The sequence below is a fragment of the Hymenobacter sp. genome, assembly GCF_031398885.1.
In the GTDB taxonomy this organism is placed as follows: Bacteria; Bacteroidota; Bacteroidia; order Cytophagales; family Hymenobacteraceae; genus Hymenobacter.
Genome location: NZ_JANNOD010000021.1, coordinates 1 through 57671 on the forward strand (window position 1 = coordinate 1; position 57671 = coordinate 57671).

At 60.8% G+C, this 57671-nt stretch carries 46 protein-coding genes (1 of these 46 running past the window's edge); 29 read left to right on the plus strand and 17 right to left on the minus strand.

What is annotated here, in order from left to right:
• Positions 1 to 70 precede the first annotated feature (70 nt).
• The 7 genes from RMO51_RS02820 to RMO51_RS02850 form a co-directional block, all read right to left on the minus strand.
• Positions 71 to 1252, minus strand: coding sequence for a hypothetical protein (locus RMO51_RS02820; protein ID WP_310391793.1), 1182 nt, complete (start codon positions 1250 to 1252; stop codon positions 71 to 73).
• A 77-nt stretch (positions 1253 to 1329) separates the two neighbouring features.
• Complete coding sequence (locus RMO51_RS02825) at positions 1330 to 2253, minus strand: hypothetical protein (RefSeq protein ID WP_310391795.1); 924 nt, start codon at positions 2251 to 2253, stop codon at positions 1330 to 1332.
• A gap of 271 nt (positions 2254 to 2524) precedes the next feature.
• Entirely contained in the window at positions 2525 to 3208 is a 684-nt protein-coding gene (locus RMO51_RS02830) for a PD-(D/E)XK nuclease-like domain-containing protein (protein ID WP_310391797.1), read from the minus strand.
• Between the two features lie 90 nt (positions 3209 to 3298).
• Positions 3299 to 4000 carry a hypothetical protein gene (locus RMO51_RS02835; RefSeq protein WP_310391799.1) on the minus strand — a complete coding sequence of 234 codons (702 nt, stop codon included), beginning with the start codon at positions 3998 to 4000 and terminating at the stop codon, positions 3299 to 3301.
• Positions 4001 to 4070: 70 nt separating this feature from the next.
• Positions 4071 to 4385 (minus strand): hypothetical protein, encoded by a 315-nt coding sequence (locus RMO51_RS02840; RefSeq protein ID WP_310391801.1) that lies wholly within the window; start codon positions 4383 to 4385, stop codon positions 4071 to 4073.
• Positions 4386 to 4436: 51 nt separating this feature from the next.
• On the minus strand, positions 4437 to 4727 hold the full coding sequence (locus tag RMO51_RS02845; protein ID WP_310391802.1) for a hypothetical protein: 291 nt from the start codon (positions 4725 to 4727) through the stop codon (positions 4437 to 4439).
• Positions 4720 to 5049, minus strand: a complete 330-nt coding sequence (locus RMO51_RS02850) for a hypothetical protein (protein WP_310391804.1) — start codon at positions 5047 to 5049, stop codon at positions 4720 to 4722. The genes RMO51_RS02845 and RMO51_RS02850 overlap by 8 nt, the downstream gene beginning before the upstream one ends.
• Before the next feature lie 169 nt (positions 5050 to 5218).
• Between RMO51_RS02850 and RMO51_RS02855 the strand changes: the two genes are divergently transcribed.
• The 8 genes from RMO51_RS02855 (at position 5219) to RMO51_RS02890 (ending at position 10260) form a co-directional block, all read left to right on the plus strand.
• Entirely contained in the window at positions 5219 to 5575 is a 357-nt protein-coding gene (locus RMO51_RS02855; protein ID WP_310391805.1) for an SLOG family protein, read from the plus strand.
• Between the two features lie 1083 nt (positions 5576 to 6658).
• A complete protein-coding gene (locus RMO51_RS02860) occupies positions 6659 to 7420 on the plus strand; it encodes an Atu1372/SO_1960 family protein (RefSeq protein ID WP_310391806.1) in 762 nt (253 codons plus the stop codon).
• 131 nt (positions 7421 to 7551) lie between these two features.
• Positions 7552 to 8082, plus strand: coding sequence for an N-acetylmuramoyl-L-alanine amidase (locus tag RMO51_RS02865; RefSeq protein WP_310391808.1), 531 nt, complete (start codon positions 7552 to 7554; stop codon positions 8080 to 8082).
• Positions 8082 to 8363: a hypothetical protein gene (locus tag RMO51_RS02870; RefSeq protein ID WP_310391810.1), complete on the plus strand. Its 282-nt coding sequence runs from the start codon at positions 8082 to 8084 to the stop codon at positions 8361 to 8363. Before RMO51_RS02865 ends, RMO51_RS02870 begins: the two co-directional genes overlap by 1 nt.
• 23 nt (positions 8364 to 8386) lie before the next feature.
• Positions 8387 to 8614, plus strand: a complete 228-nt coding sequence (locus RMO51_RS02875) for a hypothetical protein (protein ID WP_310391811.1) — start codon at positions 8387 to 8389, stop codon at positions 8612 to 8614.
• A 99-nt stretch (positions 8615 to 8713) separates the two neighbouring features.
• Entirely contained in the window at positions 8714 to 9019 is a 306-nt protein-coding gene (locus RMO51_RS02880; RefSeq protein ID WP_310391813.1) for a hypothetical protein, read from the plus strand.
• Positions 9020 to 9072: 53 nt separating this feature from the next.
• Positions 9073 to 9255 (plus strand): hypothetical protein, encoded by a 183-nt coding sequence (locus tag RMO51_RS02885; RefSeq protein ID WP_310391815.1) that lies wholly within the window; start codon positions 9073 to 9075, stop codon positions 9253 to 9255.
• A gap of 564 nt (positions 9256 to 9819) precedes the next feature.
• A complete protein-coding gene (locus RMO51_RS02890) occupies positions 9820 to 10260 on the plus strand; it encodes a hypothetical protein (protein WP_409025027.1) in 441 nt (146 codons plus the stop codon).
• 193 nt (positions 10261 to 10453) lie between these two features.
• On the opposite strand, the gene RMO51_RS02895 is transcribed toward RMO51_RS02890, so the two are convergent.
• From RMO51_RS02895 to RMO51_RS02920, 6 genes are all read right to left on the minus strand, one after another.
• A complete protein-coding gene (locus RMO51_RS02895; RefSeq protein ID WP_310391817.1) occupies positions 10454 to 11437 on the minus strand; it encodes a formylglycine-generating enzyme family protein in 984 nt (327 codons plus the stop codon).
• Between the two features lie 70 nt (positions 11438 to 11507).
• Positions 11508 to 13061 (minus strand): arylsulfatase, encoded by a 1554-nt coding sequence (locus tag RMO51_RS02900; RefSeq protein WP_310391819.1) that lies wholly within the window; start codon positions 13059 to 13061, stop codon positions 11508 to 11510.
• 12 nt (positions 13062 to 13073) lie between these two features.
• Positions 13074 to 14108, minus strand: a complete 1035-nt coding sequence (locus RMO51_RS02905; RefSeq protein ID WP_310391821.1) for an aldose epimerase family protein — start codon at positions 14106 to 14108, stop codon at positions 13074 to 13076.
• A 132-nt stretch (positions 14109 to 14240) separates the two neighbouring features.
• A complete protein-coding gene (locus RMO51_RS02910; protein WP_310391823.1) occupies positions 14241 to 15410 on the minus strand; it encodes a glycoside hydrolase family 27 protein in 1170 nt (389 codons plus the stop codon).
• 206 nt (positions 15411 to 15616) lie between these two features.
• On the minus strand, positions 15617 to 17170 hold the full coding sequence (locus RMO51_RS02915) for a hypothetical protein (protein ID WP_310391825.1): 1554 nt from the start codon (positions 17168 to 17170) through the stop codon (positions 15617 to 15619).
• A 24-nt stretch (positions 17171 to 17194) separates the two neighbouring features.
• Positions 17195 to 19360 carry a glycoside hydrolase family 3 C-terminal domain-containing protein gene (locus tag RMO51_RS02920; protein ID WP_310391826.1) on the minus strand — a complete coding sequence of 722 codons (2166 nt, stop codon included), beginning with the start codon at positions 19358 to 19360 and terminating at the stop codon, positions 17195 to 17197.
• A 481-nt stretch (positions 19361 to 19841) separates the two neighbouring features.
• On the opposite strand from RMO51_RS02920, the gene RMO51_RS02925 reads away from it, so the two are divergent.
• The 21 genes from RMO51_RS02925 (at position 19842) to RMO51_RS03025 (ending at position 54498) form a co-directional block, all read left to right on the plus strand.
• Positions 19842 to 21950: a bifunctional aldolase/short-chain dehydrogenase gene (locus tag RMO51_RS02925; protein ID WP_310391828.1), complete on the plus strand. Its 2109-nt coding sequence runs from the start codon at positions 19842 to 19844 to the stop codon at positions 21948 to 21950.
• A gap of 146 nt (positions 21951 to 22096) precedes the next feature.
• The gene (locus RMO51_RS02930) at positions 22097 to 23107 is read left to right on the plus strand and encodes a GntR family transcriptional regulator (protein ID WP_310391830.1); all 1011 of its coding nucleotides are present in this window, start codon (positions 22097 to 22099) and stop codon (positions 23105 to 23107) included.
• A gap of 100 nt (positions 23108 to 23207) precedes the next feature.
• Positions 23208 to 25013, plus strand: a complete 1806-nt coding sequence (locus tag RMO51_RS02935) for a right-handed parallel beta-helix repeat-containing protein (protein ID WP_310391831.1) — start codon at positions 23208 to 23210, stop codon at positions 25011 to 25013.
• A gap of 94 nt (positions 25014 to 25107) precedes the next feature.
• Positions 25108 to 26385, plus strand: coding sequence for a TIM barrel protein (locus tag RMO51_RS02940; RefSeq protein ID WP_310391997.1), 1278 nt, complete (start codon positions 25108 to 25110; stop codon positions 26383 to 26385).
• Entirely contained in the window at positions 26382 to 27710 is a 1329-nt protein-coding gene (locus RMO51_RS02945; protein ID WP_310391834.1) for an FGGY family carbohydrate kinase, read from the plus strand. Before RMO51_RS02940 ends, RMO51_RS02945 begins: the two co-directional genes overlap by 4 nt.
• A gap of 47 nt (positions 27711 to 27757) precedes the next feature.
• Positions 27758 to 28498, plus strand: a complete 741-nt coding sequence (locus RMO51_RS02950) for a (Fe-S)-binding protein (RefSeq protein WP_310391835.1) — start codon at positions 27758 to 27760, stop codon at positions 28496 to 28498.
• Positions 28495 to 29880: a lactate utilization protein B gene (locus RMO51_RS02955; protein WP_310391838.1), complete on the plus strand. Its 1386-nt coding sequence runs from the start codon at positions 28495 to 28497 to the stop codon at positions 29878 to 29880. Before RMO51_RS02950 ends, RMO51_RS02955 begins: the two co-directional genes overlap by 4 nt.
• Positions 29877 to 30446: an LUD domain-containing protein gene (locus tag RMO51_RS02960; RefSeq protein ID WP_310391840.1), complete on the plus strand. Its 570-nt coding sequence runs from the start codon at positions 29877 to 29879 to the stop codon at positions 30444 to 30446. Before RMO51_RS02955 ends, RMO51_RS02960 begins: the two co-directional genes overlap by 4 nt.
• Positions 30447 to 30875: 429 nt before the next feature.
• Positions 30876 to 33983, plus strand: a complete 3108-nt coding sequence (locus RMO51_RS02965; protein WP_310391842.1) for a TonB-dependent receptor — start codon at positions 30876 to 30878, stop codon at positions 33981 to 33983.
• 13 nt (positions 33984 to 33996) lie between these two features.
• The gene (locus RMO51_RS02970) at positions 33997 to 35550 is read left to right on the plus strand and encodes a RagB/SusD family nutrient uptake outer membrane protein (RefSeq protein WP_310391843.1); all 1554 of its coding nucleotides are present in this window, start codon (positions 33997 to 33999) and stop codon (positions 35548 to 35550) included.
• Positions 35551 to 35624: 74 nt separating this feature from the next.
• Positions 35625 to 36743, plus strand: a complete 1119-nt coding sequence (locus RMO51_RS02975) for a glycoside hydrolase family 5 protein (RefSeq protein ID WP_310391845.1) — start codon at positions 35625 to 35627, stop codon at positions 36741 to 36743.
• Positions 36744 to 36858: 115 nt separating this feature from the next.
• Positions 36859 to 40029, plus strand: coding sequence for a carbohydrate-binding domain-containing protein (locus RMO51_RS02980; protein ID WP_310391846.1), 3171 nt, complete (start codon positions 36859 to 36861; stop codon positions 40027 to 40029).
• 65 nt (positions 40030 to 40094) lie between these two features.
• Positions 40095 to 41438, plus strand: coding sequence for an MGH1-like glycoside hydrolase domain-containing protein (locus RMO51_RS02985; protein ID WP_310391849.1), 1344 nt, complete (start codon positions 40095 to 40097; stop codon positions 41436 to 41438).
• A gap of 14 nt (positions 41439 to 41452) precedes the next feature.
• Entirely contained in the window at positions 41453 to 42901 is a 1449-nt protein-coding gene (locus RMO51_RS02990; protein WP_310391850.1) for a hypothetical protein, read from the plus strand.
• A gap of 15 nt (positions 42902 to 42916) precedes the next feature.
• The gene (locus RMO51_RS02995; RefSeq protein WP_310391851.1) at positions 42917 to 43099 is read left to right on the plus strand and encodes a hypothetical protein; all 183 of its coding nucleotides are present in this window, start codon (positions 42917 to 42919) and stop codon (positions 43097 to 43099) included.
• Positions 43096 to 44976 (plus strand): ADP-ribosylglycohydrolase family protein, encoded by a 1881-nt coding sequence (locus RMO51_RS03000; RefSeq protein ID WP_310391853.1) that lies wholly within the window; start codon positions 43096 to 43098, stop codon positions 44974 to 44976. The genes RMO51_RS02995 and RMO51_RS03000 overlap by 4 nt, the downstream gene beginning before the upstream one ends.
• 79 nt (positions 44977 to 45055) lie before the next feature.
• Positions 45056 to 46474: a sulfatase gene (locus RMO51_RS03005; RefSeq protein ID WP_310391855.1), complete on the plus strand. Its 1419-nt coding sequence runs from the start codon at positions 45056 to 45058 to the stop codon at positions 46472 to 46474.
• 105 nt (positions 46475 to 46579) lie between these two features.
• The gene (locus RMO51_RS03010) at positions 46580 to 48802 is read left to right on the plus strand and encodes a TIM-barrel domain-containing protein (RefSeq protein WP_310391857.1); all 2223 of its coding nucleotides are present in this window, start codon (positions 46580 to 46582) and stop codon (positions 48800 to 48802) included.
• Between the two features lie 98 nt (positions 48803 to 48900).
• A complete protein-coding gene (locus RMO51_RS03015) occupies positions 48901 to 50481 on the plus strand; it encodes a sulfatase (protein WP_310391858.1) in 1581 nt (526 codons plus the stop codon).
• Positions 50482 to 50495: 14 nt separating this feature from the next.
• On the plus strand, positions 50496 to 52646 hold the full coding sequence (locus RMO51_RS03020; RefSeq protein ID WP_310391860.1) for an alpha-galactosidase: 2151 nt from the start codon (positions 50496 to 50498) through the stop codon (positions 52644 to 52646).
• Positions 52647 to 52785: 139 nt separating this feature from the next.
• Positions 52786 to 54498: a sodium:solute symporter family transporter gene (locus RMO51_RS03025; protein WP_310391862.1), complete on the plus strand. Its 1713-nt coding sequence runs from the start codon at positions 52786 to 52788 to the stop codon at positions 54496 to 54498.
• Positions 54499 to 54626: 128 nt separating this feature from the next.
• On the opposite strand, the gene RMO51_RS03030 is transcribed toward RMO51_RS03025, so the two are convergent.
• The 4 genes from RMO51_RS03030 to RMO51_RS03045 form a co-directional block, all read right to left on the minus strand.
• The gene (locus RMO51_RS03030) at positions 54627 to 55031 is read right to left on the minus strand and encodes a hypothetical protein (RefSeq protein ID WP_310391864.1); all 405 of its coding nucleotides are present in this window, start codon (positions 55029 to 55031) and stop codon (positions 54627 to 54629) included.
• 58 nt (positions 55032 to 55089) lie between these two features.
• Positions 55090 to 55980 (minus strand): T9SS type A sorting domain-containing protein, encoded by an 891-nt coding sequence (locus RMO51_RS03035; RefSeq protein ID WP_310391866.1) that lies wholly within the window; start codon positions 55978 to 55980, stop codon positions 55090 to 55092.
• 78 nt (positions 55981 to 56058) lie between these two features.
• Complete coding sequence (locus tag RMO51_RS03040; RefSeq protein WP_310391869.1) at positions 56059 to 57207, minus strand: T9SS type A sorting domain-containing protein; 1149 nt, start codon at positions 57205 to 57207, stop codon at positions 56059 to 56061.
• 16 nt (positions 57208 to 57223) lie between these two features.
• Positions 57224 to 57671: the 3' end of a hypothetical protein gene (locus tag RMO51_RS03045; RefSeq protein WP_310391871.1), read on the minus strand. 1235 nt of this gene lie beyond the right edge of the window; the window shows 448 of its 1683 coding nt (coding positions 1236–1683); its start codon lies beyond the right edge, outside the window; its stop codon occupies positions 57224 to 57226.

The following is a 57671-nucleotide window of genomic DNA, read 5'->3' on the forward strand; positions in this document are numbered from 1 at the left end:
TTGACACCCAGCCCTGGCGGCGGAAATAAATTCGCGGCTTATCTTCCTCACCTGTAAAGTCCAATCCGGATTACCACCCCGGCCTGTAAAGCGCAGGCCGGATTATCACCTCCACCTGTATAGCTATAGCCGGACGAGACAAACAGGCGAACAACTCTTCCAACTCCGCGTTGACTCCCTGCTCGGTTAAGACCTGGCTCAGATGCGGCTTGTTGAACTGGTCAGCCCGAAAAACGAAGAAGGCATTACCGTCCACTTGTTCGGTGAGCCAATCCCGCATAAGCGCCGACTTTCCCACGCCTGCGGCACCTGCTACTATCGTGAAATGGCTTTCATTGACCGACTGCGTGATTCGTGCTTTGGTGTCTTCACGGGAAAGCTGATACCCACCTACCGTATTTTTCATGGGCAGGAGGATGGCCTGACCATTGGACTGCAGCCTCTGTAAGGCTTGGTAGGCCGGTACCAGCCTACGAAAACCGAACTGCTGGTAAACAGGCTCCTCTCTGACGCTGATGCTGGTGATGCTGCCGCCGTTGAGGTTGAGGTGACTTGCCATTGCCAGTAAGTCGTTCCATATAGCGCGGGCGTCGGAGGTAGCATCTTCGCTCCTGGCAAGATTTAACAAGCTCAGCACATGGGCTTCGTCGACGCTTCCGGTTTGCAAAAAATCGTAATCCAAGAGTTCGACACAGCGTAGAAATTGCCATACTTCGTCATCCGTCAGGGCAACACCTTGGTTTACCGCAGTGAGTACGTCGGTGAACACCTGCAGCCGCTCCTTCTTGACCTGAATTCTATTGACCTCTAGAAAAAAATCCTGACTGGAGGTCTTATGCTTGGCCCAGTTGAGCAAAACTTTGGTATGGTTCCGCTCGATTTCATTGAGCCCACTTTTTACAATCACTAGCTTATCAAGGGCCGGATTGAATAAGGCCGCATTATTATAGTCGACCCAAAAAGCACTTATTACCTCACAAAAAGTGTCGTTGCTTGCGGAGAGGGTAAGGTTGTATTTGAGCTGCAACAACATGCGGTGTTCATTGCCGCCACTGACTTTTGCTCTTACAAATAAGTCATCGGTAGCATACCCAAGCCGGGTGGCCTGGAAAGCCAGCTCCTCAATTTCGGCGGCGGGAATACACGGCACCCGCCCCTGAGTAATCAACGTTGTTAAAAACGCTGCCTGTACGTGGCCTTCAAAGGCTCCACCGCCGCCACCTCGAGAAAACACGCTACTTGTATCTGCCATAATAAATTAAGTGCCATAATAAATTAAGCTGTCTCCGGTTTGGAGGCGCTATGTTTTCGCTTCGAACTGTGAAAAGGCTATTTACACGTCTGTACCAAGGCTGACACGCTCAGCGTGGCGGTGGCGGCGGTAGTCTCGTTATCGTTGTTGATGCAGATATAGAGGCGACGCGTGCCAGCGGCAACGGCTATTTCGCGCGTTTCAGCACAGATGTTATTGCCCTGCCGGTAACAAGGTTTGCCCGTAATAGAGCCTTTGGTGTCCAAGAACTGGCGAGCGGCGGCCTCATCAGGCACGATGTACCAATGGCACTTCGTGCTTGCTGGCGGACCAGCGGTAGCAGCTTGACCAGCCAAGCTTTGTGACCCTGTTGCCAGCAAGCTGGTAGCCGTTGCTATGGGGTTCATGTAGGCAGCCCCCAAGGCCATGGCGGTGCTCCCACTGATTGGCAGCTGTCCTTCATCCCGAATGTCGAGGCGATATACTACGCCTGCGGTGTTGGCGGGTAAGTCGACGGGAAACACTTGTCGGCTACTGCCCGAGTTGTAGTAGGAATGTAGCTTACTTTTGCTAAGCGGCAAGGCCTCTTGGTAAGCATAGCTGCAGGTGATGAGATGGCCATCTTCGCCCCAGCTTTTAAAATCACCCTGTTGTTGGCCGCGGGTGTAGGTACCGCGAAAATTCATCTGGCCGCTTTCGTACCACCCTATACACAGTCCCTGGGGTAAATCGGGCTGCTCTTGCACCAGCTTGCCTTCCCATTGCTTTTTCCAGGACGGGTAGAAATAGTCTCGCACAGTACCTGCCGTCTTGCCTTCAGAGTCGTGGCGGGCTATGCGGGCGAATACTCGGTCTTCGGGTAGCGTGGTGCGCTCCCAGTCCCGGTCGAAGTAGACCGTATCGGGCGCAGGAAGAGGCGGAACAACGGCCTTTTTGGCTTGAGCAATCGTTACCTGAGGAAGCAGTAGAAGAGCAGTGATTGTTAGTAGATGTTTAATCATGTTTTTTGATTGAAAGGGCATCAAATTTAGCGTCTATGCTGCTATTGTTTAGGCCACATGGCATCATTTATTTCAAAAACACCGGGTAATTTATTGCGCATTCGCAATGCTTTCTGGCCTGCGTGGCCTGAACGCAAGCTAGGTGGGGCCGGGGGCAGCGGAAAGGAGCAACGGAGTGCGACCCGCTGCCCCCGGCCGCGTGCGTCAGCACACCGCATCCGGCGGCCCCGGCCCGAAACCGGCCCGCTGTTAGTAGCAGGTCGGTTAGGAACTAAGCGGCCAATGCCAGAGGCATCGGAGTAGCCTGGAGTGTTGGCCGCACTTGGTGAAGGGCATAGCGACGTAGCAGGGCCGAATATTTGCGGCGGCCCTGCTCGATAAAGCCAGCAGCGGCGGTGGCGTCGAATACCCAAATCTGGTGCGGGTTGCGTTTCTGGACACCGATGATGAGGAAGCGCGTGGCTTGGAGGGCGTCGAGGTAAAGCGCGGCCTGGCGGTCGTAGTCGTACTGCTCGGCGCTGGCCAGGAAGTGCGCGAAGTCCTGGCAGCTGGTGGTTTTGAAGTCGATGATGGTGCGGGCCCGGCCGGTGGGGCTAACAACGAGGAGGTCGGGGCGCACTTTCACGGCCACGCCCGTATCGACGTGGATGGCGGTGTGGGTCAGCTCGGCGGTGCCCCGGTAGAGGAGGTCGCGGCAGTAGCGCTGGCGGCGGACGTGGCGGGCCAGCGCTTCCAGCTGCGCCCACGGGCAGCGGTCGGCGGTGCGGGCGTAGGTGTGCGGCTCCAGGGTGGCGGCGTGGAAGGCGGCACCATAGGCCAGGGCTTCGGGGTTGGGGCGGCGGAGCTGGCCCATGAGCTCGGCTTTAAGGTTGGAGAGGTCAGTATTGCTGACGTGGGGCAATGCGCGGTGCTGGGCCTGGGTCAGGTCGGGGTGCTGGGTCAGGTTATAGAACATGGGGCAATGAGAAATGAAGAATCAGGAATGATGCCGAAGCCCTCGCAAGGGCCGCCCGCCCCGGCGTGGGACGGGCGATCGGGTGCGGGGCTAGGCGGCAACGGCGAGGGCTTCGGCATCATCCTCGGCGGGCGCTTCATCGACGGCGGGGACAGTGTAGCCGTGCTGGATGCGCATATCAGCTTTGCCGGTGTGCGTTTCGGCGCGCCAGATGGGGAAATCGCGGGCGAAGTCGCGGCGGGCGGCTACCTCGGCCGCGTCGGCGGCGGCATAGCTGAACTGCGCAATGAAGTAGGTGGCCGACTTGCCCTCCTTCGTGGTCTGCTTCTTCTCGGCGGTGACGGTGACGCGCACATCGGCCAGGGTCAGGTCGTCGTAAAACAGCGGCTTGATGAGCCGGTACAGGTTTTCGACGCTGTAGCCGTGGAAGAGCACAGCGCAGACTGCACCCTTCTCGTCGGCAAAAAACAGCTCGGCCCACAGCTTGCGGCCCATGTTCAGAATGTCGTCCTGAAACACGCGCCAGGCCAGCGGCACAAATGAGATGGAGGTCCCGAGCGGCACGGTGCCGTTGATGTTGAACTGGCCGGCCTTGGCATCGAAGCGAACCTGGCGCGGGTGGCCGGGCAGGTAGCGGAACGCGGGCACCTGGGCGACTTCGCCGGTGGCTTCATCAAGCTTGTCGAGCAGGTAAGCCGGGCGCGGGGCAGCGGGCGCTACCACCATCAGCGGGGTGAGAGAAGCCGAAGCAGTGGGGGCGGCGGTTTTAGCGGTTTTGTTGGCAGTGGCCATAATGGGGAAGTGGTTGGGGTTAGAAAAAAGTGGGGCCAGTTGGCGGCCGGCCCCGTTGCCGTTGGGTTGGTTAGCGGAATTGCTTATCGTGACACAGAATAACGCGGCCGACGATGGAGTCGACCCCGCGGGCAGCGGGCACGTGCTGGTGCCACAGGTAGGTGGCCAGTAAGTTGAGGTAGGCTGGGTTGCGGAATTTGCCTTCGTCGTCGATTATCAGAATCAAGTCAGGCGAGAGGCGTACCACGTCCACAAGCTGGCAATCGAGCAGCTCGTACAATTCGGCCAGCTTGAAGCTTTTGCCATTGCGGGGGCTCACGGGCTGCGGCGAAGCGCTGTGCGGGTCGAGCAATTGCGGCTGGTAGGTAACAGCGGTTTTCGGCATGGATTGAGAAGAATTTGGGGGCCGCCCACCGGGCGGCCCCTGGTGAGAGAATTAGCGGCGGGCGGCCAGCAGCAGCCCGAGCGGAGTGGTGCCAGCCAGTGTGGGACGCGGCGCGGGAGCCGGGCGGGTGGCAGCCCGATGGGCGAACCAGGCCGAGAAGTAGGCGGCGCGGGCCTCCTCAAGCGCGGCCCACCACGGGCCGGCGGTGCTGCACTCCTCGAAGGGGGCGGCCAGCCAGGCGGCGCGGGCGGAGGCCAGGGCGGCCGTGGCAACCTGCAAGGCAGCGGCGGTGGGCGGCAAGGCCGCCCCCACCTGAGCGATGGGGGCGGCAGCACTAACCACAGGCCAGGGCAACCGGGCAGCCGGCGTATTCATCCTCGGCCTTCAATACCTCCCACAGGGCCACAAAGGCATAGCCGGGGGCAGCGGCCCGCATGGCGCGAAAGGCCAAGCGCAGCGCCTGAAACGGGCAAGGCGACGAGCCGGCGAACCCACCGGAAGGCTGACAGGCCGGGCGCTCGGCCAAGCTGAGCATGACGTGCCAGGTGGTGCCGCCCTTGCCATAGGTGGCGGCGGACTGCGAAACATAGATGCCCGAGAAGGAACACAGGGCGGGGCCTTTCCAGGCGGCAGCGGCGAGCTGCAAAAGTTGATTGGGTTGCATGGCTGTAAGAGTTAGCCGTGGGTGCCCCGCGCCGTAGGCCTCCGGGTAGGGCGGGCAGCCGGGCCTCTCCCGACTTAATACTTAAAATTACAAACTATAATTACTAATTACAAGCAAATATTTGCAAATAATGCCTTGCTTTACAAGTTATTTCTACATAACTTGGGGTATGGAAAATGAGAAAAAGGTAGTGGCGGTGGTAGGTAGCCGGGGCGTGAAAAGCTGCGCCGCGCTGCTGGCGCGACTGGCGGAACTGAACCCGGCGGAAGTGGTGAGCGGCGGCGCGGCCGGCGTGGATGCGCTGGCGGCTAGCTGGGCCAGGGCCCACGGCGTGGTGATGACGGAGCTACGGCCGGACTATGCCGCCCACGGGCCCACGGCCGCGCCCCACGTGCGCAACGCCGAAATAGTGCGCCGGGCCAACCTGGTGCTGGTGGTATGGGATGGCCGCAGCAAAGGCACCCTAAGCGCCCTGAAGGCCGCCCGCCGCCTGGGCCGCCGCTGTGAGCTGCTGCCGCTGGACTAGGGCCCCCGCTGCCCGGCGGCCCCGGCCCCCGGCACCTGACTGAACAACTGAATGCCTTTGGCCAGGGGCTTGGGGCTGGCCTTGAGGCCCCGATGGATACTCCGCGAAGCGGGCCTTGTGAGGGTGGAGCGGCCGACCAACGGGAGGCTGCGGAGCCCGAGGAGGATGACCGGGCGTTAGCCAGGGCATGATGGCAGGGGTTTGGGGATTTCCCCAATGAAACCCTCCGCGAAGCGGGCCTTGCTTTTGACCTGCGTGGCCTGAACGCAGACTATACAGCGCGGGCGGCAGGCTTTTTGGCCTGCGGCCTGGCACCTGATTTGGCGGAGCGGGCGCGCGGTGCGGGGCCTTTTGGGGCCCTGCACGGCGGGGCCGTGGTGCGGGGGCTGGCGTCTGGGGGGTGGGGTGGCTGGCTGACCGACGGGAAGCTGGCCGTTGGGTGGGCTGGCGTTAGGTTATCGCATCAATAGTGGCGTGGATGCCGTGGCCTGACGCGCCGGGTGGTTTGTGGGTTGGTGGGCGGCAGGTGGCGGCATGCTGTTGCAGCTGTATCTGGGGCAGGGTAGCCGGGCGAATGAAGCGTAGTTGGCGCAGCGATGCGGAGCCAACGAAGCGGCATTGAGCCGGGCGGGTGCGGTGGGTATGCGGTAGCGGAGGCCGGCTGACCGCAGCGACCGGAGCCGCAGCAAGCGTAGTGAAGAGCGACGGTAGGAGCGATGAACGTAGTGCCGCGTCGGCGGGGGGAGTGCAGGGAGGTGGGCCGGAGCGTGAGACGAAGTTGCGCTCAGAAACCATGGTATCGAGCGGGTGCGGCAAGGATGGGAAGGGCGCGACCAAAGGAAGCGGTGCGCAGCACGGGAGCGTAGCGCACCCCTGTACAGCCTGGCCCCGGCCCGGAGCAGCGCGGAGGGCCGGGGAGCCGCCCAAAGGAAACAGCAGTTTAGCTGTGTTATAAACTTTGGTTTGCAGTAGCAGGGCGTTGATGTGGCGACTTAAATTATTGTTTGCAAATTGTGGCTTCATTTGAAAATTGGAAGGCGAGTCTGTTTGAGGCCTCCGCATTCATTAGCTGGTCAGGAAATCATGAGCGAAGAAGCTGCCGTACTCGAGGAACAAGAGCAAGTGGGCGACCGGCTGGTGGCGTTGATGAACTCGCGAAATCTGACAGCTTACCAGTTTGCCAAGACGCTGGGGTACGAGGGGCCGCAGAAGCTGTATAAACTGCTGCAGAACAAGTCAAAGCCGGGCTACGAAACGCTGATGGACGTGCTGAACCATTACCCGCAGTTGCGGGCGGAATGGCTGATGCGGGGCTCGGGGCCGATGTTTGAGGAAGGCAATGCGGCAGCGGCTGGCGGGTCGGTGCCGGCCGTGGCGGTGCCGGGAACTAAGCGGCCGGCGAGTCAGAAGCTGGTTCTGCCGGAGCCGCCGGTACCTGCTGGCGCTTACGAGGCGGTGCGGATGCTGGGCGGGGTGGCATACGTGGCGGTGCAGTTTCCGCTGGTGGCGGGTAGGGCGGCGTTTCAGGGGCGCATTGGGGATGAGCTGACCACGGCGCAGGGTAAAGATGCCGCCCGGCTGTGCGCGCTGAATGTGCTGGCGCAGGTGGAAAAGCATGTGGGCCTTGACCAAGTGTTGGGGCTCAACCGCATCGAGGCGCAGCTGGTGACCACGGAAGGGTGGGACGATTTTGCGGCGGTGCTGGACGGCGCCTCGGAGCTGTTTCTGGAAGCGTTGGGACCGGAAGTCGGCCGGCATGCCCGCGCCCTAGGCGGGGCGGCGCGACTGCCGCTCAGCATGCCCGTTTCGCTCACGGCCAGCTTCACCCTGCGGCCCGTGAGCTAGCGCCGGCCGCCGGCTTTGCCTGAAACGGGCTGTTCGGCCGCTTCTACCGGTTTTTGCGCTGGGTTTCATGGCGATGGCAGCGGTGTTTTGTGACCGGTTGGCGACGAGGGTAAACGTTGCGGCCGGGCACTATGAGAAACATTGATTTTTTGGTTTTGCACTGCACGGCGGGCAGCCAGGCCTGGACGGCGCGCGAACTGCAGGCCTTCTTCATGCGGCCGGTGGCCCAGGGCGGACGCGGCTGGAGCCGGGGCGGCTACCACTGGCTCGTCGAGGCGGATGGTAAGGCCGTAAACCTCTACAGCGACGCGGTGGTGACCAATGGCACCTACCCGTATGCGGGCCTGGGCATCAAGGTATCGAATCGGAATGCCATGCACATCTGCTACACGGGCGGGGTGGGGGCGCTGATGCAGGCGGTCGACAACCGTACGGCCGCGCAACGGGCGGCGCTGGCCAAGCTGGTGCACGACTACGTAGCGGCCTATCCCAACCTGCGGGTGCTGGGGCACAACCAAGTGCGGCCGAAAGCATGTCCGGCGTATTGGGTGCCGCACTTCTGCCACGACATTGGCGTGGACCCGGCGCGGGTATGGACCGGTAACCCGTTCAGGTTTCCGGTGCCGGTGGCGCATCCTCTCACCTCCAGCCCGGCAGTGTAATGGACGTGTTTCAATGGATACTCGGGGCGGCCGTGGCCGTCATTGCCTTCTTCCTGCGGTCGTTCTACGAGGAGGTGCGCGAGCTGCGGGCCAAGCAGATTGAGGAGCAGGTGAAGCTGGCGAATGCGCAGCAGAGCATCGCGGACATGAAGGCCAACTGGAAGAATGACATCGCGCAGCTGGAAGCTAAAATTGATGTGAAGCTGCAGTACATCAACGACTCGCTGCGGCGTATTGAGGCGCTGTTTCTGGCCGAGCATAACCGGCCCCGGTCAACTTAATTTTCAACCTTTCCCACCTTTTTATGCAACCCACTGACTCATTGGGGGTGCTGCAACGGCTGCAGGCACCCACCCCGAAATTCTTCTCGGCCCTGCGGCGGGTAGGCCTGGTGCTGGCTGGTGTTGGGGCTGCTATTGCGGCCAGTCCCGCAGTGCTGCCAGCAGCGGTGGTAGCGGCGGGAGGCTACCTGATTACGGCAGGTGCGGTGGCCGCGGCCGTGAGCCAGCTCACGACGCGGTCGGAGCCGTGACACGACTTCCTGGCCGGGTCGAACCCGGCTGTTTTTCCACTTTCTAACTTTTCAAACGTGCCTACTTTAACTGCTTACCAACAACAACACCGCCGCCGCATGAAGCGGGCCATTCGCCTGCGGGCCGATGCCGACCGCAAGGCCCGGCGCTACGCCGTACTGCTGCAATCGGCCATGGCTGCCGGCGATGCCGCGGCGCTCGTGTGCAACGAGCTGAACCAGGTTTACAACCAGGACATCAGCACGGAGACTATTCTGGTGCATACCGTATTGGAAAATGCTTTCCAGGAAACCATCCAAAACCTGCTCGCGGACAGTGCACCCGGTGAGGAAGCGGTGCTGCTGGTCACGGTGCCCAACGCCAACGGCGGTGTGGCTTTGGCAGCCAACAGCTTGCTCGACTAGCATTTCATGCGGTTGATTTCGTAGCTTGTTGTACACCATTTAATCCAGCACCGATGGCAACTAACCCACCAATTGGCGACGGGGTCCGCAAAGGGGCCGTGCGCAAACGCTCACAGGCGCATAATCCGGTAACTGACCAATGGGTGAAGCGTGACGCCGACACGGGCCAGTTCATGGACGTGAAAAAGGACGGGAAACCATTCAAGGGTGTTCGGAAGGAAAAACCCAAAGAATAATCTTTTCAGGACTTACGCAAAGGGCGTAAATTGACTAAACGACTGTAGGTCCATAGGTGGGTGTTGTTAAACAAATAGGGAAAAACCTCCGACTCAGGGGCGCAGGAGCCTACTTTCTGAGATTAACATCTTGTTGAGCAACCAAATGCCTGATATAGCAGCGTGAGCGATAGTATAGACGTTCGTTTTCGCTATTTCCTTTCGATGGCTTTAAGGAGCGTGTAAAACTATCGTGGCTGTTGCAGAACCCCGTAGGCCTCAGTAAAACAGCGGCAGCTCGTTGCTCAACGCGCCCAAAAATCCCATTTTGGCGCTTTTGCACTGAGGGCGGCTCGTTGGAACTGCGCTTGCACGACAAGCACGGGGTTCTGCAACAGCCACTATCGTTTCTCGCTACTCTTATAGCGCATTTGTACCTTATCAGCAGCATTTAGGCTTCTTGGCCTCCGAGTCGGAGGTTTTCCCCTATTCGTTTAACAACACCCCCTGAGCAGCAAATACGCCAAGCGCATTTACCAGCTGGCCTCGCAGTGGAAGGACATCGGGGAAACCAAGACCTACTCTCTGGATGAGTTCAAGGGTATGCTCAAGCTAAAGGACCCGGCGGGCAAGGAACCCGAGCAGTACGCCCAGATTTCCTCGCTGCAGAAGTACGTGCTCGACGTGGCCACGACGCAGATAAACGAGCACACGGACCTTCGCATCAAGTACGAGCTGCTCAAGAAAGGACGCTCCTTCCAAAGCATCAAGTTCTACGTCAACACACAAATGCCGCAGCAGTTGCCTATCCCCTTCGAACTGGAGGCGGATGACGCTAAGGTGCAGCTGGCCCGCAAGCACCTCGAAACCCTGGGCATTGCCGAAGCTAAGCTGGTGCAAGATATTTTGCAGTCGGCCAAGCACGTGGATGCGCTATTTGCCTTCATCTACAAGCTCAGAACCGATAAAATTAAGGCCACCAAGAATCCTGGTGGGCTCTTTCTGAAAATGCAGGGCCTGCGTTAACCAAAGGGACATAGCGAAGTAGTAGGAGAGCATCCAAAAGTGTGGGGCAGCTGAACCAAGTGGTCACCGGTAGAGACTCGAAGGTTGGTAGACTATTCACTCCGTTGGTGCCACGGTTGACTGAAGAATAGAACTGCCCCACACTTTTGGATGCTCTCCATCCTTGCATTATAATAAGGACGCCACAGGCAATTCAATCCTTCACGCAGCGAAACCCCAGGTTGTTGGAGGCGCTGTTCACTTCTCCTTTGCCGCGGCTACCGGCCTTGAAGCGGATGCAATAGTCATTGCTACACATAAAGGACCCGCCGCGCTGTACCCGTTTCACTGCGCCCGGCTCCTCCGCGTCGAAGCTGGCAGCCGGTCCCCGCGGATTGGATTTTGGGCTGTTCGCGTAATAATCGGACCGGTAGAAGTCGTTGCACCACTCCCAGACGTTGCCCTCCATATCGTATAAGCCAAAGGCATTGGGCGGAAACGATTTTACCGGCGCCAAACCTGCGAAGCCATCCGCACCCGAATCGGCGTCGGGAAAGTGCCCTTGGTAGTTGTTGGCCCGCCACTTGTTGTCCGGGCGCAGCTCATTGCCCCAATAGTAAACCGTGCCGGCCTGGCCGGCGCGGGCCGCGTACTCCCACTCCGCTTCAGTTGGCAGCCGCTTGCCGGCCCAGGTGGCGTAGGCCGCGGCATCGGGGTAGCTGATGTGCACCGCAGGGTACTTTTCCTGGCCCGCGATGTTGCTGGCGGACCCCAGGGGATGCCGCCAGCTGGCCCCCGGCACGTAGTGCCACCACTGCCCGGGGTCATCCAGGCCCACCGGCTTGTCCGGCGCCAGGAAAACGCCGGAGCCGGCCACCAGTTTCTCGACGGGAACGCCTGGAAAGTCGTCGGGATTCAGGGGCCGCTCGGCCACGGTTTGGTAGCCCGTGGCGGCCACGAAGCGCCCGTATTCCTGGTTGGTAACTTCGTGCTCGTCCATCCAAAAACCCTGGATGCTCACCTGATGCACGGGCTGCGCGTCTGGAAAGGCGGCATCCACGGCCCCCATGCTAAATGTGCCGCCCTTTAGATACACCATCTTCACGGGGCTGGGTTCCGCCGGTACGGAGGCAATACCCGGCGCGGCCACCTCACCAGCCGGTTCTTTCTCGCCCGAACCAGAGCAAGCAGACAGCATTAGGAGCAGCGCAAAGCCGGTCAGTGCCTGGGGGTACCGGTTAGTGAAGGGCCGGGAGGATGAATGTACCTTATAGTTGGGATGGGGGCCGGCTTTGGCCATTGTTGGTAATTTTAGTTAGGGCCGCCGCCATGCGCTTGGCTTGGGCCGGGTTTTTCGCCGCCAGGTTCTGCCGTTCGGCTACATCAGCACTGAGGTCATAGAGCTGCGGCGCGGTTTTTAAACCAGTTTCGATGGTCTTGTTCTTCAGCCACTCCGGGGTAGGCTTGCTTTGCGGGGCAATGTACTTCCAGTTTTTCTCCCGCAAGGCCAGGGTAAACGACTCCTCCACCATGGCCGTGCGACCGGTGGAATCCTGGCCCAGCCAGGCCGGCAGCAGGTCGTAGCTGTCGGGCGCGTCGGCCGCGCCGAGTCGTTGCTTGGTGAGGCCGGCCAGCGAAGCATACAAATCTACCTGATTCAGCAAGGCCCGGCTGATCCCCGGTTTGACCTTGCCGGGCCAGTACAGGATGGTGGGCACCCGGGTGCCCGCCTCGTAGGCACTGTATTTGCCGCCCCGAAACGGACCACCCGGCTGGTGCGCCCCCAGCCGCTGCACCGCTTGGTCGTCGTAGCCGTCATCGAGCACGGGGCCGTTGTCGCTGGTGAAGATGATAATCGTATTCTCGGCCAGGCCCAACGCTTTGACTGTTTTCAGCAGCTCGCCCACCGACCAGTCCATCTGCGCAATGGCGTCGCCGCGCAGGCCCATGGTGCTTTTGTTAGTAAACCGGGCGTTGGGCGCCCGCGGCACGTGGATGTCGGTGAACGAGAAATACAGGAAGAAGGGCTTGGCCCGGTTGGCGGTCAGGAAGGTTTTGACTTTGCCCAGCAGCACGTCGGCGATGTCCTCATCTTTCCACAGCGCGGCCTTGCCCCCGGCCATGTAGCCAATCCGGCTGATGCCGTTGATGACGGTGTTGCTGTGTTGCGCGTCGGCGGTGTACTTCAGGCGTTCCGGGGCTTCGAGGCCGGTCGGATAGTCGCCGATTTTTTGGGTGTAGTCCACCCGTATCGGGTCTTGCGGGTCGAGGCCGACCACCCGGCGGTTTTCCACGAACACGGTGGGCACCCGGTCGAGGGTGGCCGGCACGAGGAATGAATAGCTGAAGCCGACCTCCAGCGGCCCCGGCTTGATTTCCTGGTTCCAGTCAATGAAGCCGTTGCCCAAGCCCAAATGCCACTTGCCGACAACCCCGGTGGTGTAGCCGGCTTTTTGGAGCATTCCCGGCAGGGTGGCGGTACCGGGCTTGATGAGCAGCGGCGCATCGCCGGGCAGGATGGCCGCGTTGTTGCGAAAGGCGTAGCTGCCCGTCAGCATCGAGAACCGGGAGGGCGTACAGGTGGCGGCGGTGCAGTGCGCGTCGGTGAACCGTACGCCGCTGGCAGCCAGCGCATCCACGTTGGGCGTTTTCACGCCGGTGGCGCCGTAGCAGCCCACGTCGCCGTAGCCCAGGTCATCCACGTACACCAGGATGATGTTGGGCTTGTTGGCCCTACCGGTTTGCGCATTTTCAGTGGGCTTTTCGCTTTGGGAACAGCTCACCAACCCGCCGGCCAGCACAATTTTAAGAAACAGGTTCATGCCCGCGAAAAGCTAGTAAGTGAAGTGATAGACGGTACGGCTGGCGTACCGCTGGCCGGGCCGCAGCACCGTGGAGGGAAAGGCGGGCCGGTTGGGCGCATCGGGGAAATGCTGCGTTTCCAGGCAGAATGCCGTGCGAAATTCATCCTTAACGCCGTTACGGAACGTGTTTTTGCCCCGCATAAAATTGCCGCTGAAAAACTGCACCCCCGGCTCGGTGGTGAGCACCCGCAGCCGCAGCCCCGATTGGTCGCCGGCAACGGTTGCTGCCAGGCGCAACCCACGTTTGTCTAACCGGTCGCTCAGCTCGTAATTCTGGTCGTAGCCCTGGCTGCTGAGCAGCTCCGGATGGGGCTCGGCCAGCAGCGAGCCAATGGCGCGCGGAGTAGTGAAATCAAATGGGGTGTCCTGCACGGGCTTCAGCTCCCCGGTAGGAATGCCGGCGGCATCAACAGGAGTATAGCGCTGGGCCGCTAGCTGTAGAGTGTGCCCTAGAATGGAGCCGCTGCCCACGCCGTTGAGGTTGAAGAATGCGTGATTGGTCAGGTTCACCACCGTGGCTTTGTCGGTAGTGGCCTCGTAGTCAATGCGCAGCTCGTCGCGGTCAGTGAGGCGGTAAGTAACCTGCACCCGCAGGTTGCCCGGAAAGCCCTCCTCGCCGTCCTTGGACAAGTACGTTAGCCGCACCGCCCGGCCGGAAAGCTGCCGGGCCTGCCACACCACGGCGTGGAAGCCTTTCTTGCCCCCGTGCAGCGTGTTTGCGCCGCTGTTGGGGGTGAGCGGATAGGTTGTGCCATCCAGGACCAGCCGCGCCTGCGCGATGCGGTTGGCGTAACGCCCGATGGTGGCCCCGTAATACGGAGCGGTGGACTTCAGGTAGCCGCTCAAACTGTCAAAACCAGCCACCACATCCACGCTTTTGATGCGCAGGCTCACCAGCCGCGCGCCGTAGTTGGTGACGGCCGCGACGGTGCCGCGCTTGTTTTTCAGCAAGTACAGGCCCGTTTTCTGGCCATCGACAACGCCGACAAATGCGGCCGGAGACAATGGGGGACTCACGTTTGCCCCTACCCGGCCTTGTATGGGCACGCCAATTCCTGCTAAGAGAGCGGCTAGGAGTAGCTGCCCCCAGCCGGCAACGGTCAGCCCGCATACCAGCCAGAATACTCGCATGGGCCGTTACTTCTTAACGAGCAGGTACAGGCAGCTTCGGGCTGGGATGGACCGGGTTATGGCGCTTTTGTATTCGCCCAGCTTTTTACCGGCGTACACGTCGCTGACGGTCACTTTTTGCTTAATGCCTACCTCGCTCAGTGGCAACGTCACGTTCTTGGCGCCCATGTGGTTGCGGTTGAAAAAGAGCACGGCCACGTCGCCGTTTTTAAGCTTTTTGGTCCAGATTTCACTGCCGTCCACCGCTTTCAGGCGGGTGCCCTGTTCGGTGGGGTCCTGGTTTATCTGGATGGCCGTTTTGTTGAGTAGGATGTTCTTCTCGTACGCGGGCATGTTGCGCGGGTCGCTGCCGATGAACAGCGGGGCCGACATGATGCCCCAGAGCGCAAAGTGAATTTTCTGCTCCTCCAGCGTCAGCCCCTGGTCGCCGGTCACCAGCATTTCCGCGTCGTTCCAGTAGCCGGGCCGGGCATATTTCGCCAGCTTGTTGTTTTCCTCGGCAATGTGCATCACGCTCCAGAAGAACTTTGCGGTGGCAATGGAATCAAACACGGCCCCGCCGCTAATTTTGGTGGTGACTTTGGCCATGATGTCCGGTGTCGTCCGCGACATGTTGCAAGCCTCCGGGTTCCAGTCCCGAAACTCGTAGGCACTCACGTTAAAAAGGATGTCCCGCTCGCTTTTATTGAGCAGACCGGTCCATTTCAGGTAGGTTGTTTTCAACAGCTCCTCGTTCCAGCCGCCCGCGTACTGGCATTTGTCGAGCTTGATAAAATCAAGCCCCCAGTCGACAAACTGTTGCAGCTGCACTTCCTCGCGGCCAAAGCCGCCCACCGGGTCGCCAGCGCAGTCGTGGGTGCCGGGCACGGTGTGCACCCCGAATTTCAGCCCCTTGGCGTGGGCGTAGTCGGCCAGCGCCTTCATGCCGCCCGGAAACTTGACCGGGTGCGCCAGCAGCTCGCCGTTCGGGCCCAGCTTGGTGTCGCGCCAACCGCCGTCCACGACAACGTAAGTGTAGCCCGCATCGCGCAGGCCGGTACTCGCCATGGCGTCGATTACCTCCCGCACCATTTTCTCGTTTACTGCCGCTTTTCCGAACCAGTTCCAGGTGTTAAAGCCCATCGGGGGCGTGGGGGCCAGGTTTTTCAGCAACGAATGACTGCCAAAGGCTGCCATGACCCCAGCCGGCTCCGTGGTTGGGGCTACGGCAGCGATACCACTCCGGGCTGGCTCGCTCGGCTGGCCAGATACGGTGAGCGTCCGGCAGCAGGCGAACATAACGAGCAAGGCCAGGAAGACCTTTGCTGAGTAATGCGGAGGGGTTTTCATTAAGGAACGGGTTCGGGGATGATGAATCTTCGGTGCTGTTTTAGGGAAGTTCATTAGCCGAGCTTTTTCAGTTTCAGCACCACGACGCTCTTGGCCGGCAGGGAGTATTTGCTGATAACCTTGTCACCCGGAAAGCGTTGGGTGTTCACTTTGATGTCTTTCGCCGTCGCCGAGTTGTGGCTGTCGAAGCTCTCGCCGGTAAGGACGGTTTCTTCCTGGAGCGCGTACTTGCCCTCGAACGACAAGCTTAGCTCGCGGGCGGCGGTGGGCTCGTAATTCACCAGGTACAGCACCAGGCCGTCCTTGCTTTTCATGACGGCGGAATTGGCCGACAGAAACTCTTCACCGAGGGTGGTCCGCTCGCCGGAGAAGGTGCTTTGCACCACGGTTTCGCCCAGGTTGCCGCCCAGCAGCTTCAGCAAATCAAAGATGCCGGTCGTGTAAATCTCCTTTTCCCCTTTGGGGTAAAACACGCCCCACGGCACCCCGCTCATCGTCCAGTAGCAGGCCGCGGTGTTCTCGTACTGCATCTGCTCCACCAACAGGTTGGCCACCAGCAGGCAGCCTTCCAGGGCGTGGGTGCGGAAGTAGCGCTCCGGTTGGCCGATGTTCGGGGGCCAAGCCGCGTGCTCCGACAGAAAGATGCCGATGTCGTTTTTGCCCGTGACGGTTTTGATGTCCCGGCGGATGGATTCCAGAATGCGCAGCGCCTGCCCCGGCTCCTTATAATAAGGATGCACCACGAGGTGGGAAATGTCAGGCCCCAGGGCTTTCAGCACCTTCAGGTGCCAAATGCTCCAGTCGCCCTCAAACACCCGTTTCCGGTTGGCCCCGCCCGGCGAGGTGGCCGCGTGGGCGGCAAACTTGGCAGTTGGGTCCACCCGGCGAATGGCGGCGATGGTGGCCTGGCAGCGCTTGATATATTCTTCGGGCTGAATGGCTTCTTTCTTGTCCCAGTCGTTCTCGTTGCCCAGCTCCCAAAGCGCCACTTTTACGGGTTCTTTTAAGCCGGCGGCAATGCGCTTGGCGGCCCAGTTTTCCCCGCCGTTGGGATTGGTTTTGCCGTCTCCGCCGAGAAATTCGGCCAAGTCCGCGTGGTCCTGGGGTGTCTCGTCAATGAAATTCAAAGCGAATACCACCGCGGCCTGGGGCTGGATTTCGCGGACCAGCTGCACCCATTCTACCGGCCCCATCTTGGCCACGTAGGGCGGGCGGCCCTCGTACATGGATTGGGCCGGGCGCTGGTCAGCCGGGCCGAGGGCGTTTTTCCAGTGGAACCGCTGCCCGTCCGCCCCGCCTATCCGGTTGAAATAGAGGGGAAAATCTTGAAATTTTTGCACAAAATCCGCCCGACGGCCTTCCGTAAACAACCGCGGCCCGAGCAGGTCCCAGTTGTAGGAGATGCCGAACAGCTTGGTGGACGCGGCGGCCAGCACCACCGATTCTTTCACCCGTAGCGTCGCCGGGGCGGATGGCTGGGTCAAGGGCTTGAACACGGGTACCTTAACCCCGGTAAATTCCTGGCCCGCCCCGGCCCCCGTCTTGACCTGGGCGGCGGCGGGCAGCGACAGGGCCAGCAGTAGCGCCGTTTTAATGCGAATTTTCATGTGAGTAGTTATAAAGCCAGCCATTTAAAGCGTTACGTTGCCCGTCAGCCGGATGTCGCGGGACGAACTGCCCACCAGCACCTCAAACGCGCCCGGCTCCAGCACCCACTGCTTGCGGGCCTCGTCGTAGTATTGAAAAGCTTCGGCTGGCAGTTGCACGGTCACGGTTTTGGTTTCGCCGGGCCGCAGAAAAACCTTCTCGAATCCCTTTAGCTCCTTTTCCGGGCGCTTAACGGCGGCCTCTTTATCCTTAACGTACACCTGCACCACTTCGGCTCCTGCCACTTTGCCGGTGTTGGTCAGGATGAGCTTGACCTTAGCACTCCGCTTGCCGGGCACGACGCTCAGCTTGTCGTACCGAAACGTGGTGTAGCTCAGGCCGTGGCCGAAGGCGTACTGCGGCGCTACTTGATAGGTATCAAAGTAGCGGTAGCCCACGAAAATGTCTTCCTTGTACGTCTGTTTCAGGGGGTTGCCGGGGGTGCTGGGAAACTCGCCCAGGGCGTGGGCCGGCGAGTCTTCCAGCTTCACGGGAAAAGTGAAAGGCAGCTTGCCCGAAGGGTTCACGTCGCCAAACAACACGTGGGCCAGGGCGTTGCCCCCTTCCATGCCCGGATACCACGCCTCCACTACGGCCGGCACCTGCGCGGCCCAGGCCGCTACCTCAATGGGGCCGCCGCCCAGCAGCACCACCACGGTGCGGGGGTTGGCCGCCACCACGGCCCGAATCAACTCGTCCTGGCCAAAGGGCATCTTCAAGTCGGGCTTGTCGGAGCCTTCGGCATCGTAGGCGTTGTCGCTCCACTTAAGGTAGCTGTAGCCGTGAATGGAGCCCCCCACCACGATGGCCACGTCGGCGGCTTTGGCTGCCGCTACGGCCTCGGCAATCAGTTGCGGGTCGGCCTGCTGGCCCCGGGCAATTTTGTAGCCGGCGGCGTAGGTGATGGGGACCGTGCTGCCCAACTCGTTTTTGAGCCCTTGCAGGGGCGTGATTTCGTAATTGGCTTTCACCTGCGCGCTGCCGCCGCCGCGGGCATTCTCGCGGTCGGCGTTGGCCCCGATGACGGCCACCCTTTTCACCGTTTTTGACAGGGGCAGCAGGCCGTTGTTTTTCAGCAGCACGATGCCTTCCTCGGCCACGCGCAGCGCCGTAGCCTGATGGGCTTTGGTGTTGAAAGCGCCCGGCTGGCGCTTGGCCCCGTCGAGCATGTTGGTAGCGTACATTACCCGCAGAATGCGCCGCACCTTGTCGTCAACCAACGGCTCTAGCGCGGGGTCCTTACGTACGGCTTCCAGTGCCGGGTCGGCTAGGTAAAACCGGTCGTAAAGGGATTTATTGAACCCCGGCCCGGCCGCAACGGCCGACTGGTCGAGGGTGCCGCGGGCCAGCATCAGGTCGGTGCCCATTTCCAGGTCGGTGCCATTGCGCAGGGCATCCATCGTGTTGTGGCTGGAGGACCAGTCGCTCATCACCAGTCCTTTAAAGCCCCACTCGCCCTTCAGGATATCGAGCATCAGGTAGGCATTCTCCGTGGCGTACTGGCCCCGAAACTTGTTGTAGGACCCCATCAGCGTGTTGACTCCTCCCTGCTGCACGGCGGCCTTAAAGCCCGGCAGATAGATTTCGCGCAGCGCCCGCTCGCTCATGTACACGTCGATGTCTTTGCGGCGAGTTTCCTGGTTGTTGGCCGCGTAATGCTTCACGCAGGCCGACACGCCCTGGTCCTGCACGCCCCGGATGTAGCCGACGGCCATCCGCGAAACCAGGTACGGGTCCTCGCTCAGGTATTCGAAGTTCCGCCCGTTCAACGGGGTGCGGATGATGTTGATGCCGGGCCCCAGAATCACGTCTTTGCCCCGCGCGTTGGCTTCGCGGCCCAGCACCGCGCCGTAAGCGTAGCCCAGCGCCGGGTTCCAGGTAGCGGCCAGCGTGTTGTTGGTGGGCAGGTAGGTGCCGGCATCGTCGACGTTGAGCACGGGTTTCCAGTCGCGGCCCTGTTCGGCGTGGACCCCGTGCGGGCCGTCCGACATCATCAGCTCGGGGATGTTCAGCCGGGGCACGCCGCCGGCCGCGAAAGCCGAGTTGGCGTGAATCATTTTAATCTTTTCCTCCAGCGTCAGTTTTTTCAGCAGCGCGTTAACTTTGGACTCGTAGCTAGTAAGTGGCGGGGGCTTGTCGGCTGTACTCATGCTTTGTCCCCGGCAAATGCCCGTCAGTAGACAGTTCAGAAGGACAACGGGCAGAAGGAAAGCGGTGAGAATGCGCATTTACTCAGGAGGTAAGAATTTTGGCCGGGGCCGGAAACGTAAGTAGCTGGAGGGAGAGGTTCCGCCACTTTGAGCTTTTCAGTCCCGCTGGAAATGAGACTGCGGTCCACTAAAAATCACGCGTTCAAGCACGGTGGGCACGAGGTTTCCATCAAAGCTGGGGACTTCATTAAGAAAAAGTTTCCTGTAGTCTCCTGTAGCCACCCACGGCAGCGACGTGCACGTAGAAACGTAGCACCAACCGCTGGCTTCAGGCCAGTGAAAATTTGCGCGCGCGCACTTTCCATAAAATCGTGAAATAGCAGGAGAGTACAGGACATTGAGCCGGGAGGCGGCGGCGAACTTTGTCGAAAGTGATTTAACCTGTTCCCGGTTTGTCGCCGGAACGCAACCTTGCTGCGCCATGAGTGCCACTGCTACCTTCCAACACGTCAGCTACCTCTGGGACGAGGCCAAGGCCGCCGAGTTGGCCGGCGATGAAGTCGCCCTGTTCCTGTACCGTTCTAATCTATTGGGGGCTGATTTGCGCCTGACCAACTACGCCGGGGGCAACACGTCCTGCAAAATCACGGAAACGGACCTCGTTACCGGCCAGCCCGCGGAGGTGATGTGGGTAAAAGGCTCGGGCGGCGACATTGGCACGCTCACCCGCAAGGGCTGCGCCAACCTATACGTCGAGAAGCTGCACCAGCTCAAAAACCGCTACCGCGGATTGGAGCACGAGGACGAGATGGTGGGCTTGTTCGAGTACTGCCTCTTCGACCCCAAATGCGCCACGCCCAGCATCGACACCCCCCTACACGGCCTGCTGCCCTTCAAGCACATCGACCACCTGCATCCCGACGCGCTGATTGCCATTGCAGCGAGCCAGGACGGCGAAGCCATCATGCGCGAAATCTGGGGCGACACCATGGGGTGGCTCCCCTGGCAGAAGCCGGGCTTCGACCTGGGCCTGCAGCTGGAAAAAATTGTGGCCGACCACCCCGGTCTGCGCGGCGTCATCCTCGGTGGCCACGGCCTCTTTACCTGGGGCGACACGAGCTACGAGTCGTACATGAACACGCTCGAAGTCATTGAGCAGGCGGCTGTTTACCTCGAAGCCCGCTACGGCAAAAAGAGCCCCGTTTTTGGCGGCGAGCAGCGCGCCCAAACCCTGGATGCCGCCGCCCGCCGCACCGCCGCCGCTGCCGTAATGCCCGTTCTGCGCGGCCTGGCCAGCAGCCAGCGCCGCATGCTGGGCCACTACACCGACGACGCCCGCGTGCTGGAATTCGTGAACTCGTACGACCTGGCCCGCCTCGCCACTAAGGGTACCTCCTGCCCCGACCATTTTCTGCGCACCAAGATTCGCCCCCTGGTGCTCGACGCTGACGTGATGCAGTCTGATGCGGCCGGCATCAAAACCTACTTGACGGGCCAGTTTGAAGTTTATCGGGCCGAGTACGCCGCCTACTACGAGCGCTGCAAGCACGATAATTCTCCCGCCATCCGCGACGCCAACCCGGTCATCATCCTCTGGCCCGGCGTGGGCTTGTTCAGCTTTGCCAAAGACAAGCAGACCGCCCGCGTGGCCGCCGAGTTCTACACCAATGCCATCAACGTGATGCGCGGGGCCGAGGCGGTGAGCACCTACCAGGGCCTGCCCGAGCAGGAGGCCTTTAACATCGAATACTGGCTGCTGGAAGAAGCCAAGCTCCAGCGGATGCCCGCTCCCAAGTCGCTGTCGGGAAAAATTGCCTTTGTCACGGGTGGGACTGGGGGCATCGGCAAGGCTATCTGTCAGGCGCTGCTTGAACAAGGCGCCTGCGTGGTAGCCACCGACCGCGACTTGCTGGAGGAAACGCAAACCGAACTGCGCCAGCAATTCGGGCAGGACAACGTGCTGGCCACGGCCATTGACGTAACCAGTGCCGACGTAATCAGTGGGGCGCTACGGAACAGCGTGTTGCAGTTCGGCGGGGTGGACATTGTGGTGAACTGCGCCGGCCTGAGCATCAGCAAGCCGCTGGCCGACACCACGCAGGCCGATTGGGACATCCTGCAGGACGTATTGGTGAAGGGCCAGTTCCTGGTGAGCCAGTGCGCGGTGGAGATTCTGCGTCAGCAGCAGCTGGGCGGCGATATTGTGAACATCGCCAGCAAGAACGGCCTCGTGGCCGGCCCCAATAACGTGGCCTATGGCACGGCCAAAGCCGCCCAGCTGCACATGAGCCGCCTGTTGGCCGCCGAGCTGGGCGCCGATAAAATCCGCGTCAACACCGTGAACCCCGACGCCGTGCTGCGCGGCTCCAAAATCTGGGAAGGCGACTGGGCCGCCGGCCGCGCCAAGGCCTACGGTATTTCGGTAGAAGAGCTGCCCAATCACTACGCTAAGCGCACGCTGCTGGGCGAGGAGCTGCTGGCCGAGGACATTGCCAAAGCCGTGCGCGTGTTCGTCGACGGCAGCCTGAGCAAGAGCACCGGCAACGTGCTCAACGTAGACGGCGGCGTGGCCACCGCTTTCGTGCGCTAGCCGGCCGTTTTTACACAAAGCAGAGGGCTGGCCGGTGGGCCGGTTCTCTGCTTTTTTGTACATTTCGGGTTGTCCGCTGAAATCCCAGATTTAAAGAGGCATCGGCCTTGGGGCTGATAATGCTCTTTTATTGTCTTTCCCCCGTTATGTATAAGCTCCAGTTAAAGCCCGCCGATAAGATGCCGAAGTACAAGCAAATTGTACAGTCGTTCATCGCCGATATTGAGCGGGGGGTGCTGAAGGATGGCGCGCAACTGCCCACCATCACCGAGCTGAGCGGGGAATACGACCTGGCCCGCGATACCGTGGAGAAAGCCTATCGGGAGCTGCGCGAACGGGGCTTCCTTACCTCGGTGCAGGGCAAGGGCTACTACGTGCAGGCCCACGGCGACACGAAGCTCAAAATCCTGCTGGTGTTCAACAAGCTCAGCTCGTATAAAAAACTGATTTATTATGCTTTCATCGAGGCCCTCGGTGACCAGGCCACGGTTGATTTGCAAATCCACCACTACAATGCGCACCTTTTTCAGGAAATCATCGAGCGCAGCCTGGGCAAGTACAATTATTACGTGGTGATGCCCCATTTCACCCTGGCCACCAGCCAAGAGGAATACCTGAAGGTACTGGAGCTGATTCCGGCGGAAGAGCTGGTGCTGCTCGACAAGGACATTCCGGAGCTTAACCGGCAGGTACCGGGGGTATTTCAGGACTTCAACCGGGACATTGGCGGGGCGCTCGACGCGTTAGCCAAAGAGTTGGAGCGCTACCCGCGCATGACCATGATTTTGCCCAGCGACGACAACTACCCGGTGGAAATTGACCGGGGGTTTCGCCAGTTCTGCCGCTACAACGACAAGCAGGTGGCCGTGAAGGACAACGCCACCGACGAGGTATTGACGCCGGGCACGGCCTACGTGGTGGTGCGGGAAACCGACCTAGTGGAACTGGTCAAGAAAGTCCGGCAAACCAGCTACTTGCTGGGCCGTGAAATCGGCATCATCACCTTCAACGAAACGCCCCTCAAGGAGCTGCTCAACATGACCGTCATCACGACGGATTTCGAGCAGATGGGCCGCACCGCCGCCCAGCTCATTCTGGAAAAGAAGCGTATCAAGGTCAAAAACCCCTTCTACACCATCCGGCGCGGCTCGCTGTAAAAAAGTAGGCCGAAAGCAGGTGAGTACAGAATAGTCCGGGCTCGTTTGGTCGGCAGCTTTGCGGCTGGTCGCTCAATTCCGCCTACTTCAACCAATTCGCATGAAACTTTCAGGGGCTTGTTTGTTGGGCGGCCTGCTCCTCCTTTCCTTGGTTGACCGCCCGGACTTGGCGGCGCTGGCAGGCCAAATGCAAGGGCCCAACCGACCGGAAAAGAATATCGTGAGCGTGGCCAAGTTTGGAGCCAAGGCCAACGACGGCAAGAACGACCTGGTGGCCATCCGGCAAGCCCTGGCGGCTTGCAAACCCGAAAATTCGACGCTTTATTTCCCCAAAGGGCGCTACGACCTGTTTGTTGATACCGACAGCTCGGCAAGCATTTTCCGACTGGTTGGGTTGAGAAAATTTACGCTGGAAGGCAACGGCGCGGAGCTTTTGTTTCATTACCCGCCAGCCTATCTGAGACGCAAGCGGCCCGACCTGGTTTTCGATGTGCGGAGCGTGCAGGGGTTGACTTTGCGGAACTTCTCCATCGACTACCAGCGGCCGTCTTTTTCCGTGGGCACGGTGGTAAAAACCGCCGAAAACTCGTTTGATGTCGCCATCAGGCCGCAGTTTCCGGTGCAAGGCGGTGAGTTGGTTGGCGCGTACATGGACTACGACGCCCAAACGGAAACCCCGATTGGGAGAATAGACAGTTACAACACCGTGGAGCGCACCGAGCTGATTGCCCCGCAGGTGCTCCGCCTGCACGAAAAAACCAAGCCGACCCAACCACTCAAGGTGGGCACGTTGTTGGTCGTCCGCCACCACGTGTACGGCGGGGATGCTTTTTACATTGCCAACTCCGCCAACGTCGTGCTGGAGGGCGTGGCCGTGCGAACGGCGGCGGGCATGGGGTTCGTCTCCCGCAACAACACGAACGTGACCCTGGAGCGGTTCAATATCCTGCCGGGCAAGGGCCGCATCATGTCCACCACCGCCGACGGGCTCAACCTGGGCCATTGCGGGGGGCGCTTAAAAATTAATAACTGCGCCATTGCCGGCCTGGGAGACGACGGAATCAACCTGCACGTCGACCGGTTTTTTCGGGTAGTAAAAAAGGTGGACGACCAGACTATTCTGGTTGATATCAAAAACCACGAGGCCAAGACGATGCCCGGGGCCGGCGACAGCGTGGAGTTCTACAACCCCGCCAGCATGGTGCGCGTCGCGTCAATGAAAGTGGAGTACGCGACCAACAAGTCGCCGTACGACCGGAAATTCCTGCTGCGCTTCACCACGGCGCTTCCCGCAAGGGTGGCGGAGTCCTACGCGCTGGCCACCACCAGCCGTTTATCCAGTGCCTCGATTACCAACTCGACGTTTCGCAATATCCGGGCGCGGGGAATTATCATCAAAGAGCAGAACGTGACGATTGAAAACTGCACGGTCGAGAATACCACCCAGCTGGGCATCTGGGTGGGGGCGGAACACCACATTTTCTTCGAGTCGTATCCCAGCCGCAACGTGCTGGTGCGTAATAATAACATCCGCAATTGCGGGCTCTACAGCGAGAAAAAGCCGGGCCGCCGCTCCGTGCCGGGGGCGCTGTGCGCCTACGTTCGGCTGGAGGGCGACAAGGCCGCCGAAGTGCCCGGCAGCCTGCGCAACATCACCTTCGAGAACAACAAAGTGAGCGGCGCGCAGAGTAGCGGGATTTTCGTTGCCGGCGTGGACGGGCTGACCCTGCAGGGCAACTCGGTGGAAAACGCCTGCCAAACCGGAACCTTACCCAGCGAAACGGCCGCTATCTACCTGCAAGGGTGCGCTAACGTCAAACTGGATGACAACACGATTCCAGCCGACAAGCAGGGCGGGCAGTTTGCCGAGACAACCAGATTTGGTAATGGAAACCCCCGCCAGTGAGTCCTGATTCGTTGATGAATAGTAGGTTGAATTGATTTTGTGCGCTTGGTTTCCTCTTGCTTAATGCTTGCCTTTTCCGCTTTTTTCTGCCCCTATCATGATTTCCACTCAACAACTGCACGATTTCAACCAACCCCTGATGACGGCCCACGAGGCGGCGCTGTGCTACCTGCACGACACGCTGGGCCGCCAGGCCGCCGATGTGATTGAAAAACTGGTCACCTTCCAGGTCGCCATTCCCAGTTGGGCGCTGGGCACGGGCGGCACGCGGTTCGGGCGGTTTCCGGGGGGCGGCGAGCCCCGCAGCCTGGCCGAAAAAATAGCCGACGTGGGCTTGCTGCACCAGCTCAACGGGTCATCGGATGCCATTTCCCTGCACATTCCGTGGGATATCCCCGGCGACGTGGCGGCGGTGCGCCAGCAGCTGCAAGCCGCCGGCCTGCGCATCGACTCGGTGAACTCCAATACCTTCCAGGACCAACCCGACCAGCCGATTTCGTACAAGTTCGGCTCGCTGGCCCATTCGGACGCGGCCGTCCGGGAGCAGGCCGTCGCCCACAACGCGGAGTGCATCCAATACGGCGCGCAGTTGGGGGCTACCACGCACACCGTCTGGCTGGCCGACGGCAGCAACTTTCCCGGCCAGCAGCACTTTCGGCGTGCGTACCAGCGCACGCAGGACAGCCTGGCCGCCATCGTGGCCGCCCTGCCCTCCCCCGACTGGACGGTTTTGGTGGAATACAAGCCCTACGAGCCCAATTTCTATTCCATGGTCATCCCCGACTGGGGCACTTCGCTGGCGCTATGCCAGGCGCTGGGCCCCCAGGCGCAGGTGCTCGTGGACCTGGGCCATCATTTGCCCAACACCAACATCGAGCAGCTGGTGGGCCGCTTGCAGCACTTCGGACGGCTGGGCGGTTTTCATTTCAACGGTTCGATGTACGGCGACGACGACCTGACCACCGGCAGCATCAAGCCCTTCCAGCTGTTTCTGATTTTCAACGAGCTGGTCGACGCTGGCCAAGACCCGGCCGTGCGCAACCCCGCCGTGGCCTACATGATTGACGCCAGCCACAACACCAAGGACCCGCTCGAAGACTTGTTGCAATCCGTCGACAACATTCTCACGGCCTACGCCAAGGCCCTGCTCGTGGACCGGGCGGCACTGGAGGAAGCTCAGCAGGCCAACGACGCCGCGCGGGCGGAGGACCTGCTCCGCGACGCCTTTCTGACCGACGTACGGCCGCTCGTGGCCGAAGCCTACCGGCAGGCGGGCGGGGCGCTGCGGCCGGTGATGGCCTGCCGCGCCCTGCAAGTGCGCGACCAACTAACTAAGCAACGCGGCTTGCGGGCCCTTTCTACCGGATTATGAAAAAGCCAGTCTACGCCGTCTTCGACGTGGGTAAAACCAACAAGAAAGTCATTCTCTTCGACGAGAACCGGCAGATTATCGACGAGCAGCAGCAGGAGTGTCTCGACACCATTGACGACGACGGCTACCCGTGCGAAACGCTGGAGCGGCTCAGCCACTGGGTGCTCAGCAACTGGCACTTGCTGCGCCAGCACCCCAACTATCTGCTCAAGGGCGTGAACTTCGCGGCCTACGGGGCCAGCTTCGTGCACCTGGGGGCCGATGGGCAGCCGGTGGCCCCGCTCTACAGCTACCTTAAGCCGCTGCCTGCCGGCTTGGCCGCCCAGTTCGATGCCGCGCTGGACGGGGCGGCCCCCGATTTTCCGGCGGTTACCTGCTCGCCCCGGCTGGGAATGCTCAACTCGGGCCTGCAACTGTACTGGCTCAAGTACGCCAAGCCGGAGCTGTACGCCCGCGTACATACTTCCCTGCACCTGCCCCAGTACCTGTCGTACCTGATTTCGGGCGAGAAGTTCAGCGACTATACCTCCGTGGGTTGCCATACGGGCCTCTGGAATTTTGCGGCTGGCGACTACCACGCCTGGGTGCGGCGCGAGGGCCTGGAGGAGAAGCTGGCCCCGCTCACCCAGGACTCGGTGGCCACGGTCATCGACGGGGTACTGGTGGGCGTGGGCCTGCACGACTCCTCGGCGGCGGTGTTGCCCTACCTGCGCGAAACCAACCAGCCGTTTCTGCTCGTCTCGACCGGCACCTGGGCCATCACCTTCAACCCTTTCAACCACCAGCCGCTCACCCCCGAGCTGCTGCGCCGCGACTGCCTGAGCTACCTCACGCCCAAGGGCCAGCCGGTGCCGGCGGCCCGCGTGTTTCTGGGCCGCGAGCACGACTACCAGGTGCAGCACATTGCCAACCACTTCCACGTCCGCCCCGATTTTTACCAGTCCCTGGTGCAGGTGCGGCCCGCCGACCCCCGTGCCGAGCCGTTCTGGCCCTGGTGCATGCACGGCACCGGCCCCTTCCCGGAGGTGCCCGCCCGGGCCTGGGACCTGTCGGGTTTCAGCACGGCCGCCGAGGCCTACCAGCACCTGTTGCGCGGGCTGGTGAATATCCTGGCGGCTTCCATCAACCTGGTGCGGCAGGACGAGAATATTCTGTTCCTCGACGGAGGATTTGCCCGCAATCCGCTGTTTCGCCAACTGCTGGCCGAGGCATTTCCGGCCGTCAGCATCCGCACGCTGGAGGTGCCCCAGGCCACGGCCCTCGGGGCTTTGCTGCACCTAGAGCAAGGCGTGGCGTTGAAAAAAACCGAAGCGCTGTTCAACTAATCCTGGCCGGCGGTCACTGTAGCGCCCCCAACCGTCCCGCTTGCCCCATGAAAGTTGCCTTGTTCGTTCCCTGCTACGTCGACCAGTTCTACCCGCAAGTGGCGGTAGCCTCGTTGCAGTTATTAGCCAAGCTTGGGGTGCGGGCCGCCTTTCCCGCCCAGCAAACCTGCTGCGGCCAGCCCATGGCCAACAGCGGCTGCGAGCAGGAAGCCCGGCCGGTGTACCGGCACTTTGTGGAGACATTTCAAGACTACGACTACGTGGTGGGGCCCGCCGGCAGCTGCGTGTACCACGTGCGCAAGCACTTCGATGTCATCGACCAGACGCCGGCCGTGCAGCACGTGCGCACGGCCACGGTGGAGCTGTTCGACTTCATTACCCAGGTGCTGGGCGTGACGGAGCTGCCGGGTGCCTACCCGCACAAGGTAGGGCTGCACCTGAGCTGCCACGGCCAGCGCGGCCTGCACCAGGCCAACGAATCGGAGATAACGCCCGTGCGCGACGGCCAGCTGCGTCGGCTGCTCACGGGCTTGACGGGCCTGGAGCTGACCGAGCTGGACCGCAACGACGAATGCTGCGGCTTCGGGGGCACGTTTTGCGTGTCGGAGGCCGGCATCTCGGCCCGCATGGGCCACGACCGGATGCAGGACCACGTGCGCAACGGCACGCAGGTGCTGACCGGCGGCGATATGTCGTGCCTGATGCACCTGGAAGGCATCGTGCGCCGGCAGAAGCTGCCCCTGCAAGTGCGGCACGCCGCTGAAATTTTCAATGGAGCCCTCTCATGAGCCAAAACCACGCCGACCGTTCCGACCTCTTTTTACTCGATGCCGAGCGCACCACCTGGCACGACGAAACTTTGTGGATGGTGCGCCAGAAGCGCGACCGGGCGGTGTATGCTCTGCCCGAGTTCCAAGAGCTGCGCGAGCTGGCATCCCAAATCAAGGACCACACCTTGAGCCGGCTCTCCGAATACCTGCTCCAGTTTGAAGCCGCGGCGCTGGCCAACGGCGTGCAGGTATACTGGGCCGCCGATGCCGCCGAGCACAACGAAATCGTGCTCGGCATCGTGCGAGCGGCCGGCGCCACGCGGGTGGTCAAGAGCAAATCCATGCTCACCGAGGAGTGTCACCTGAACCAGCACCTGCTCGGCCACGGCGTGGAGGTGATTGACTCCGACTTGGGCGAGCGCATCATTCAGCTGCGCGACGAGGCCCCCAGCCACGTGGTGCTGCCCGCCATCCACCTCACCAAGGAGGACGTGGGCGAAACCTTCTGGCAGCACCTGGGCACCGACAAAGGCCTTACCGACCCCCAGCAGCTCACCGAGGCCGCCCGCCAGCACCTGCGCGAGAAATTCCTGGCCGCCGAAGTCGCCATTTCCGGGGTCAACTTCGCCGTGGCCGAAACCGGGGCGGTGGTGGTGTGCACCAACGAGGGCAACGCCGACCTGGCCATCAACCTGGCCCGCGTCCACATTGCCTGCCTGGGCATCGAAAAGCTGCTGCCGCGGCTCGCCGACCTGGCCGTGTTCACCCGCCTGCTGGCCCGCAGCGCCACCGGCCAGCCCATCACCACCTACACCTCGCACTTCACCCGACCCTTACCGGGTCGGGAGCTGCATCTGGTGCTGGTTGACAACGGCCGCAGCCAGCAGCTGGGCCGGCCTGATTTTCGGGCCTCGCTCAAGTGCATCCGCTGCGGAGCCTGCATGAACACCTGCCCGGTGTACCGGCGCAGCGGCGGCCACAGCTACGACTTCACCATCCCGGGACCGATTGGTGCGATTCTGTCGCCCAACATCGACATGCGGCGGCACGCCTCGCTGCCCTTCGCCAGCACGCTCTGCGGCTCCTGCACCGACGTCTGCCCGGTCAAAATCGACATCCACACCCAGCTCTATAAGTGGCGGCAGGTGCTGGGCGCCGAAGGAATGCTGCCGGCCAGCAAAAAGTACAGCATGAAGCTGCTGAGCCGGGTGCTGGCCCGGCCGGGCCTGTTTCGGGCGGGCGGCGCGGTGGCGCGGCTGGGCCTGCGCCTGGTGCCCCACGGCCTGAGCCACGCCCCCGGCTACAACCCCTGGGCCATTGCCCGCGAGCTGCCGGCCCCGCCCCGGCAGAGCTTCCGCGAGTGGCACGCCCAGCAGCCGACCAGCGCGCCCACCGCATGAGTGCCACTACCCGCGCCACCATCCTGGCCGCCGTGCGCGGCGCCCAGCCCGCCCAGACCCCACTGCCCGCGGTACCGCATTTTTCGGGCGACGCTTCGGTCGAGAAATTTTCCACCCTGCTGGCAAGCATTGGCGGGCAGGTAGTGACGCTGCCGGAGCCGGCCCGCCTGGCCGAGACGGTTGCCCGCCTCTACCCCAATGAACTTCGCGTTGCTTCGGCACTAATTCCCGCCACGGTCCTCGTTGGTGCCGGCACGCCCACGACTGTGCTAGCCACCGTGGACCTGGCGGTGCTGCGCGGGGAGCTGGGCGTGGCGGAGAACGGCGCCGTGTGGCTGCCCGAAGTCAACATGCTGCACCGGGCGCTGCCCACCATCGCCCAGCACCTGGTGCTGGTACTGGACCGTGCCAACCTGGTGGCCACCATGCACCAGGCCTATGCCCGCCGGCCGGTGCTGGACGGCTACGGCGTCTTCCTAGCCGGCCCCTCTAAAACGGCGGACATCGAGCAGTCGCTCGTCATCGGCGCGCACGGCGCGCGCAGCCTGACGGTCATTATTGAGTGACCCGAAACGAAGGAGAAAGCGAAGTTCGTAGCGGGTTGGCCGAGCCCGGAACCACATGCGCCCAGTCTGCGCTGGTACGCTTTCGTGCCACGCGAAGTAGCTCCTGAAAAAATAATCACGATTTATTAATCGTCCGATTAAAAATCCGTCAAAATCCAGGAGAGTACAGGAAACAAGGGTCTTAAGGGGCGGCGTTATTTGCCAGAGTTAAGTAACCCCTCACTCAATTCCCGAAGCTTAGCTCCTGAACGCCTGGCCTGCGACGCCGCCGGCCGAGATGGCAGATTTTGCGGAGTAAGGGCGAATCGACAAGATACTTCTTTGTAACGGTACTGCCTCACCTTTTTCCTCGCACACCTTTTCCCGAATGCGGAGTGGAACCACTCCGGTAAATCCCACCAATCCATGATTCATTTTTTACTTGAATTGATGCGCAGGTCAAAAGCAGTGCTGGCGCTGGCCTGTATGCTCGTTTGCACGCTAACGGCCGCCGCCCAAAATCGCCAGATAAGCGGCACCGTAGTAGATGAGAAAGGCGAAGGATTACCAGGGGCGACGGTGGTAGTGAAAGGTACCACGCTGGGCATATCCACGAATACGGACGGAAAATTTGTCTTGAGCGTGCCGTCCGGCGCGGTGCTGGTAATTAGCTCGGTGGGCTACGAGTCGCAGGAAAAAACCGTTGGGGATGCCGCTGACATCTCCGTGCGGCTGACCGCGAGCGTTAGCTCCCTGAGCGAAGTGGTCGTAGTGGGCTACGGCGAGTCCCAGCGCCGGGACATTACGGGGGCCATTTCCAGCGTCACGCCCCGGCAGCAGGACGCAGTGCAGTTCAACAGCCCCGATGCCTTGTTGCGCGGTCGGGCGCCGGGGGTGAGCGTGCAGCAGCAGAGCTCGCAGCCGGGCGCGGCGGTAAGCGTCAAAATTCGGGGTACTAACTCCCTGCGCAGCGACAACGAGCCGCTTTACGTGGTGGACGGCATTATCATCAACAGCGCCACGGAAGACGTTCGCAACCCCACGTCGGGGGCCATTGCCGGGGGCGACGCCGTGACCCAGCAAAACGGCCTGACGGCCATTAATAGCCTGGATATTGCTAGTATTGAGGTGCTAAAGGACGCCTCGGCCACGGCTATCTACGGTTCCCGGGGAGCCAACGGGGTCGTCATCATCACGACCAAGCGGGGCAAGGCCGGGGCCCCGACGATAACGTTTACGGCCAATACCCAACTCTCGCGCACCAGCAAGTACCTAAACGTGCTGGACGGGGCCAGCTACGCCCGCTACCGCAACCAGTTAAGCACGCTGGCGGGCGGACCGGTACTTTTCAACGCGGACACGATTCAATCCATTAACTGGCAGCGGGACGTGCAGGGCACGGGCGTGGCTCAAACGTACCGGCTTTCGGCGAGCGGCGGGTCCAAAGAAGGCAACACAAAGTACTACGTAGCCGGCGGCTACCTCGACACAAAGGGCATTATCGACCGGACCGGCTCTACCCGAGGAGACATAAAAATAAACCTGACCCAGCGCCTGTCCGACAAGCTGTCCATTGATTTCGGTACGGCCGGCTCGCTGGTTACCCTGAACTCGACGTCGAGCACAGAGCCCCAGGCCGTGGCCAACACCAGCCTGATAGCCCAGATGCTACAGGCCCAACCCCTGCTCAGCGCCGCCCAGAACTTTGACGACCCCAACCAGGAACTCACCGGGCCCCGCAGCTTCATCCAGGACTACGACGACATCAGCCAGGAGCAGCGCATCATCGGCAACCTGTCGCTGAACTACCGCATATCCGACATTTTCACTTACAGGCTCAACCTCGCCGGGGACTACCGCGACAAGGTGCGCTCCCGCTACTTCGGCCTGAGCACGTTTGCCGGCCTCAACAACAACGGCATTGTGGGCAAAGCGGACCTGGACCGCAAATACTACCTGATTGAAAACCTGCTGCTCTTCAACAAAGCTTTCAACCCGACCAACCGCATCAACGGCACCTTCGGGGTGACCTACGACAACACCCTATTGGCGGACGGCACGGTTTCCAACGCCAACTTCTTCGACCAGTCGCTGCGCACGGACGGCTTAGGAACCGGCTCGGTGCTCTTTCCTTCTACGTTCAACAAAAGCAAAACCGAGCTTTTTTCGGTGCTGGCGCGGGTCAACTATTCGCTTAGAGACCGTTACGTCCTCACGCTTTCGGGCCGCCTCGATGGCAGCAGCAAGTTTGCCGACGGTAATAAGTATAGCTTGTTTCCCGCCGTGTCGGCCGCCTGGCTGCTGAACGAGGAAGATTTTCTGAAGGGCTCCAGCTACGTTTCCACCCTCAAGCTGCGCGGAGGCTACGGCGAAACGGGCAACCAGAGCATCAATGCTTATAACACCTTCACCCGGTACTCCACCGGCCCCAACAACACCTACGTTTCCGGCAACACGCCCGTAGTTGGAGCCGGTCCTGCGAACATTGGCAACGACCGGTTGATTTGGGAAACCACCCGGCAGGGCAACATCGGCGTTGATTTTGGCTTTTTCACGGACCGGGTGACGGGTAGCGTGGATGCCTACTACAAGCAAACTACCGACCTGCTGCAAAACTTTCCCCTGGCCCTGTCGTCCGGGTTTGGCACAATTACCTCCAATCGGGGCTCGCTGGAGAATAAAGGCATTGAATTCGCCGTCAACGGCCTCGTGGTGGAAACGCCGGACCTGAATTTTAACGTCGGCGCGAACATGTCGTTCAACCGCAACAAAATCCTGGACCTTGCCCTGCCGCCTTCCACCCTGTTCGGCGTACCGGGAGAGTTTTACGTGGGCCCCGGCCTGAACGTATCGGGCCAGTTTGTCAATACCCCCATCAACCTGTTTGCCGTCGGCCAGCCCATCGGCGTGTTTTACGGCTACAAAACCAACGGCATCTACCAGAGCGCGGACGAGACGGTGGGCGTGCTCATCAACGGAACCCGGCCCCAGCCCGGCGACTACCGCATCGTGGACACCAACGGTGACGGCAACGTGACGGCGACCGACCGGGTGATTATCGGCGACCCGAACCCGGACTTCACCTTCGGCTTCACCTCTAATTTCACCTATAAAGCCTTCTCCGTCGGGGTTTTCCTGGACGGCACCTACGGCAACCAGCTGGTCAATGCCACGGAGGCCCGGCTGGCTAACCTAAGCAACACCAACAACGTGCTGACCGAATACTACGAAAACGCTTGGTCGCTCGACAATCCGTCCAACGTGTACCCCCGGGTCGGCTACAATCTCAGCAACTTCGTGGATGTCTTCGTCCAGGATGCCAGCTTCCTGCGCTTCTCTACCGCGACCATTGGCTACAAACTGGCGCTCAAAAAACCCGGCGGCCTCAAGGCAATCGATTTCAACGTGACGGGCCGGAACCTGGCGCTGCTCACCAAATACAAGGGATTTGACCCCGAAGTGAACAGCTTCGGGTTTGACTCGGGCCGCATTGGAGTCGACCAAAACTCCTACCCCAACTCCCGGGGACTAACCTTCGGCGTGACGGCAACTTTCTAATCCAGCGGTACTCATGAAAATCACGAATAAGTCTTTCTGGGCAGCGCTCCTGCTCCTGACCCTTGCTTCCTGCGACAAGGAATTTTTGGAGGAAGAGCCGTACACGTTCTACTCAGTGGAACTGTATAACACCCCCACGGGGGCCAATTCCGTGCTGAACGCGGCCTACGCGTCCGCGTCCAACTTCAATCTTTTCGGGGGCGCGTATCCGCAGCTGCTGGAAACATCGGGCCTGGGCTGCCTTACCAACCAGCAGGCCACCAATGCCCTTAATACGCTGGAGCTGGTGCCAGGCATCGTATTTATCGGTACCGTGTGGGGGCGGTCGTACGAAGTTATCGCGCGCACCAACGACATCATTGCCAACGTGCAAGAATCAAGTTTTGACGAGCCGGTGAAGAACAACATTCTGGGGCAGGCCTATTTTCTGCGCGGCATGATGTACTTCAACCTGGTAAGGCTGTACGGGGGCGTACCGCTGCGCACCGAGCCCACCACCCAGGAAAACACGAACATTCCCCGGGCCACTACCGAGCAAGTATACCAGCAGATTATCGCCGACCTTAACCAGGCGGCCACGCTGCTGCCCGAACCCGCCGGCCAGGCCATTGACCGCCCGCATAAATACGCGGCGCCCGCGCTGCTGGGCAAGGTGTACATCGCCCTGGCCGGCAACGACCCGGCCTCCCCCAACTGGCAGCTGGCCAAAACCGAGCTGCTGAAAGTGGTGAGCAGCGGGGCGTACATTCTGCTGCCCCGCTTCGCCGATTTGTGGGACGTGACCAGGGAAAACTCTCGGGAAGCCATTTTCGAGGTGCAGTTTTCGGCCGTGCAAGGCACCCCCCTGGGTCAGTTGACCACGCTCTTCAATCCGACTAACTCCTACCTCACGCCGCTGGCCAACCCGCCGTTCGGGCAGCCCTTTGCCCGCATTCGGGTGAACAAGGAGATTTACGACGACCACCGGACCCGCTACCCCGGCGACCCGCGCTTCCCGACTACCTTCCAAAGCACGTTTGCCAACCGGACCAACCCGAACACCCGGACTTTGGTCTACCCCGATAACCTCACCACCCAGGGCTGGCCGTACATGATTAAGTTTACCGACCCCGGATTTGTCAGCAACCAAGGCAACCATAACCTAATATACCTCCGCTACGCCGACGTGCTGCTGAGCCTGGCGGAAGCCGAAAACGAAATTAACGGGCCCGCCGGGGCCTACCAGTACGTGAACCAGGTGCTGGCCCGCGCCCGCACGAGCGCCACCCCAGCGGCTACCCAGCCCGCCAACTTCGCGGGCTTGACCAAAGACCAATTCCGGGAGCGGATACTACTGGAGCGGCAGTACGAGCTGTTTGGCGAAATGCACATGTGGTACGACGTGCGCCGCAAGGGGACCGACTACTACCTGCGGGCCATCCGCAAGCACAACAACAACCCCACGTTCGCGGTCGGCTTCGACTTCCGCATGTCCGAAAACCTGAGGACCATGTTGCTGCCTCTTCCGGAAAATGAATTGAACGCCAACACTGCCCTGACTCCGGCCGACCAAAATCCGGGGTATTAGTTTCATTTCCCGTTTTCAGAAGAGTGGGAGCATACTTTTAGGTCGAAAGCATCCATTACTAAATAACTGCCACGATGAAATACCTAGTAAAATCATTGAAAATCTTGGCCCTTTTTACGGGCGTACTGTTTTTCAACTCCTGCCAAAAAGCCGAATTACCTGTCCCTCCTATTTCCACTCCCAGTACTACCACGCCGGTGGTGCTTGAGCCCTGGAAAATGTACCGGGGCATCAATATCAGCCCCAACATTTCCAGAACGGACTTAGAGGACCTGGCCGTGTACCACCCCAACGTGGTGCGCATAAATTTCAGCGCCAACCCATTGGTTAGAAAAACGAGCCCGTACTCTTTCAACGAGGACGCATTTGCAAAACTCGATTTCGTCATCAACGAGTGCGAACGGCTGAACATGAAGGTTATCATTGACCCACACACCTCGCCGGGCTTCGCCAGTAACTTTAGTACCACTGCGAAAGATGTTTTTTGGACGGACACGACCTGGCACGCACATTTGACCAAAGTATGGGTGCGAATCGCTCAAACGTACAAGAACAGGGGAAATATCATTGCCGGTTATGACCTGATGAACGAGCCGACCGCGCGGGATGGCTTCCCTAATACGCCGGAAGCAAGTTGGAATCAAATTTTTTCGAAGCTAATAACTAAAATTAGAGCAGAGGGCGATAATCATACAATTATAATTGCCACCCAGCAAGGGGTAGGTCCTAACGGGACTTTCTTGAACTGGACGGATGGAATCAACCAGATTGTTTTGCCCAGTGACACAAACATTGTGCTGAGTCCGCACATGTACACGCCCACCGGCTTTACGCACCAAGGCGTCACCAAGCCCATCAGTGGCCCTTATCCGGGAACTTTCAACAACACCTATTGGAATAAGGCCACTCTTGACAGCCGGCTCAAAGTATTGGTTGATTATCGGGCGGCACACCCCGACGTGCCCATCTACATTGGCGAGTTCAGCGCCTCGCGCTATTGCGGGCCGTCGGGCGACCAGTACGTGGCCGACCTGATTGACTTGTTCGAAAAATATGGCTTCAGCTGGAGCTACCACTCCTACCGCCAGGCCGCTGATTGGGACGCGGAGCTGTCGAATACCGACCTGTCCAACAATGTTCGCTCCAGCACCACCCCCCGGGTGCAGCTGTTGACAACCTACTTCAAAAAGTAATTCTCTGCCCTTTCGGCTACCCATTTTCAAAAAATGCCCGGTATCTCGGAGGTGTTGCTGACGCTTTTTTCAGCAGCAATTTCGCATCACCGGTTTTTCGCGTCCTTGACTTTGTATGAAAAACCTACTGATAGTATTGCCGCTGCTGCTTATTGCCCTTGCGGCCACCGCCCAGCAAACCGCCCAGCCTGGTACGGGCGTCGCTTATACCAATACGGTAACCTACGATGCCGCCAGGGACAGTTACCTGTTCAACTGCAGCGGGGGCACCGGTAGCCCAATTTACTTTCGGTGCGCGGCGAGCAGTCCAAGCTTTTCCGGCATCTACGTGTCGGCCGATAATGGCGTTACCGAGTTCCGGCCCAGCATCGGCGGCCTGACCGTTATTCTGGACGGGGTGGTGACGCAGTACTTCGGGGGGCAGGCGGCGGCTACCAAGCTCAGCCAGGCCCTGGTGCAGGACACGCTGATAACCAGTTGGCGCCTGAAGCGAACGGGCACCTCCCCGGCGGCCGTGCAGACGTTCGACTTTACCTCCAAGTATTACATCAAGGGGCGCACGCTGGTCAACGAGTTAGTTTCCTCGGCCCGCAACGTGCGCAACGTAACCTTCGACAGGTGCGAGGAAGTGGTCAATCCGCAGGTAGTGAACGTGCCTTTTCTGAGCGGCTTCAACGTGCTGCTGGCCAACAATAACCTCTTCGTCAGCAGCTTCTTCGACTGGACGTACAGCAACGCTTCCACCAACCCCAACAACAGCGGGACGGTGACCGGCTCCACAACCTCGGTGCGCTACGCCCCGAATGCCACCTACAACACGCTCACCAACGGGCAGCGCAATCCGCTGCGGGAAAAAGCCTACATCACCGTCTCGGAGAATCTGAGCGAGGTATTGCCCAACATCCCCAACCCGGTATCCCGGTACCGGGGCGAGTCGGCCCGGCGGGTGGTGTTCGACTACTGGCAGGACGCCCGCAACATCAACGCGGGGGCCGGCGTGACGGCCAACCACTACGGCCAGCTGCGCACGGGCGGCATCGACCGCAGCACGTTGTGGCTGATAATACACCCTTGGCAAAATCAGGGCTACGACAACGGCTACCCCGACGTGCAGCCCGCCCGCGCGGTGTGGGGCGGCGATGCCCAGCTGCGCGCGGCCAGCGACACGGTCACCAACGCGGGCGGGTTGTTTAGCCTGCACGAGAACTTTACCACCATTCACGATAACGCGCCGACTCACCCAGCCAATATTCCGAACATCGCCAAGTTTCAGAACGGGTCGTTGTCGGCTAGCGGGGCCAACAGCTTCGGGGCCATTCCCTACGGGCTGAAAAATTCCGCGGCCCCCAGCTACTCCGCTCGGTATTCGCCGCCCATTCACAGCACCTACAACACCGGGGCCAGCTACCTCGACGTCGCTTCCTCCATTCCACTGGGTTTTGTCGACCAGATGGATTACGACGCGGCCGTACCAAATACGGGTAAGTACAGCGAGATTCTGCGAAACTACCAAAGCTTGTACGAAACCCTGCGTCAGGCACACAACGGGCCAGTGTCGGGCGAGGGCAACCAGCACCTGTACGCCGTGGGCCACGTCGACGACGTGGAAGCCCAGCCCGGCATGGCCATTGCCAACGGCAACATTGGCGGCTGGCGTTTTCCCCTCCTAGTAGATTTCCAGCACGAGAAGCTCAACCCCAAGGCTTTTGTGCACGGCATGGGCTACATGGCCCGCTTTTACGGCACCCAGACCCAGCCGGCAGGCGTCCGGTTCTCCCGCGACAGCGTGCTCATGTACATGGCCACCACGCTAGCCTACGGCAATGGCGGCTTCATTACCTCCCCGGACCGGGTGTACAGCATGGTGGAGTACGCCCAGCTCACGCAGAAACATATTTATTCCATGCAGGAATCGTTTGTGAGCAGCACGCCCACCCGGATTCGCTACAACGACAATGGCACCCTGCTCACCGCCTCGCAGTACGTGGCAAAATACCCGGCCGGCTACAAAGATTTCACCAGCGCTGATTTTATGGGCCAGGTGCTGGTGGAGTACGGCAACGGCACGGTGGTGTGCGTGAACCGCCACCCCACCAAAAGCTGGAACGTGACCGTGGGCCAGCCCGGCGGCTGGTTTAACTACAACGCCCTCATCAACGGCGTCAAAACCCAGGACACGCTCACCAGCAATACCACTGCGTACCTGCTCCCACCCAAAAGTGGCTGGGTGTGCTACCTGCCCGCCAACATCAATGCTCAAACGGCCGCTCCCATCCCCGGCATCGTGGAAGCCGAAGATTTCAACAAAGGCAAACAAGGTGTGGCTTACCAGGATGCGGACGCGAGCAACAACGGCGCCGCCTACCGCAGCACCGCCGTGGATATTGAAGCCACCACGGATACGGGCGGCGGTTTCGCGGTGCGCGACATTGTGGCCGGCGAGTGGCTGAAGTATACTATCAGCGCCCCGGCTACGGGTCCCTACAGCGTCAGCGCCCGGATTGCCGCCCAAACTTCAGGCAATGTGGTGCGGCTTGAAGTGGATGGACAGGTGGTGGTCGATAGTATCGAGGTTGACGCGACCGGCGGGGCTGACCAGTGGGCTACGGTGCCGCTGGCCAGCATCACGATGCCCGAAGGGGTGCACACGTTACGGTTCTTTGTCATTAGCGGAACGAACTTTAAGTTAAATCGGCTGACTTTCAACAATGCTGCCCCGCTGCCCGTTGAGCTGATTAGCTTCACGGCCCAGACCGTCGGGCGCGATGCGCTGCTGAGGTGGCGTACAGCTTCGGAAACTGATAATGACCGCTTCGAGGTGGAAGCCAGCACCGACGGCAACGCCTTTACCCGTATCGGTACGATGGCCGGCCAGGGTACCACTTCCCGGCCCCAGGTCTATCAGTTCCGCGACCAGGACATTATTAGGTACAATGCCAGCCTCGTGCACTACCGCTTGCACCTGTTAGATGCGAACAACCAATCCCAGTTTTCGCCCGTGCGAAGCGTCACCGTGGCGGGGCGGAACCGCCTGACGGCGATGGCCGCCCCGCTTCCCTTCGGCGGCGCGGGGCTGTCGCTCACCTTGGGAGGATTCCTGAGGGGTCCTATCTCGTTGCGGGTGTACGATATGCTCGGCCGCAGTCGGTTTCAGAAATCGCAAGTACTAACGGAGGGCACCTCCATTCTCCAGGTGCCCGAACTCAGTCAGTTGGCTACTGGCGTCTATATTTTGAGCGTGGAGCAGGCGGGCCAGCAAGTTCGCCAGCGGATAGTGCGCGAGTAATGCAGAGGGCACTCGCAGTTCATCACGCTCCTGAGATGCCAGGCACCAACCCTTCGGCAACGATGGTGAGAATTGCGATTTTGGTGGTGTTGGCTTGCTGCCGCTTCTTGGATGCCAGCGGGCAGCAGTCCGATGCGGCTTGGCAAAGGTATGCCCCCATCATTCGCAAGCACATCTTCGCCAGCTATAATGGCATGTACCGCGAGGGAGGCGGGGCGCTTAAGTATCCATTTATTACGCCGGGTAGCGAGGCCTATGCCGACGTGCTGTGGGACTGGGACTCCTGGCTCAGCAACGTGGCCCTGCGGCAGGTATTGCTGGAAAACGGCACGGAAAAAGACAAGCGGCAGGCGCTGAAGTACGAGCAGGGCTGCGTATTGAATTTTCTCGCCGTGGCCAGCGGCGACGGCTGGATGCCCATCCTGCTGGGTCGCAAAGCCGACGTGACGAAGATTAAGCCCCAGAACTTCTACGAAACCAACATGCACAAGCCGTGCCTGGCCCAGCACGCGGCGTTCATCACGAAAGCCTCGAATGGCAACGCGGATTGGCTAAAGGACCGATTTTACTACCTGCAGGCTTTCCTTAATAACTACCGCAACCACCACCGCCACAAGCTTACTGGCTTGTATTACTGGCAGAACGACGTGGGTATTGGGGTGGACAACGACCCGGCGACCTACGCCCGCCCCCCCAGAAGCTCGGCCTCCATCTACTTGAACACCATGATGTACAAGGAGCTGAAGGCCATGGTGTACTTGTGCCAGCAGCTCAACTTAAACGAAGTAGGGGCAGAATTTGACCAGGACGCGGCAGCGTTGTACGCGGCTATTCAACGCCACTGCTGGGACGAGAAGGATGGCTTTTTCTACAGCGTGGACCTCAACATTGTGCCCTATAAGGAGGAAGCCGGCCGCAGCCTGCACAGCGGCAACCCCCGAGACTGGGAAGGCCTGATTCAGCGGCTGGGCGTGTGGAGCGGCTTCATGGCCCTGTGGGCGGGGGTGGCCACCCAGGAGCAGGCCGCCCGCATGGTGGCGGAGAACTACGCCGACCCCCGCACGTTTAACGCGCCCTACGGCGTACGGACTCTTTCCAGGCTGGAGAAGATGTACAGCCTCAAAGCCACCGGTAATCCTTCCTCCTGGCTGGGCCCGGTGTGGGGCGTGTCGAACTACTTGACCTGGCGCGGGCTGGTCGATTACGGCTTTGACAAGGAGGCCACGGACCTAGCCATCAAAACGGTGCTGCTGTTTGGCCAAGACTTCGAGAAAAACGGGGCCCTGCACGAGTACTATCAGCCGGAAAACGGCGAGCCCATCCTGAACAAAGGCTTTCAGAACTGGAATTTCCTGGTGCTGAACATGCTGGCCTGGCTGGAAGAGAAGCCGGTCGTCAAGGAATTTTAAACCCTATCTCCTCTATGAGCGAAAACCAATCCATAGCCGACGCGCTGGACCACATCAACGAGTACGAGCGGGAGCGGGTGCCGGAATCGGAAACCAAGGGGTTCAAGGACTTTTTGGCGATGGTGGCCGGGGAGCACATCGCGGGCACCGAGTTCGTGATTGGCCCCCTGTTCGTGCTGCACGGCGCTTCGGCCACCAACCTGATACTGGGGCTGCTGGCCGGCAACATCCTGGCCACGCTGAGCTGGACGCTGATTTGCGCGCCGCTGGCCGCCAAAACCCGGCTCACCCTGTTTTATCAGCTGGAGAAAATCTGCGGCTACAAGCTGGTTTCCATCTTCAACGCCATTTCGGGGCTGCAGGCCTGCGTGTTTGCCGCGTTCATGGCCGTGGTGTCGGCCGGGGCCATTTCGCTGGTGGCCGGGCTGCCCACGCCCAGCTTCACGGAGATGGTGCCCCAGAACCCCTCCTGGTACCTGATGATTACCGTGGTCACCGGCCTGATTACGGTCATCGCCATTCTGGGCATCGATTGGGTTTCGCGCTTCGCGCAAATCAGTACGCCATGGCTGCCCTGGGTGTTTCTGGCCGCCGGCGTGGCCACGCTGCCCGCGCTGGGGGTGCGCAGCCTGAGCGACTTCTGGCAGGTGGCCAACACCAAAATCTGGACCGGCGTGGCGGCGAACGGCATGCAGCAGTACACGTTCTGGCACATCATGTTCTTTGCCTGGCTGGCCAATACGGCCATGCACATCGGCCTGAGTGACATGTTCATCTACCGCTACGCCAAGAAATCGTACTATGGCCTGGCTTCTATCGGCGGCATGTTCATCGGTCACTTCATGGCCTGGATTGCGTCGGGCATCCTGTGCGCCGCCGCGCTGCAGGCTGGCATCAAGGACCCCACGCCGGCCCAGGTGGCCCAGATTGGGGCGGGCCTGGCCGGCCTCATCTGCGTGGTCATTGCCGGCTGGACCACGGCCAACCCCACCCTTTACCGGGCGGGTTTGGCCGTGCAGGGCATTTTGCCCAACACCAAGCGCTGGAAAATCACCCTGTGGCTGGGAGTTGGCGCGGCCGTGATGGGCTTCTTCCCCGGCATCGTGTCCCGGCTGGATGCGCTGCTGGCCATCTTCGCCCTGATTGCCGCCCCAGTGGGCGCGGTGGTGCTGCTGGACGTGTACCTGTTTCCCCGGCTGGGGCTGCAGCAGAACTTCTCGGCGGCAAACAACGGCGCTTTCAACGGGGCCGCCGCCGCTACCTGGGTGGTGTCGATGGTGAGCTGCTACTTTCTCTACGTCTGGCTGGAAGTGGACTTCTTCTTTTTCATGGCCATTCCCGGCTGGTTTATTGCCGCGGCGCTGTACGTGCCGCTAAGCTGGTGGATGCAGCGGCGCACCCTGACGGGAACAAGGGTTGCCGATGCCGGGCGCGTGCGGGAGCCAGTCAACTCCCATGTTTAAACCTCTCAGTTCTTCATGATGAAAATAGCCCTTAGAGTCATTTCGTTCACGGGACTGGCGCTCACCGCGCTACCCGCCATTCTGATGTTCAACAACAAAATTAATTTTCAGCAGCACCTGGATTACATGCTGGTCGGCACCCTAATGTGGTTTCTGACGGCTCCGTTCTGGGTGGGCAAAGAAAGCAAAGCCGTATGACGCTGGACTTCGACGTATACCAGGACAAAGTTCTGGGTGGCTGGGTGGGCAAGTGCGCCGGTGGCATTCTGGGGGCGCCCATCGAGGGCATCAAAGCCTTCAACACTATTCCGCTCACGGACGATTTGTTCGCCGTGAACTACCCCAACGACGACCTGGACCTGCAGCTGCTGTGGCTGGATATGGTGAAGCAGCACGGCGCAGATGTTCGGGAAACGGATTTTGCCGCCCACTGGAAAAACCACGTGGGCTTTCCCTGGAATGAGTACGGCGTGGCCACCCGCAACCTGAGTTGCGGGCTGCTGCCGCCTCTCTCCGGCCGCCACAACAACTACTACTACCACGCCTCGATGGGCTGCCCCATTCGCAGCGAAATCTGGGGTATGCTGTGCGCCGGGAACCCCCGGTTGGCGATGACCTACGCCAAAATGGACGCCAGCCTCGACCACGACGGGTTCTCGGTGGAGGCCGAGCAGTTCTTGTCGGCCTGCGCCGCCCTGGCCTTCGTGGAGTCGGACATCGAACGCATTCTGACCCAGGCCGTGCAGCTGCTGGAGCCCAACGCCGCGATGGCGCAGTTAGTGGCCGACATCGTGGGCTGGTGGAAGACCTGCAGCTACCCGGTGGCCATGGGCAAAATCAAAAGCAAGTGGGGCGATGCCGACTTCACGTCGGCCCCGATGAACGTCGGCTTCACCATTCTGGCCCTGCTGCACAACGGCCAGCACTTCGACTGCGTGATGGACGCCCTGCACCTGGGCCACGACAGCGACTGCGTAGCCGCCACCGCCGGGGCTCTGATTGGCATCATCCACGGCTACCGTAGCATCCCGGAGAAGTGGAAGAAGCTGGTAGGCAACGAGGTGGTCATTAGCGCGGAAATAACGGGCATCGACTCTCCCAAAACCATTACGGACCTGGCCGCCCAAACGTGTCGGGCCGCTATTCCCTTTCTCAACCAGGATGAGAGCATGAGTTCAACGGGGCAGTGGCCGCGCCCCTACCCCGTCACTAAAAAGCAGCATCATTTCCTGCCTAACTACGACCAGGGCACTCTGCGCTTCAGCTATGAAAACCTCACCGACGAGAAACACACGGTGGTGGTGGAGCTGAAGTCCGAACATTTGGCTTTTGAGCAAACTGCGGTGGAACTGACCGTGGCGGCGCGGACCAAAACCGAGGGCAGCGTCCGGGGGCACCACGTGGCTGATGCGGGCCGCGCGCCAGCGCGGACTTATGCGTGCGAAGTGCGCGTAAACGGCGGCCCCGGCGCCGCTTACCACCAGGGTACACCGGTTTACGGTAGCTATGTGCTGATTGGCCCCTTCATTCACGACGACCCGGCCCGGCTGCCCATGCGCCCGGACTACCCCGAGCACGGCTTGTCTTCGATGCCCTCGGTCGACTACATGAACCACGACGGGCTGAACATGCAGGAAGAATTCATCGACCTGGCGCATCCGGAAATCTACCTGGACGAAAGCACCTGGCCCCAGTATCCCTTTCAGGTGCAGAAGATTTCGCCCGACGACTTTCGCATTGATTTCTCGCGCTACTACTACGGCAAGGGCGAGCGGGTCGTGTACCTGTACAGCACCATTGAGTGCCCGGAGGACACCAAAAAATGGGTATCCATCGGGTCGACGGCCCCGTTTCAGCTGCGCATCAACCAGGAGCTGCTTTACGAGAAAGCCCACACCTCCCGCTCCTGGATTGGCGACAACGTGGTGCTGGCCGATTTGAAGAAAGGCCGCAACACGCTGCTGATTAAGGTCGGGCTCATCACCGATGCCAACCTTTTTGAGTTGGGCTTCCGGGAATTCACCGGCAAGCACCCGCACCAGGAACAGTGGGCGCTGCTGGTGCCCGCTCTATGATTTGAATACTCGGTAGCGGCCCGTAATACTGGCCCGAACGAGCACGCCGTTTTCTTTTGGCCCTAACGCACTCCCGCGTATGCAGAATTACATCCTCGCCCCCCTGCTTTTGCTCGCCAGCCTGCTGGCCGGGCCAGCCCTGGCCCAGCGGCCCAACGTCATCGTCATCGTGGCCGATGATTTGGGCCGGCAGGATTTGGGGTGCTACGGCAACACGTACTTTGAAACGCCCAACCTGGACCGCTTCGCCCAGCAGGGCAAGCGGTTCACCAACGCCTACGCCGCGGCGCCGGTGTGCTCCCCCTCGCGCACCAGTATGCTCACGGGGCGCTACCCGGCCCGCGTGGGCGTGACCAATTTCATCTGGGGCCGCCGGACGGATGCAGCGTCCCCCGTGCTGCCCGCAGCCTACAAGAACTACTTGCCGCAGGAAGAAATTACGCTGGCCGAAAAGTTTAAGCAAAACCAGTACGCTACCGCGCTGGTCGGTAAGTGGCACTTGGGCGAAAACACGGAGCCCGTGCTCTCGCACCCGGCCAAACAGGGCTTCGATTACGTGGTGGACCACGATTTCGGCCTCGTGCCCCGCGGCAAAAGTTACGAGTGGTACGTGATGGGCGACACGGCCGCTACGTTTACCCTGCCCCAGCTTAACCAGCGGATTACCAGCCACGCCCTGGACTACCTGAATAAGCAGCAAAAGGCCAGCCCCTTCTTTATGATGCTGACCTACTACAGTCCGCACCTGCCCTTGCAGGCCACCGAGGAGAAGATAGCCAAGTACCGGAAGAAGCCTAACCCAAAGCCCGGCCTGTTTCACCCCACCTACGGGGCCATGGTGGAAGAGCTGGACGACAACATTGGCCGGGTACTGAGCCAGCTGAAGCAAAACAAGCAGGAGGACAACACCATTGTTATTTTCCTGAGCGACAACGGTGGCCTGAGCGTGGAGGAAGCCGGCGACACCCAGCCCACCACCAACGCCCCCTACAAAGACGGCAAGGGCTACCTCTCGGAGGGCGGCATCCGCATTCCGCTGCTGGTGCGCTGGCCGGGCAAGGTCAAGGCCGGCACGGTTTCCCCGGCCGTGGTCTCCACCATCGACTTTTACCCGACCCTGCTGGACATCATTCAGAACAAAGCCCTCGATAAACAACCCATCGACGGGGTAAGCTTCAAGAATCAACTGCTGTCCGACCAACAGTCCGGGGCTATTAGCCAGCGCAAGCTGTACTGGCACTACCCGCACTTCAGCAACCAGGGCAGCCGGCCGGCGGCGGCGGTGCGCTACAAGAACTTCAAGCTCATAGAGTCGCTGGAAGATAACAGCGTGCGGCTGTACGACCTGGCCGCCGACCCCTACGAAAAGACGGACCTGAAAAGCCAGCAGCCGCAGCTGGCCGCGCAACTCCAGCAAGCCATTCATCAGTGGCAAACCACGGTGAATGCCAATATGCCCCCCAAAAAGACGACCAGCCACGCGAAGCAGCCTGAGTAAGCCAAGTTTCTTGTCATGAGCATTCCTAACGCAGGCAAGGTCCTGAAGCTTTTCACCGCATCAACTACCCGGCATGGGTGCCGCCCTTTTGTTTGGGTTACAACCTTGCTGGCCGGCGTACTGCTGTTCAATACAACCGGCTACGCGCAGCAAACAAACCCGCTGGTGATTGGACGGGCGCGGTTCACGGTGATTGCCCCGGAGTTGATTCGAATGGAGTACAGCGCCGACGGCGCTTTTCTGGATGACTCCACCTTGTTTGCGGTCAACCGGAGCGCGAGAACCGATTCGTTCGAAATAAAGCGTGTGGGCAACCGATACGACATCACCACCCGGCGGATGCAGGTGCACTTTGTGGACACTGGCGCGCCCTTCAGCCCGATGAACCTGACCATTACGGTGAATGCTCAGCCGAAAAACTACGAATGGAAAGCATTCGTGAGCCAGGATGACAAGAATTTGGGAGGAACGGTGAGCACCCTCGACGGCGTACGGGGGGCCATTCCAACGGATGATGGCCTGCTCTCGCGCAACGGCTGGAAGGTGATTGACGACAGCAACCAGGAGATTGTGAAGAACGGCTGGGTAGCCGAACGTCCGGTAAGCCACCTCAAAGACTTGTATTTCTTCGCCTACGGCAGCGATTACAAGGCGGCCTTGCGTGCTTTGACCAGGTTGAGCGGCACGGTGCCCATGACCCGCAAATACGTGCACGGCAGCTGGTACTGCCGTTGGTGGGATTATTCGGCCGAGGAATACCGCGACATTGTGAAAGGCTACCGCGAACATGATTTTCCATTGGATGTAATGGTGCTGGACATGGGGTGGCACACCCAAAAAGACGCTACCACGGGTATGGGCCACGCCAACATGTTTGGCTGGACAGGGTACACCTGGAACAAGCAGCTATTCCCGGCCCCCGCCGCGCTGCTGGGAGAGCTGAAAAAGGACCACCTGTTCATCGCGCTGAACGACCACCCCGCCGATGGCATCCGCCACCACGAGGATGCTTACCCGGCTTTCATGGCGGCAATGGCGGCGGACACCAGCGGAAAAAAGGAACTGCTTTTTGATGCGGGCAGCAAGCGGTACATGACAAACTTCTTCCGGTACTCGCATGTGCCCCACGAGCGGGCCGGTGTTGATTTCTGGTGGCTGGATTGGCAGCAGGACCACCTGCTGCCCCACGTGCAGGGCTACCGCACCCTGAAGCACATGCCGTGGCTGAACTACCTGTACTACAGCCGGTCCCGAACGGACGGGCAGCGCGGGCTCATGTACAGCCGGTGGGCCGGGTGGGGCAGCCAGCGGATGCCCATTCAGTTCAGCGGCGACGCCATCTCCACCTGGGAAATGCTGAAGTTTCAGGTGCCCTTCACCGCGACCAGCGGCAACGCGGGCTGTTTCTTCTGGGCCCACGACGTGGGCGGCTTTCGGGGCGAGCGGAACCCGGAGATGTACGTCCGCTGGACGCAGTTTGCCCTGACCACGTCTTCGCTGCGCATCCATTCAGCGCGGGGCAGCACCCTGGACCGCCGGCCGTGGCTGTGGGGTAAGCAGGCCGAAGATGCTATGCGCCGGATTTATCACCTGCGCTCCCAACTAATGCCCTACACCTACTCGAGCGTTCGACAGTGCCACGAGCAATCTGTGCCGTTGAACCGGGCCCTGTACCTCGATTATCCCCGAAATGAAGCCGCCTACGCCAACCCCCAGGAGTTTCTCTACGGCGATTTGCTGCTCTCTGCGCCGATTGTTTCGCCGGGCAAAGGCGAGAGCCTGACCAGCTCCCAACGAGTGTGGTTTCCGGAAGGAGACACCTGGTACAGCATTTTTGACAACAGCCAACACGAAGGCGGCCAAACCGCGGAAATTTCCGCCGATATCAACTCGTTTCCCTTGTTCGTGAAAGGGGGCTACCCGCTGCCCATGCAGCCCTACCGGTCCCGCATGGCCACCGCCCCGCTTGATACCCTGGTCGTCCGGGTGTATCCCGGGCAAGTCGGCAAAACGAACACCTACCAGCTTTACGAGGATGATGGGGTGACGGAGGAGTACACCCGCGGGCGCTATGCCACTACCGAACTGCGCTACACCCAAGCCAAGGAAGGAGCCACGCTACGGATTGAGCCAGCTGCGGGGAAAGGCTATCAGAATCAGCCGCCGGCCAGAGTGTACCGAATTGAGTTTCCGGCCGTGAAAGTCAGCAAAGCTTCCGTAAATCAGAAAAAAGCCGCTATTCAGCGCGACACTGCCAGCCGCGTTGATTACGTCCTAGTAAAGGCGACGTCAATCAACAAGGCCGTGTCGGTAGTAGTAAAAAATTAGTCCCGGATTATTTAGGTGCCCCCACCGTGTGCCGGGCGAACACCAGCAGTGTGAACAGGACACTGACAACCAAACGAGAAAATACATTCGAAGCACTTATGAAATACCAACTCATAAAATTCCTGGGAGCCTGTTGGCTGGTTTGCGCCACCGTGACTCACAATATGGCCCAGAGCGGCGGTGGGGTTGTGCAGCAGGCCGGCGGGTCCACCGTCCTGCAGAAAACCGGGACGGGCAAGCCCCGCAACATCGTGTTCATCCTCACCGACGACCACCGGTACGACGCGCTGGGCTTTTTGAAAAGCCAGACCTTCATTCAAACCCCCAACCTGAACCGGCTGGCGCGGGAGGGCGCCTACCTGCCCAATGCCTTCGTGACTACCGCGCTGTGCTCCCCTTCCCGGGCCTCCATTCTGACGGGCTTGTACGCGCACAAGCACCAAGTCATTGACAATAACAACGCGGTTTCACCCCAGCTCGTTTTCTTCGCCCAATATCTGCAGCAGGCGGGCTACCAGACGGGCTTTATCGGCAAGTGGCACATGGGCGGTGGTTCCGACTCGCCTCCGCAGCGGGGCTTCAACCAGTGGGTTTCCTTTCCCGGCCAGGGCAGCTACCTGCCGGACGACCGGGGCCTGAACGTGAACGGGGTAAAGACCCCTCAGAAAGGCTACATCACCAACGAGCTGACCGGCTACGCGCTGGACTGGCTGAAAACCCTGGACAAGAAGAAGCCCTTTCTGCTTTACCTGTCGCACAAGGGCGTGCATTCCAATTTCACGCCGCCGGACAAATTCATGAATACGCACCCCAAGGACGTGTTCAAGCTGCCCAAAACCTTCGCCATCGGGTCGCAGGAGGGCCAGCCGATGTGGGTGCAGAACCAGCGCAATTCCTGGCACGGCGTCGACTTTCCCTACCACAGCTTCCTAAACATTACGGATTACTACAAGCGGTACGCCGAGACCCTGCAGGGAGTAGACGAGTCGGTGGGCGACGTGATGAAGTACCTGAAAGACAACGGCCTGCTCGAATCCACCCTCATCGTGTACATGGGCGACAACGGCTTTTTGTTCGGGGAGCACGGGCTCATCGACAAGCGCAACGCCTACGAGGAGTCGATGCGGGTGCCCATGCTGGCCTACTGTCCTCAGTTGATAAAGCCCGGCACCGTAATCAAAGACGTCGTGGCCAACATCGACGTGGCCCCCACCCTGCTCAGCGTAGCCGGCCTGCAAGCCCCGGCTTATATGGACGGCAAAAGCTTCCTGCCGCAGCTCACTGGCCAAAAAATCCCCTGGCGCGACGGGCTGCTGTACGAGTACTACTGGGAGCGTAACTTCCCCCACACACCCACCATGCACGCCCTACGCGGCAACAAGTACAAGTACATCCACTACTACGGTATCTGGGATACCGACGAGCTGTACGATATCGAATCCGACCCGCAGGAAGCGCGCAACCTGATTACCGAGACTGCGCTGGCGCCCGTCGTCAAGCAGATGAACACCCAGTTATTTGCTATTCTCAAGCAAACCAACGGCATGTATATGCCCTTGTACCAGGACGTGGGGGGGCAGCAGAATAAGCGCAGCCAGGAAGGTAGCAAAGAGGCGGTTTTCCCGGACTATCTGAAAGTGAAGCCGAAAGCGCAACCCCAGCCTGACGCAGCGCATTAACTTCCCCATGTGATTTGAAAACACGTCTAACGCTACTCCTGGTTCTGTGCTGCTCCGCGTTGGCAGCGCTGGCGCAGCCCGGCAAGCCCTTGGTGCTGGAAACGCGCAATGCGGCCCTCGTGCTGAACGTGGGGGCCCGCGGCCGGGTGTACCAAAGCTATTTTGGCGAAAAGCTGGTCAGCTACTCCGAACTGGATACGGGAACCAAAGAGGCCTACGTGGCCGCCGGTACGGACAACGTTTTTGAGCCGGCCATCCGGGTGGTCCACGCGGACGGTAACCCCGCGCTGGACTTGCAATACGTGAGCCACACGCTGCAAACCGGCAAGAACGTGAGCATGCTCCGGGTAGTTTGCCGCGACAGCCTCTACCCGGTCAGCGTGACGATGGTGCTCACCGCCTACGCCAAGGAAAACGTGTTCAAAAGCGCGGTCGAGATTCAGCACGCGGAAAATGCGCCGCTGGTGCTTGCCAGCGTGGCCTCGGCCATGCTCCGGCTGAACGCCGATTCCTACTGGCTAACGCACCTGCACGGGGATTGGGCCGAAGAGATGCGCCTGGAAGAGACGCAGCTGACCAGCGGCCTCAAGCTCGTGGACTCGAAATCGGGTACCCGCGCGGCCATGTTCCAGGCCCCCTTGTTTCTGCTGGCCCTCAACCAGCCGGCGGCCGAATACAGCGGCGAAGTCATTGCCGGCACCCTGGCCTGGTCGGGCAACTTCCGGTTTGCGTTTGAGGTAGAAAACGACCATTGCTTGCGCGTCGGGGCTGGCATTAATCCCTACGCCTCTGATTACCGTCTGCCGCCCAACCAGCCGTTCACGGCCCCGGAATTTATCTTCACCTACAGCCACGAGGGCACTGCGGTCAGCAGCGCCAACTTGCAACAGTGGGCCCGCAAGTACGGCATTCACCGGGGTGAGGAAAGCCGCGCGGTGGTGCTCAATAACTGGGAGACCACCAAATTCAACTTTACCGAGGCCAAGCTCACCAGTCTGATGGCGCAGGGCGGCCGGCTGGGCGCCGACCTGTTTTTGCTGGACGACGCCTGGTTTGGCAACAAATTCCCCCGCAACAACGCCAAGGCCGGCCTGGGCGACTGGCAGGTCAACAAGGCCAAGCTGCCCGGCGGCCTGCAGCTGCTGGTAGCGGAAAGCAAAAAGAACAAGCTGCAGTTCGGCCTCTGGATTGAGCCCGAGATGGTGAACCCGCAGAGCGAGCTGTACACCCGTCACCCGGAGTGGATACTACGCCTGCCCGGCCGCCCGGACGAGCTGCGCCGCAACCAGCTGGTGCTGGACCTGGCCAACCCCCAAGTGCAGGACTTTGCCTTCGGCATCATCGATTCGCTGCTGATTAAACATCCGGGCATCGCCTACTTCAAGTGGGACAGCAACCGCGAAATCACCAGCCCCTACTCCCAGTACCTGGGGCCGAACCAGTCCAACCTCTCCATCGATTACGTGCGGGGCTTGTACGGCGTGATGGCGCGGGTGCAGCAGAAATACCCCCGGCTGCCCATGATGCTGTGTTCGAGCGGCGGCGGCCGCATCGACTACGGCGCGCTCAAATACTTCACCGAGTTCTGGCCCAGCGACAACACCGACCCAGTGGAGCGAATCTATTTACACTACGGCTATTCGTTTTTTTACCCCTCGCTGGCCTTGTCCAGCCACGTCACTTCCTGGGGCAAACAGCCGCTCAAGTTCCGCACCGACGTAGCCATGCTGGGCAAGCTGGGTTACGACATCGACTTGGGTGAGCTTTCGGCCCCGGACTTCGCGTTTAGCCAGGCCGCCGTCAAAACCTACAAAGCCCTCAGCCCGACCATCTGGCGCGGGACGCAGTACCGGCTGGTTTCACCCTACGCCACGCAGGGTAGCCGGGCTGCCTTTCAGTACGCGGCGGCTGACAAATCAGAGGCCATTGTCTTTAGCTACACCATGCATCCCCGTTTCCGTGAAAATTTCACCAATGTGAAGTTGCAAGGGCTGGCCGCGGATAAACAGTATGTCGTCCGTGAAATCAATCTGTATCCGGGCACGCAATCCAAATTCAAGTTTCACGGGAAAGCCTACTCCGGCGAATACCTGATGAAAGTAGGCATGCCTATTTCTTCGCAAGAGCCGCTGACCAGCGCCATTTTTCAGGTTAAGCGGCAGTAGCACCCGTAGCAGCACGGCTTGTTCACTCCCCTGGCTAACAGATTACCATCCCAATTCCAGACGAAGCCTGCTGAGCCATCCGTTTGGCAGCCGTCAGCCGGTCCCGTTCACTCTATCCGAATTCCTTGTAGCCCACCCAATGTCCAACCGACTTACTACTCTTGACCTCTTGGTTTTTCTGTTCTACATCGTGGGCGTGTCGGGCTACGGGTACTACATCTACAAGCGCAAGCAAAGCGCGGAGATGAGCACCAAGGACTACTTCTTGGCCGAAGGCTCGCTGACGTGGTGGGCCATCGGGGCCTCGATGATTGCGTCCAACATTTCGGCCGAGCAGTTCATTGGCGCGTCGGGCGCCGGCTTCTCGCAAGGCCTGGCGGTGGCGGCCTACGAGTGGGTGGCGGCCCTTATTCTGGTCTTTGTGGCCGTGTATTTCATGCCCATCTACCTGCGGCAGAAGATTTACACCATGCCGCAGTTTCTGGAGCAGCGCTACAACGCCACGCTGAGCCTGATAATGAGCATTTTCTGGCTCTTCCTCTACATCGCGGTCAACCTGACCGTGATTCTCTACCTCGGGGCGCTGGCCATCAACAACCTGGTGGGCAGCACCGGCAGCGGCACCTTCCACCTCATTCTGGTGGGGCTGGCCGTGTTTGCGCTTTTCATCACGCTCGGCGGCATGAAGGTGGTGGGCTACACCGACGTTATTCAAGTGGCCGTGCTGCTGCTCGGCGGCCTGGCCACCAGCTACCTGGCCCTGGTGCTGGTTAGCCAGAAGTTTGGGTTGGGCAGCAGCGCCATTGCCGGCTTTCAGGCCCTGATAGGCACGGCCGACGACCATTTTCACATGATATTCACCAAGCCCACGCCCGACTCCCCGCAGGCTTACGTGAGCAAATACCTGGCCCTGCCGGGCCTGGTGATGTACACCGGCGGGCAGTGGGTGGCCAACCTCAACTACTGGGGCTGCAACCAGTACATCACGCAGCGCGCCCTGGGCGCCGACCTGAAAACGGCCCGCACCGGCATCCTGTTTGCGGCCTTGCTCAAGCTGATTATGCCGCTGGTGGTGGTGCTGCCCGGCATTGCGGCCTACGTGCTGCACCAGCAGGGCAGCCTGCAGGCCGAGATGAGCGCCGGCGGCGAAGGCGTGAACCCCGACAACGCTTACTCGGCCATCCTCACCTTCCTGCCCAACGGCCTCAAGGGCCTGAGCCTGGCGGCGCTCACGGCGGCCATCGTGGCCTCGCTGGCGGGCAAGGTGAACTCGATTTCGACCATCTTCACCCTCGACATCTACCGCCGCTACCTCAACCCCGAAGCCACCGAGAAAAAGCTGGTGTGGGTAGGCCGCCTCACGGTATTGGTGGCCATGCTGCTGGCCATCGCCTTCACCTGGGAAGACCTGCTGGGCGTGGGCGGCAACGGCGGCTTCACGTTCGTGCAGAAGTACACCGGCTACATCTCGCCTGGCATCGTGGCCGTGTTCCTGCTGGGCATGTTCTGGAAGCGCACCACCGCCCCGGCGGCCGTGGTCGGCATGCTGGCGGGCTTCGGCTTCTCGCTGTTTTTCAACGACTTTGCCACCCGCTTGTTTGGCCCCGAGACGCTGTTCTATTCGGCCTTCCGCAACGCCAAAGGCGTGTTCGAAGTGCCGTTTCTGGTGAGCATGGGCTGGTCGTTTTTTCTCACCATGGCCCTGATGGTGGTCATCAGCCTGGCCGGGCCGGCCGTAAACCCCAAGGCCATCCATTTGGAGCGCGGCATGTTCCGCGTGTCGCCCCGGCAGCTGGCCTTGATTACAACCATCGTCCTGCTCATTACGGCGCTGTACGTGAAGTTCTGGTAGCCCGCCCTCTAGCTTATTGTTTACCTGCCGCCGGCACTGTGAGAGCAAGCCTCAGTTTGGCGCTGCGAAATGACTACCGTTTCCTGCTTTTGCCGGCTGCCATTTCAGCACCTGTTATGTGCTAGCGGCTATTGACGGTTTTGGCGGGCGGCGCGCAACTGTTCCCGACGCTGCGCTTGCAGCTGCTCGTAGCGCGTGAACTGCTCGGGGGTGAGCACGGCCCGGAACTGGCCGTTGTACTTCTCCTGGGAAGCTTTCAGCTGCTGAAAAAGTTTCCGGCGGTTGCCGCCCCCGCTCGTTTGGGCCCGCAGCGCCTGCAGTTCCTGCTGCTGCGCCTGGACGATGCGCTCCACTTTCGGGGCTTGCTCGGCCGTCAGGTTAAGTTCCTGGGTGAGGGTTTGAATCTGGCGTTCGGCGCGCTGCGCGGGCGCCGGCCGACTGGCCGAACTGGCTGGGGTTGCAGCGGCGGGAGTTTGGGCGCGGCAAGTGGCCGTCAGGGCCACAGCAGCTAACAGCAGAAGCGTATTTTTCACTGGGAAGAAAAGTAAGGAAATAGAGGAGTAAGCTATTGAACAGCTCGACACAAAACGCTTATTCTTTTAAAAACCGTTTGGTTTCGGTGCCCGCGCGGGTCGTGATTTGGTAGTAATACGTTCCCGCCGCCAGGTCGCCCAGCGCCACTTGCGTGGTATGGGTGCCGGGGGCCTGCTGCGTTTCGGCGGCGAGCGTACGCAGCAACTGGCCCCGGCTGTCCAGCAGGTTGATGGTCACGGCCCCTGCTTGTTCAACGCGGTAATCGAGCTGCGCGGTGGCGCCAACTGGGTTAGGATACAAGGCGGTTGGCTTGCCCGGCTGTCCGGAAACGCCTGGGGTACCGGGCACCAGGAGCAGGAAGGCCACGGGCCGGAAAAGTCCGTTGACCGGCCCCCGGTGCCCCCGCCGGCCCGCAAAACGGCTGAGCTGCTGCTGCTGCTCGGGTGTCGCGTGTTTCAGCACGATGGCTTTGATGTCGGCGGCCCACTGCTCTTTCTGGGGCTGAAGCGGCCCGAGCTGCTGGGCGATGGCGGTTTCGTATTTCTGTGCCAGCTGGGCCACGCGCAGCAAAATGGTCCGGGCCTCCGTGCGCAACTGTTGGGCTTGTTGGCGCTGGGCCGCCGTCAGGGCAGGACGGGCACTGTCCGGAGCAGCAGTTGCTCCGATGCTTTGCCGCAGGGCCTGGCGCCGCTGGCGGATTTCCTGGAGTTGGGCGCGGTAGCCAGCGAGTTGGGTTTGGTCTGCCGCGGAGAGCACGGGTTCCAACTGTTGGCGCTGACGCCGCACCACGGGCAATACGTTCTGTTTTAAATACGCCTTGATTTCGGGACGCGCGGGACCGCCGGGGCCTCGGAAAGGCGCGGCTGCCGGGCGGGCCAGCCCCGCCACGGTGGCGACCAGCAGCACGAGCAGAGCGAAAATAGCGGGTTGAATACGGAGGCGCTTCATGGTGGTAAAATTTAGCAAAGTGAAGAAGGGTAAGTAGTTGACTTGGCCGTTTGATGATGGAAAGCGCGCCGGGTTTATTTACTCAACCACTAATTTGTGGGTGCCCACGGTGCCATCGCGGAACTGGACGCGCAGCAGGTAGAGTCCCGACCGCACTCCGTTCAGCAGGTAGGTGGCCCCCTGCTGCCGCAACGGCACGGCCCGCCCCGCCGCGTTGTAAAGGGTCGCCTGCACCACCGGCTGGTTGGTGCCCAGCTGGAATTCGTCGCGCGCCGGGTTGGGGTACACACTCAGCACTGCCCGGCTGGCCGCCGGGGCCGCGGCCAGCGGTGTGTTGGCGCAGGTGCGCACGGTGCCCCGGAAAAACTCGTTCCAGAGCCGGGCGGCGTAGGCGGGCACGAACTGGTGGTTCTGGCCCGCCACTTCCGTGAACCGCACCGCGCCCCGGCAGTCGGTGCTGGCAAACAGGGTGTCGGTGTAGGTGTAGCCGCCCAGGGTGGGGCGGGTGATGCGGTCGGCCCCCGGCCCGGTTTGGTTGTAGCTTATCCAGTAGCGCTTCTGGTTCTGGTCCGACACCCGGCGGGTTTCGCTGGTGCCGGGCACCTGCTGGTTTTCCTGCTGGCCCCGCCAAATCCACACGGGCACCTGGCCGTTGGGTTGGTAGGGGTTGGTGTAGGGGTTGATGGCGAGCGTGGTCATGAACGAGCCGCTGACCGGAGCCGCCGCCGCCAGCCGGGCCGAGTTGCGGAACAGGTAGGTGTTGACCATGCTACTGCCGTTGGAAAAGCCCATCATATACAGCCGGTTGGCATCGACGCGGTAGCGCCGGCTCACCCGGTTCATCACCGTGTCCAAATACGCCACGTCGTTGAGGGGCGAGTTGTAGAACGAGTAGGTGGCGTCCCAGGAGTAGATGTTCCAGACAAAGCCGCCCGGGCCCTGCCGGATGCCGCCCTCCGGAAACACCAGAATGACGCCCGCCGTGTCGGCAATGGCCGGCCAGCCGCTGGAACCGGCGAAGTTGCGGGCCGTGCCCAGGCCCCCGTGCAGGGCCAGCAGCAGCGGCGCGGCGGTCGTCTGGCTGGCGTAGTTGCGGGGCAGTTGGGTGTACCACTTGCGCAGCACACCCTGCAGCACGGCGGAGTCGGCGACGAGCGGGGCCGGGGCTTGCGCGGAGGCCGGCAGCCAGGGCAGCAGGACCAGCAAGAGAGCGAAGAGCTTTTTCATGGAAAGTAAGCAGGTGTTATTGTTTGAGAAGAGGTTGGTGCACCACGGCTCCGCCCAGCAGCTCCAGCCGCAGCAGGTAGTAGCCGGGCCGCACGTCGGCCACGTCGAGGGCGGCCGCCGGCCGCCGCCAGTCGCGCACTTGGCGGCCCTGGCTGTCGCGCAGCGTCGCGCGCTCCAGGCCGGCCGGCGTGAGCAGGTGCAGCGTAGCCGCGACGGGGTTGGGGTAGAAGGTGGCGGCGCGCTGGTCGGTAGTCGGCGCCACGGCCAGCACCCCCGCCGAAGCAGGCAGGTACGCCACGTAAAAATCGCCCACCAGCGGCCCCCCCGGCGTGGTAGGTTGGGGCTCGCCCGCCAGCGGCAGGGCATCAAAGGTCATGTTGCCCGTGAAAGAGCCGGCCACGGCCACGTTCTCCCGGCTGTCGAGGCCCACGGCAAAGTTGATGACCTGCCCCCCGGTACCGGGC

Coding starts and splice junctions, on each gene's coding strand:
- RMO51_RS02820 (WP_310391793.1), bottom strand. CDS start 1,252: ATGGCAGATACAAGTAGCGTGTTTTCTCGAGGTGGCGGCGGTGGAGCC.
- RMO51_RS02825 (WP_310391795.1), bottom strand. CDS start 2,253: ATGATTAAACATCTACTAACAATCACTGCTCTTCTACTGCTTCCTCAG.
- RMO51_RS02830 (WP_310391797.1), bottom strand. CDS start 3,208: ATGTTCTATAACCTGACCCAGCACCCCGACCTGACCCAGGCCCAGCAC.
- RMO51_RS02835 (WP_310391799.1), bottom strand. CDS start 4,000: ATGGCCACTGCCAACAAAACCGCTAAAACCGCCGCCCCCACTGCTTCG.
- RMO51_RS02840 (WP_310391801.1), bottom strand. CDS start 4,385: ATGCCGAAAACCGCTGTTACCTACCAGCCGCAATTGCTCGACCCGCAC.
- RMO51_RS02850 (WP_310391804.1), bottom strand. CDS start 5,049: ATGCAACCCAATCAACTTTTGCAGCTCGCCGCTGCCGCCTGGAAAGGC.
- RMO51_RS02855 (WP_310391805.1), top strand. CDS start 5,219: ATGGAAAATGAGAAAAAGGTAGTGGCGGTGGTAGGTAGCCGGGGCGTG.
- RMO51_RS02860 (WP_310391806.1), top strand. CDS start 6,659: ATGAGCGAAGAAGCTGCCGTACTCGAGGAACAAGAGCAAGTGGGCGAC.
- RMO51_RS02865 (WP_310391808.1), top strand. CDS start 7,552: ATGAGAAACATTGATTTTTTGGTTTTGCACTGCACGGCGGGCAGCCAG.
- RMO51_RS02870 (WP_310391810.1), top strand. CDS start 8,082: ATGGACGTGTTTCAATGGATACTCGGGGCGGCCGTGGCCGTCATTGCC.
- RMO51_RS02875 (WP_310391811.1), top strand. CDS start 8,387: ATGCAACCCACTGACTCATTGGGGGTGCTGCAACGGCTGCAGGCACCC.
- RMO51_RS02880 (WP_310391813.1), top strand. CDS start 8,714: ATGAAGCGGGCCATTCGCCTGCGGGCCGATGCCGACCGCAAGGCCCGG.
- RMO51_RS02885 (WP_310391815.1), top strand. CDS start 9,073: ATGGCAACTAACCCACCAATTGGCGACGGGGTCCGCAAAGGGGCCGTG.
- RMO51_RS02895 (WP_310391817.1), bottom strand. CDS start 11,437: ATGCTGTCTGCTTGCTCTGGTTCGGGCGAGAAAGAACCGGCTGGTGAG.
- RMO51_RS02900 (WP_310391819.1), bottom strand. CDS start 13,061: ATGAACCTGTTTCTTAAAATTGTGCTGGCCGGCGGGTTGGTGAGCTGT.
- RMO51_RS02910 (WP_310391823.1), bottom strand. CDS start 15,410: ATGGCAGCCTTTGGCAGTCATTCGTTGCTGAAAAACCTGGCCCCCACG.
- RMO51_RS02915 (WP_310391825.1), bottom strand. CDS start 17,170: ATGAAAATTCGCATTAAAACGGCGCTACTGCTGGCCCTGTCGCTGCCC.
- RMO51_RS02920 (WP_310391826.1), bottom strand. CDS start 19,360: ATGAGTACAGCCGACAAGCCCCCGCCACTTACTAGCTACGAGTCCAAA.
- RMO51_RS02925 (WP_310391828.1), top strand. CDS start 19,842: ATGAGTGCCACTGCTACCTTCCAACACGTCAGCTACCTCTGGGACGAG.
- RMO51_RS02930 (WP_310391830.1), top strand. CDS start 22,097: ATGTATAAGCTCCAGTTAAAGCCCGCCGATAAGATGCCGAAGTACAAG.
- RMO51_RS02935 (WP_310391831.1), top strand. CDS start 23,208: ATGAAACTTTCAGGGGCTTGTTTGTTGGGCGGCCTGCTCCTCCTTTCC.
- RMO51_RS02945 (WP_310391834.1), top strand. CDS start 26,382: ATGAAAAAGCCAGTCTACGCCGTCTTCGACGTGGGTAAAACCAACAAG.
- RMO51_RS02950 (WP_310391835.1), top strand. CDS start 27,758: ATGAAAGTTGCCTTGTTCGTTCCCTGCTACGTCGACCAGTTCTACCCG.
- RMO51_RS02955 (WP_310391838.1), top strand. CDS start 28,495: ATGAGCCAAAACCACGCCGACCGTTCCGACCTCTTTTTACTCGATGCC.
- RMO51_RS02960 (WP_310391840.1), top strand. CDS start 29,877: ATGAGTGCCACTACCCGCGCCACCATCCTGGCCGCCGTGCGCGGCGCC.
- RMO51_RS02965 (WP_310391842.1), top strand. CDS start 30,876: ATGCGCAGGTCAAAAGCAGTGCTGGCGCTGGCCTGTATGCTCGTTTGC.
- RMO51_RS02970 (WP_310391843.1), top strand. CDS start 33,997: ATGAAAATCACGAATAAGTCTTTCTGGGCAGCGCTCCTGCTCCTGACC.
- RMO51_RS02975 (WP_310391845.1), top strand. CDS start 35,625: ATGAAATACCTAGTAAAATCATTGAAAATCTTGGCCCTTTTTACGGGC.
- RMO51_RS02980 (WP_310391846.1), top strand. CDS start 36,859: ATGAAAAACCTACTGATAGTATTGCCGCTGCTGCTTATTGCCCTTGCG.
- RMO51_RS02990 (WP_310391850.1), top strand. CDS start 41,453: ATGAGCGAAAACCAATCCATAGCCGACGCGCTGGACCACATCAACGAG.
- RMO51_RS02995 (WP_310391851.1), top strand. CDS start 42,917: ATGATGAAAATAGCCCTTAGAGTCATTTCGTTCACGGGACTGGCGCTC.
- RMO51_RS03000 (WP_310391853.1), top strand. CDS start 43,096: ATGACGCTGGACTTCGACGTATACCAGGACAAAGTTCTGGGTGGCTGG.
- RMO51_RS03005 (WP_310391855.1), top strand. CDS start 45,056: ATGCAGAATTACATCCTCGCCCCCCTGCTTTTGCTCGCCAGCCTGCTG.
- RMO51_RS03015 (WP_310391858.1), top strand. CDS start 48,901: ATGAAATACCAACTCATAAAATTCCTGGGAGCCTGTTGGCTGGTTTGC.
- RMO51_RS03025 (WP_310391862.1), top strand. CDS start 52,786: ATGTCCAACCGACTTACTACTCTTGACCTCTTGGTTTTTCTGTTCTAC.
- RMO51_RS03035 (WP_310391866.1), bottom strand. CDS start 55,980: ATGAAGCGCCTCCGTATTCAACCCGCTATTTTCGCTCTGCTCGTGCTG.
- RMO51_RS03040 (WP_310391869.1), bottom strand. CDS start 57,207: ATGAAAAAGCTCTTCGCTCTCTTGCTGGTCCTGCTGCCCTGGCTGCCG.